This is a genomic window from Streptomyces sp. SLBN-31, from assembly GCF_006715395.1.
Classification (GTDB): Bacteria; Actinomycetota; Actinomycetes; order Streptomycetales; family Streptomycetaceae; genus Streptomyces.
Window position 1 is genome coordinate 2,160,732 of record NZ_VFNC01000001.1, and the last position, 57,671, is coordinate 2,218,402.

Annotated in this window: 50 protein-coding genes and 3 pseudogenes (2 of these 53 cut by a window edge); 29 read left to right on the top strand and 24 right to left on the bottom strand. The window is 70.6% G+C overall.

The features are described 5' to 3' along the window. The 9 genes from FBY22_RS09890 to FBY22_RS09930 form a co-directional block, all read right to left on the bottom strand. Positions 1-566: the 5' portion of a PaaX family transcriptional regulator C-terminal domain-containing protein gene (locus FBY22_RS09890; RefSeq protein WP_142144214.1), read on the bottom strand. The gene continues 268 nt to the left of window position 1, outside the view; the window shows 566 of its 834 coding nt (coding positions 1-566); its start codon is at positions 564-566; its stop codon lies beyond the left edge, outside the window. Between the two features lie 35 nt (positions 567-601). Further along, on the bottom strand, positions 602-2,272 hold the full coding sequence (locus tag FBY22_RS09895; RefSeq protein ID WP_142144216.1) for a histidinol-phosphatase: 1,671 nt from the start codon (positions 2,270-2,272) through the stop codon (positions 602-604). 17 nt (positions 2,273-2,289) lie between these two features. After that, positions 2,290-4,128, bottom strand: a complete 1,839-nt coding sequence (locus FBY22_RS09900; protein ID WP_142144217.1) for a LamG-like jellyroll fold domain-containing protein — start codon at positions 4,126-4,128, stop codon at positions 2,290-2,292. 55 nt (positions 4,129-4,183) lie between these two features. After that, positions 4,184-7,129, bottom strand: a complete 2,946-nt coding sequence (locus tag FBY22_RS09905) for a glycoside hydrolase family 2 TIM barrel-domain containing protein (protein ID WP_142144219.1) — start codon at positions 7,127-7,129, stop codon at positions 4,184-4,186. Next, positions 7,126-8,157 (bottom strand): alkaline phosphatase family protein, encoded by a 1,032-nt coding sequence (locus FBY22_RS09910; protein WP_142144221.1) that lies wholly within the window; start codon positions 8,155-8,157, stop codon positions 7,126-7,128. The genes FBY22_RS09905 and FBY22_RS09910 overlap by 4 nt, the downstream gene beginning before the upstream one ends. Positions 8,158-8,211: 54 nt before the next feature. Then, positions 8,212-9,060, bottom strand: a complete 849-nt coding sequence (locus tag FBY22_RS09915; protein WP_142144223.1) for a carbohydrate ABC transporter permease — start codon at positions 9,058-9,060, stop codon at positions 8,212-8,214. Beyond that, the gene (locus tag FBY22_RS09920; RefSeq protein ID WP_142147495.1) at positions 9,057-9,941 is read right to left on the bottom strand and encodes a carbohydrate ABC transporter permease; all 885 of its coding nucleotides are present in this window, start codon (positions 9,939-9,941) and stop codon (positions 9,057-9,059) included. The genes FBY22_RS09915 and FBY22_RS09920 overlap by 4 nt, the downstream gene beginning before the upstream one ends. 124 nt (positions 9,942-10,065) lie before the next feature. Beyond that, the gene (locus tag FBY22_RS09925; protein ID WP_142144224.1) at positions 10,066-11,343 is read right to left on the bottom strand and encodes an extracellular solute-binding protein; all 1,278 of its coding nucleotides are present in this window, start codon (positions 11,341-11,343) and stop codon (positions 10,066-10,068) included. A gap of 51 nt (positions 11,344-11,394) precedes the next feature. Continuing rightward, positions 11,395-12,444, bottom strand: a complete 1,050-nt coding sequence (locus FBY22_RS09930) for a carbohydrate kinase family protein (RefSeq protein ID WP_142144226.1) — start codon at positions 12,442-12,444, stop codon at positions 11,395-11,397. Between the two features lie 127 nt (positions 12,445-12,571). Between FBY22_RS09930 and FBY22_RS09935 the strand changes: the two genes are divergently transcribed. From FBY22_RS09935 to FBY22_RS44770, 4 genes and pseudogenes are all read left to right on the top strand, one after another. After that, entirely contained in the window at positions 12,572-13,336 is a 765-nt protein-coding gene (locus tag FBY22_RS09935) for a DeoR/GlpR family DNA-binding transcription regulator (protein WP_142147496.1), read from the top strand. Further along, positions 13,333-14,670 carry a 6-phospho-beta-glucosidase gene (locus FBY22_RS09940; RefSeq protein WP_142144228.1) on the top strand — a complete coding sequence of 446 codons (1,338 nt, stop codon included), beginning with the start codon at positions 13,333-13,335 and terminating at the stop codon, positions 14,668-14,670. Before FBY22_RS09935 ends, FBY22_RS09940 begins: the two co-directional genes overlap by 4 nt. Before the next feature lie 72 nt (positions 14,671-14,742). Continuing rightward, positions 14,743-17,784 carry a glycoside hydrolase family 38 C-terminal domain-containing protein gene (locus tag FBY22_RS09945; protein ID WP_142144230.1) on the top strand — a complete coding sequence of 1,014 codons (3,042 nt, stop codon included), beginning with the start codon at positions 14,743-14,745 and terminating at the stop codon, positions 17,782-17,784. Between the two features lie 345 nt (positions 17,785-18,129). After that, a pseudogene (locus tag FBY22_RS44770) lies at positions 18,130-18,464 on the top strand (sulfotransferase). Positions 18,465-18,858: 394 nt separating this feature from the next. On the opposite strand, the gene FBY22_RS09955 reads toward FBY22_RS44770, so the two are convergent. Beyond that, positions 18,859-20,547 carry a carbohydrate binding domain-containing protein gene (locus FBY22_RS09955; RefSeq protein WP_142144232.1) on the bottom strand — a complete coding sequence of 563 codons (1,689 nt, stop codon included), beginning with the start codon at positions 20,545-20,547 and terminating at the stop codon, positions 18,859-18,861. 179 nt (positions 20,548-20,726) lie between these two features. Further along, complete coding sequence (locus tag FBY22_RS09960) at positions 20,727-21,872, bottom strand: ATP-grasp domain-containing protein (RefSeq protein ID WP_142144234.1); 1,146 nt, start codon at positions 21,870-21,872, stop codon at positions 20,727-20,729. Positions 21,873-22,175: 303 nt separating this feature from the next. On the opposite strand from FBY22_RS09960, the gene FBY22_RS09965 reads away from it, so the two are divergent. Both FBY22_RS09965 and FBY22_RS09970 read left to right on the top strand, forming a co-directional pair. After that, on the top strand, positions 22,176-23,036 hold the full coding sequence (locus FBY22_RS09965) for a metallophosphoesterase (RefSeq protein WP_142144236.1): 861 nt from the start codon (positions 22,176-22,178) through the stop codon (positions 23,034-23,036). A gap of 82 nt (positions 23,037-23,118) precedes the next feature. Then, positions 23,119-23,802 (top strand): 4'-phosphopantetheinyl transferase, encoded by a 684-nt coding sequence (locus FBY22_RS09970; protein WP_142144238.1) that lies wholly within the window; start codon positions 23,119-23,121, stop codon positions 23,800-23,802. 29 nt (positions 23,803-23,831) lie between these two features. Here FBY22_RS09970 and FBY22_RS09975 read toward each other — a convergent pair whose 3' ends face one another. After that, the gene (locus FBY22_RS09975) at positions 23,832-24,059 is read right to left on the bottom strand and encodes a hypothetical protein (protein ID WP_142144240.1); all 228 of its coding nucleotides are present in this window, start codon (positions 24,057-24,059) and stop codon (positions 23,832-23,834) included. Positions 24,060-24,303: 244 nt separating this feature from the next. After that, positions 24,304-24,957, bottom strand: coding sequence for a helix-turn-helix transcriptional regulator (locus FBY22_RS09980; protein WP_142144242.1), 654 nt, complete (start codon positions 24,955-24,957; stop codon positions 24,304-24,306). A 224-nt stretch (positions 24,958-25,181) separates the two neighbouring features. On the opposite strand from FBY22_RS09980, the gene FBY22_RS09985 reads away from it, so the two are divergent. After that, positions 25,182-25,844, top strand: coding sequence for a hypothetical protein (locus FBY22_RS09985; RefSeq protein ID WP_174267116.1), 663 nt, complete (start codon positions 25,182-25,184; stop codon positions 25,842-25,844). Between the two features lie 39 nt (positions 25,845-25,883). Here FBY22_RS09985 and FBY22_RS09990 read toward each other — a convergent pair whose 3' ends face one another. Next, positions 25,884-26,648 (bottom strand): cache domain-containing protein, encoded by a 765-nt coding sequence (locus FBY22_RS09990; protein WP_142144246.1) that lies wholly within the window; start codon positions 26,646-26,648, stop codon positions 25,884-25,886. A gap of 47 nt (positions 26,649-26,695) precedes the next feature. Beyond that, positions 26,696-27,436, bottom strand: coding sequence for a FadR/GntR family transcriptional regulator (locus FBY22_RS09995; RefSeq protein WP_142144248.1), 741 nt, complete (start codon positions 27,434-27,436; stop codon positions 26,696-26,698). Positions 27,437-27,549: 113 nt separating this feature from the next. On the opposite strand from FBY22_RS09995, the gene FBY22_RS10000 reads away from it, so the two are divergent. From FBY22_RS10000 to FBY22_RS10075, 16 genes are all read left to right on the top strand, one after another. Next, positions 27,550-28,587, top strand: a complete 1,038-nt coding sequence (locus FBY22_RS10000; RefSeq protein WP_142144250.1) for an ABC transporter ATP-binding protein — start codon at positions 27,550-27,552, stop codon at positions 28,585-28,587. A gap of 29 nt (positions 28,588-28,616) precedes the next feature. Next, the gene (locus FBY22_RS10005) at positions 28,617-29,810 is read left to right on the top strand and encodes an ABC transporter substrate-binding protein (protein ID WP_142144251.1); all 1,194 of its coding nucleotides are present in this window, start codon (positions 28,617-28,619) and stop codon (positions 29,808-29,810) included. Positions 29,811-29,813: 3 nt separating this feature from the next. Next, on the top strand, positions 29,814-30,677 hold the full coding sequence (locus FBY22_RS10010; protein ID WP_142144253.1) for an ABC transporter permease: 864 nt from the start codon (positions 29,814-29,816) through the stop codon (positions 30,675-30,677). A 21-nt stretch (positions 30,678-30,698) separates the two neighbouring features. Further along, entirely contained in the window at positions 30,699-31,514 is an 816-nt protein-coding gene (locus tag FBY22_RS10015; protein WP_142144255.1) for an ABC transporter permease, read from the top strand. A gap of 87 nt (positions 31,515-31,601) precedes the next feature. Continuing rightward, the gene (locus tag FBY22_RS10020) at positions 31,602-32,753 is read left to right on the top strand and encodes an FAD-binding oxidoreductase (RefSeq protein WP_142144257.1); all 1,152 of its coding nucleotides are present in this window, start codon (positions 31,602-31,604) and stop codon (positions 32,751-32,753) included. Continuing rightward, entirely contained in the window at positions 32,750-33,052 is a 303-nt protein-coding gene (locus tag FBY22_RS10025; protein ID WP_142144258.1) for a (2Fe-2S)-binding protein, read from the top strand. The genes FBY22_RS10020 and FBY22_RS10025 overlap by 4 nt, the downstream gene beginning before the upstream one ends. Continuing rightward, on the top strand, positions 33,045-34,454 hold the full coding sequence (locus FBY22_RS10030) for an NAD(P)/FAD-dependent oxidoreductase (RefSeq protein ID WP_142144260.1): 1,410 nt from the start codon (positions 33,045-33,047) through the stop codon (positions 34,452-34,454). Before FBY22_RS10025 ends, FBY22_RS10030 begins: the two co-directional genes overlap by 8 nt. Beyond that, complete coding sequence (locus FBY22_RS10035) at positions 34,451-35,341, top strand: dihydrodipicolinate synthase family protein (protein ID WP_142144262.1); 891 nt, start codon at positions 34,451-34,453, stop codon at positions 35,339-35,341. Before FBY22_RS10030 ends, FBY22_RS10035 begins: the two co-directional genes overlap by 4 nt. 15 nt (positions 35,342-35,356) lie before the next feature. After that, entirely contained in the window at positions 35,357-36,358 is a 1,002-nt protein-coding gene (locus FBY22_RS10040) for a proline racemase family protein (RefSeq protein ID WP_142144264.1), read from the top strand. Between the two features lie 14 nt (positions 36,359-36,372). After that, a complete protein-coding gene (locus FBY22_RS10045) occupies positions 36,373-37,074 on the top strand; it encodes a GntR family transcriptional regulator (RefSeq protein WP_142144266.1) in 702 nt (233 codons plus the stop codon). A 54-nt stretch (positions 37,075-37,128) separates the two neighbouring features. After that, a complete protein-coding gene (locus FBY22_RS10050; protein ID WP_142144268.1) occupies positions 37,129-38,124 on the top strand; it encodes a LacI family DNA-binding transcriptional regulator in 996 nt (331 codons plus the stop codon). A gap of 149 nt (positions 38,125-38,273) precedes the next feature. Then, complete coding sequence (locus tag FBY22_RS10055) at positions 38,274-39,623, top strand: ABC transporter substrate-binding protein (protein WP_142144270.1); 1,350 nt, start codon at positions 38,274-38,276, stop codon at positions 39,621-39,623. Positions 39,624-39,628: 5 nt separating this feature from the next. Further along, entirely contained in the window at positions 39,629-40,585 is a 957-nt protein-coding gene (locus FBY22_RS10060; protein ID WP_142144272.1) for a carbohydrate ABC transporter permease, read from the top strand. After that, entirely contained in the window at positions 40,582-41,442 is an 861-nt protein-coding gene (locus FBY22_RS10065) for a carbohydrate ABC transporter permease (protein WP_142144274.1), read from the top strand. Before FBY22_RS10060 ends, FBY22_RS10065 begins: the two co-directional genes overlap by 4 nt. Positions 41,443-41,472: 30 nt before the next feature. Beyond that, positions 41,473-43,071 carry a glycoside hydrolase family 13 protein gene (locus FBY22_RS10070; RefSeq protein ID WP_142144276.1) on the top strand — a complete coding sequence of 533 codons (1,599 nt, stop codon included), beginning with the start codon at positions 41,473-41,475 and terminating at the stop codon, positions 43,069-43,071. 70 nt (positions 43,072-43,141) lie between these two features. Next, complete coding sequence (locus tag FBY22_RS10075; protein WP_260844770.1) at positions 43,142-45,283, top strand: discoidin domain-containing protein; 2,142 nt, start codon at positions 43,142-43,144, stop codon at positions 45,281-45,283. A gap of 31 nt (positions 45,284-45,314) precedes the next feature. Here the strand turns inward: FBY22_RS10075 and FBY22_RS10080 are convergent, their stop codons facing one another. The 7 genes from FBY22_RS10080 to FBY22_RS10105 all read right to left on the bottom strand — a co-directional run bounded on the left by FBY22_RS10080 (position 45,315) and on the right by FBY22_RS10105 (position 50,983). Next, positions 45,315-46,112, bottom strand: a complete 798-nt coding sequence (locus FBY22_RS10080; RefSeq protein ID WP_142144279.1) for an ABC transporter ATP-binding protein — start codon at positions 46,110-46,112, stop codon at positions 45,315-45,317. Between the two features lie 20 nt (positions 46,113-46,132). Beyond that, positions 46,133-46,912 carry an ABC transporter permease gene (locus FBY22_RS10085; RefSeq protein ID WP_142144280.1) on the bottom strand — a complete coding sequence of 260 codons (780 nt, stop codon included), beginning with the start codon at positions 46,910-46,912 and terminating at the stop codon, positions 46,133-46,135. After that, positions 46,909-47,682 (bottom strand): ABC transporter permease, encoded by a 774-nt coding sequence (locus FBY22_RS10090; protein WP_142144282.1) that lies wholly within the window; start codon positions 47,680-47,682, stop codon positions 46,909-46,911. Before FBY22_RS10090 ends, FBY22_RS10085 begins: the two co-directional genes overlap by 4 nt. After that, complete coding sequence (locus tag FBY22_RS10095; RefSeq protein WP_142144284.1) at positions 47,679-48,647, bottom strand: ABC transporter substrate-binding protein; 969 nt, start codon at positions 48,645-48,647, stop codon at positions 47,679-47,681. Before FBY22_RS10095 ends, FBY22_RS10090 begins: the two co-directional genes overlap by 4 nt. 160 nt (positions 48,648-48,807) lie before the next feature. Next, complete coding sequence (locus FBY22_RS10100) at positions 48,808-49,743, bottom strand: PDR/VanB family oxidoreductase (RefSeq protein ID WP_142144285.1); 936 nt, start codon at positions 49,741-49,743, stop codon at positions 48,808-48,810. Then, positions 49,740-49,913 carry a hypothetical protein gene (locus FBY22_RS44120; RefSeq protein ID WP_174267117.1) on the bottom strand — a complete coding sequence of 58 codons (174 nt, stop codon included), beginning with the start codon at positions 49,911-49,913 and terminating at the stop codon, positions 49,740-49,742. Before FBY22_RS44120 ends, FBY22_RS10100 begins: the two co-directional genes overlap by 4 nt. Continuing rightward, positions 49,910-50,983: an aromatic ring-hydroxylating dioxygenase subunit alpha gene (locus tag FBY22_RS10105; protein ID WP_142144287.1), complete on the bottom strand. Its 1,074-nt coding sequence runs from the start codon at positions 50,981-50,983 to the stop codon at positions 49,910-49,912. Before FBY22_RS10105 ends, FBY22_RS44120 begins: the two co-directional genes overlap by 4 nt. A gap of 719 nt (positions 50,984-51,702) precedes the next feature. Between FBY22_RS10105 and FBY22_RS10110 the strand changes: the two genes are divergently transcribed. Next, on the top strand, positions 51,703-52,026 hold the full coding sequence (locus FBY22_RS10110; protein WP_142144289.1) for a hypothetical protein: 324 nt from the start codon (positions 51,703-51,705) through the stop codon (positions 52,024-52,026). Positions 52,027-52,402: 376 nt separating this feature from the next. After that, complete coding sequence (locus tag FBY22_RS10115; protein WP_142144291.1) at positions 52,403-53,248, top strand: hypothetical protein; 846 nt, start codon at positions 52,403-52,405, stop codon at positions 53,246-53,248. A 668-nt stretch (positions 53,249-53,916) separates the two neighbouring features. Here the strand turns inward: FBY22_RS10115 and FBY22_RS10120 are convergent. Then, on the bottom strand, positions 53,917-54,645 hold the full coding sequence (locus tag FBY22_RS10120; RefSeq protein ID WP_142144293.1) for a spermidine synthase: 729 nt from the start codon (positions 54,643-54,645) through the stop codon (positions 53,917-53,919). A gap of 50 nt (positions 54,646-54,695) precedes the next feature. After that, positions 54,696-55,409: pseudogene (locus FBY22_RS10125) on the bottom strand (MBL fold metallo-hydrolase RNA specificity domain-containing protein); the annotation flags it as partial. Between FBY22_RS10125 and FBY22_RS10130 the strand changes: the two are divergent. From FBY22_RS10130 to FBY22_RS10145, 4 genes and pseudogenes are all read left to right on the top strand, one after another. Beyond that, positions 55,401-56,114, top strand: a pseudogene (locus FBY22_RS10130) (HAD-IC family P-type ATPase); the annotation flags it as partial. The pseudogenes FBY22_RS10125 and FBY22_RS10130 sit on opposite strands and share 9 nt — an antisense overlap. 5 nt (positions 56,115-56,119) lie before the next feature. After that, on the top strand, positions 56,120-56,731 hold the full coding sequence (kdpC, locus tag FBY22_RS10135) for a potassium-transporting ATPase subunit KdpC (protein WP_142144294.1): 612 nt from the start codon (positions 56,120-56,122) through the stop codon (positions 56,729-56,731). Between the two features lie 114 nt (positions 56,732-56,845). Next, on the top strand, positions 56,846-57,529 hold the full coding sequence (locus tag FBY22_RS10140) for a response regulator (RefSeq protein ID WP_142144296.1): 684 nt from the start codon (positions 56,846-56,848) through the stop codon (positions 57,527-57,529). Positions 57,530-57,575: 46 nt separating this feature from the next. Continuing rightward, positions 57,576-57,671, top strand: the start of a protein-coding gene (locus FBY22_RS10145; RefSeq protein WP_142144298.1) for an ATP-binding protein. It continues 2,448 nt past the right edge of the window; the window shows 96 of its 2,544 coding nt (coding positions 1-96); its start codon is at positions 57,576-57,578; the stop codon falls past the right edge of the window.

A 57,671-nucleotide genomic window follows, 5' to 3' on the forward strand; every position in this document is an offset into this window, starting at 1 on the left:
TAGCGCGCCGCAAGTTCCGCCAGTTCCCAGGTCTCCTCGATCATCGCGCCGATGTCCATGCCGGCGTCGGCGTGCGCGCGGAAGACCTTGACGTGGGCGGAGAGACCGAGCTCGGAGACCAGTTCCGAGACGTCGACCTCCCCCGGGGCGATCCACAGGCCGCTGAACAGGGGGCCGAAGCCGCTCCAGGTGAGCTTGGAGCGCAGATCGTGGCGCTGGCGCTGCCAGGACTCCGGGAGGGAGAAGCCGAGGAGGGTCCAGGTGCCGTCCCAGTCGCGGTTGACGGCCCCGGCCTGCCAGATGCGGTGCTCGCCGTCCCGCAGCACCGCCGTGGAGTGCTCGGTCAGTCCGAAGTACATCCGCCGCCCCTCGCGCTGGCGCCGCAGCAGGCCGCGCTTGACCATCCGGGTCAGCGTCGAGCGGGTCGCCTGCTCGCCGATCCCGGCGCGCTCGAAGACGTCGATGACGCTGCCGGAGTACACGCACACGTCCCGCCCGAGCACCTGGTCGCCCAGGAACGTCAGCAGCAGGGACTGGGGCCGCAAGGACGATTCCTCACCGTTCATGCGGCCCACGGTACGACGTCATCGATCAGTGCGGCTCAGCCACCTGCCACGTGTACGAAGATCGGGTTCGAGTAGAACCACGTGTCCGCCCACGGGTCGCCGTTCCCGGGCTCGTGCGGAACCGGGCCGTTCGGGTCGACGGCGGCGCCCAGGTAGCCCGCGCCGTGCCGGTTGCCGTCGCTGCCGCGCAGCCGGACGTAGAAAGACTCGTCCCCGGCGGTGAGCGGGACGCGCAGGGTGTACGTCCCCTTGCGGCCGGAGACGTCCCTCGTCTGTACGACCCTGGTGTCCGGCGCCCGCCAGGTGTCCCGGTCGGTGACCGGGCCGCGCACCGCGCCCCGGATGACGTCCACGTGCGCCAACTCGGGCACGATGCCCTCCCCGTTGGCGCGGGACGCCGACGTGACGGTGACGTACAGCGTGATCCTCTCGCCCTCGCGGACGCGGAGCCGGCCGCCGAGTGTGACGCCCCGGCCGGCGTCGCAGTCCCGCTTCAGCCGGACGTCCAGCCCGTCCAGCAGGTGCCCGTGGTCCAGCCAGACCCGGCCCGCGCGCAGGCCCGCCATCACGGCGCGGTAGCCGTAGCGGGTCACGCCGACGTGGGTGCGGCTGAACTCGCCCGGCCAGAAGTCGCTTCCGGGCTGGGGGGTGTCGGTGTTCACCGGGTCGGGCAGCTTGCCGGTGTTGTCGAAGTTCTGCCCGGCCGGCCAGTCGCCGTTCTTCCAGGTGTCGAAGACCGTGCGGTGGTTGTCGGAGTTGGTGGTGATCGTGAACAGGCGGCCCTCGGCCAGCATCGAGTCCCACAGGCCGCCGACCGTCGCCGTCGCCCAGTCGAAGCCGCCGTACGTGAGGAACGCGTCCGCAGGATAGCCCGCCCAGGACTGTGCGGTCGGCTTGTTCTCGTACTCGCCGCGGATGGAGGTGCTGCCGCGCCGGCCGGGTATGGCCGCGCCCTGGGCGCCGGGCGCGCCCTCCATGCCGACCATGATCTCAGGGGCCGCGTCCCGCCAGTTGCGCATCTCGTGCGGGGAGTCGATCCCCAGGCGCAGGGGGTGGTTGGCGAGGACGAGGACGTCGTCGACGTAGCCCGAACGGCGCTGTTCCGCCAGCCACTTGACCGCCTTGACCGCATGGGCCTCGTTGCGGGCGGTGTCGGCGGCGTCCGCGGAGCCCTCGGTGTAGCCCAGCAGCTTGCCGTCGTAGGCCAGCTCGAACCGGGTGAGCAGGTCGGTCTCGTGGGGGCCGGGTGCCGCGAACACCGTGCAGTGCTCGGCGGCCGGGATGTACCACTCCAGGCCCTGGAAGATCAGCTGACGCGGGTTCTCCGCGCGGGCCTTGAGGATCTCGGCGTGCTCCAGCTTCGCCCCGTAGGAGGCGTGCCCGAAGTTGGAGTGCTCGTTGAACACCATCCAGTCCAGCCCGTACTTCGCCGCGGCCCGCGCCTGCTGGGAGAACGTGTACTTGGCGTCGTGGCTGTAGACGGAGTGCACATGGTGGTCGCCGACGAGGTAGGCCAGACGGGGGTCCTCGCCGCCGAAGCCACCTCGCGGGGAGGCCAGTGCGGGCGTCGCCGCCGACCCGAGGGCGAAGGCGGCGCCGAACAGGCCCGCGCGGCGCAGGAGTCCGCGTCTCGACACCCCCTGGGCGTCGAGGCGGGCGGGGGAGACGGACGGGTCGGCCCAGGCGGGCAGCTGCTGCTCGGTCATCTTCGGTCCCTGTGCGGTCAGTGGTTCATGAAGGAGGTGACGGGCAGCGCCCGCGACACGACGCGGACGTCGCCGAGGCGGCCGTGCAGGATCTGGTCGATCTTCCCGGCGTACTCGTAGCCGCCCAGCAGCCACGGCCGTCCGACCGAGGCGATGCCGACCGCGGGTGCCTTGGGGTTGCGGACGACCGGGCAGCCCTCTACGTACAGCGTGGTGTGCCTGCCGTCGTTGACGACCGCCAGATGCCACCAGGTCTCCAGGGGCGTCTCCTGGCCCCAGTTGGTGGCGATGCCCTGCTGGTTGAGCGGGCGCATCGCCCACTGCGGTTCGCGGTCGTTGGACAGGGACAGGGTGGCGAGCGGCTCGTCGGGGTCGTCGCCGGTCTTGCCGGCCGCGCCGCCCGTACCGGTGCGGCCGACGATGCCGGACCAGGCGTGATGGTCCGGGTCCCAGTCGGCGGGCAGGCGGTAGAACGCCTCGATGGTGTAACCGCCCGTGAATGTCGACGAGTTGAGCGGAGCGGCGTCGACCGTCCGCAGGTACGCGCCCTTCAGGGGCGACTTGAAGCCCTGGAACTCCAGGCTGCCGTGGCCGGGTTGGTCGGGATGGTGGTCGGCCGACCAGCCGAGCGAACCGCCGCCCACGGTGACGAGGGCGAGGTCGTTGCCCTGTCCCGACAGGTCGCGGACGGTGTCGGCGACGGGTGACTCGAACCGCCAGTAGGCGACCGTGCCCGGGACCAGCATCCTCGACACCGGCCGCGCCGCACGGGCCGGCACGGGGGCGAAGCCGGAGAACCGGTCGGCGAAGTCGATCTCCACCGAGAAGCGGTCGGCGTCGCCGCTCAGCTCGATCTCCTGCCGCTCCAGCTCGTTCAGGCCCTTCCCGGCCCGGCCGAGAATCCACGGGGAGACCGTCTCCACGTCGATGACGCCCCGGTCGAGGTCGAAGCGGTACAGGCGGATCATCGCCGCCCCGCCGAAGTAGCGGTTCTGGTAGTTGGTGAGGTGCAGGAGCACGTCGTGGCCGGCCGCGTTCTTGCGGGTCGCGCGGGCCGCCGGCCAGTAGTGGCCGTTGAGGGTGAGGAAGACCTGGTCGTGGTCCGCGATCAGCCGGTCCCACAGTTGCTGTCCGTAGGTCGACAACTGGTCGTCGGCTACCACGAGTTCGTGCGTGGTGAGGATGACCGGCGTCCTCGGGTGGGCGGCGAGCACGTCCTTCGCCCAGGCGTAACCCTTGTCCGACAGCCGCCAGTCCAGCGCGAGGACCATCCACTCGCGGCCCGCCGCCCGGAACAGGTGGTAGGTGTTGTAGCCGTCCGCGGAGGCCCCGCCGAACGTCGGCCTGCCCTTGAAGCGCCGCGGCCCGAACGCGTCCAGGTACGGCGTCGGGCCGCGCTGGTCGTCCGACGAGGACTTCACGTCGTGGTTGCCCGCCAGGACGCTGTAGCCCACGCCCCGCCGGTCCAGCAGCCCGAACGCCTCGCCGATCGCGGCGACTTCGGCCTGTGCGCCGTTCTGCGTGAGGTCGCCCAGGTGGGAGAGGAAGACGATGTTCTCGCCGGATTCGCCGCCCTGCTCCAGCAGATACCGCAGCGAGGCCTCCACCGGCGCCTTGTCGATGCTGGGCCCGTCGAAGAGGTACTGGGTGTCCGGCATCACCGCGAGCGTGAAGCGGCGGGACTCGGTATCGGGACGCCAGGCACCCGCGCCCGCGGGAGCCGCCTCGGCGCCGGCCGGCAGGGCGAGCCCCGCCGCCGCGGCGGCGCCCAGCAGCGCGGTGGCCCTGAGGAGACCGCGTCGTCCGGCGCCGGCCTGCGCGGCCTCGCCCTGGGGGTGGTCATGCGAAGTGCACACATGTGCTCCGTGAGATGTGACATGTCACATATGACATGGGCCGAAAGGGCGGGGGTTACAGCACGCGCAGCGTCCAGCTCCAGCGGTGGACGCCGGGGGCGACGCGGTAGGAGGGAAACGTGTCGGGGCCGCACGATGCCGTGCCCAGCCCCCGGTGCGCCGCGTCGATGTGCACGACGCAGCCCGGACGCGGCACCAGTTCGTCGTGGTGCCGTGCCGCGGCCAGGTCCTCGGCCCGGTAGCGGGTGACGGAGACCTGCCGCGGTTCGTCCAGCACGACCGCGAGGCCGGTGGCGTCCGGCGCCGACAGCGTGAACCGTCGTACACCGTGCCGGCCGCCGCTCTCCTGCGGACGGAGATAGGGGGTGAACGTCGCCTCGACCGGCAGCGAATGATGGCCGACGGGCGCTCCGGCGGACCGGTCGGGGTACGACTCCCAGGGCCCCTGCCCGAACCACTCCAGCAGGTCCGGTCCCGGCGCCGTCTCGAAGACCGTGCCGACCCGCGCCACGTCGTCGAACTCCGCGGGCAGCTCCGCCTCCTCGTCGATCCGGATGCCGCCCTCGACCCGCGTGAACACCTGCCGGTGCCGCACGACGCCGGACCTTCCCGCGTACTCGGCGTCCACGGTGACCCGGCTGCCCTCCGTTCCCACCGACACCACCTTGCGGACGAGCGAGTCCAGCCCCCACGTCCGCCAGCGCGGAGCCATGCCGCCCAGGTCGTCGTTGTCGGTGGGCGCCCGCCACAGCGACAGCGTGGGCGCGGCCGTCAGCGACGGATGGACGAGCAGGCCCTCGCCGTCGACCTCGACGGAGCCGTCCACGACGGTGTCCTCGGTGACGGCGGGCCCGCGCAGGCGCACCTGCGGCACGCACACCTCGGTGCCGCGCGGCGCCCACGGCTGGTCCTCGGCGGTCGTCACCCGCAGCGTCAGCCAGGCCTCGCCGCCGTCCCGTGGCAGTTGGAAGGGCAGCGGCACGGCGGCCGTCTCGCCGGGCCTGAGGGCGGGCAGTTCCGCGGGCGCGGTCAGCGTTCGGCCGTCGGCGAGGGACAGCTCCCATTCGCCGGCCAGCCAGTCCAGGCCCCGGAAGTGCTGGTGGTTGCCGAGGACGACGCCCTCGTGCCGGAAGCACTCGATGCGCACCGGCGCCGCGATCTCACGGTGCTCGTACAGCGCGGGCTTCGGGGTGCGGTCGGGGAAGACGACCCCGTCCGCGATGAAGGCGCCGTCATGGATCGTCTCGCCGAAGTCGCCGCCGTACGCCCAGCGATGGCCCGGCGCGGCGACACCGTTGTCATGGAGCCCGGCGCCCCCACGCCCGGCCGGTCTGCCGTCGTTCACACGCTGGAGGATGCCGTGGTCCCAGAACTCCCAGATGAACCCGCCCTGAAGACCCGGCGTGGACTCGATGGCCGCCCAATGGTCCGCCAGCGTGCCGTTGCTGTTGCCCATGGCGTGGGAGTACTCGCACTGGATGAGCGGCCTGGTCTGCCGGCCCGACAGGGCGTGGGCGACGCAGTCCTCCAGCGGGGCATACATCGGGCAGGCGATGTCGGAGCAGTCGTCTGTGGCCGCCCAGTCGAGCTTGGCCGCGCCCTCGTACTGGATCGGCCGGGTCGGGTCGTGCCGCCGTATCCAGCCGGCCGCGGCGTCGTGGTTGGCGCCGTAGTCGGACTCGTTGCCCAGCGACCAGACGATGACCGACGGGTGGTTCTTGTCGCGCAGGACCATCCGCGAGACGCGGTCCACGAAGGCGTTCAGGTAGCGCGGGTCGTCGGCGATCTCATGGGCGTGGTCGTGGGACTCGATGTCCGCCTCGTCGACGACGTACAAGCCGAGTTCGTCGGTGAGGTCGTACAGGGCCGGGTCGTTCGGGTAGTGGGAGGTGCGGATCGCGTTGAAGCCGAAGCGCTTGAGCAGGACCAGGTCCGCGCGCATGTCCTCGTACGACACCGTCCGGCCGGTCAGCGGGTGGAAGTCGTGCCGGTTGACGCCCCGGATGTACACGCGCTCGCCGTTGACCAGCAGGTCCCGGCCGGCGACCTCGACATCGCGGAAGCCGACCCGGTGGTGGGAGGAGTCGGCGACCGTGCCGTCGCGGCGGTGCAGGCGGACGGTGAGGCCGTACAGCTCGGGCGTCTCGGCGTTCCAGGTGCGCACCTCGGGTGCGAAGCCGTGTACGCGGGCCTCGCCGAGGAAGTCGGAGACCCGGTCGTCCTCGGCGTTGACCCGGTCGAACTCGCTGTCCTGGGTGAGGAGTCGGCCGTCCAGTTCGGCGCTGACGTACCACCCGCCGGGCAGCGCGCCGCGTGCGTCGCGCACCAGGCAGTCGATGCGCAGCTCGCCGTCCCGCCGCGCCCGGACGGTCACGTCGGCGAGGTGCAGTGGGTCGGTCGCGTACAGCAGCACCGACCGGGTGACGCCCCCGTGCCACCACTGGTCCTGGTCCTCGATGTGCGAGGCGTCCGACCACTTCACGACGGTGAGCCGGACGACCGACCGCTCGCCGGGGCGCACCACGTCCGTGAGGTCGAACTCGGCGGCCAGGTGGGAGTCCTTGGAGATGCCGACGGGCCGCCCGTCCACGTGGACCAGCAGCACGCTCTCGGCGGCCCCGACCTGCAGCACGATCCGCCGCCCGGCCCACTCGCCGGGCACGTCCACGTCACGCTCGTACACCCCCGTCGGGTTGGCGGCCGGGGAGTGCGGCGGGAAGTCGGGGAACGGCATGCGGACGTTGGTGTACTGCGGCAGGTCGTCCGTGCCCTGAAGGGTCCAGGCGCCGGGGACGTACGACGACGACCACGTGCCGCCGACCGGCGCGTCCGGAGCGGGCACCAGCTGGAAGCGCCAGTCGCCGTCCAGGGAGAGGGCTCCGGCGCGCCGGTCGACGGCGTTCATGGGCAGGCGCCCCCAGGAGGTCACCTCGGGGGCCGTCCAGGGGCGCAGCGCGATCAGGGGGTCGGTGGGCTGGGGCGCGGGGGATGCGTCGGTCATGACCGTTCCGGGGTCGGTGGGGACGTGAGTGATGTCGGGCCGTGCGCGGAGCGCCCCGGCCGTGGGCGGGGCAGGACGCGGCCCTGCAGGCCCCAGGCCGGGTCGGGGGTGATGCCGAGCCGGTCCAGGACCGTGGGGGCGATGTCGACGAGCCGGGGGGTTTCGAGGCGGGTGCCGCCGGGCGCGCCGGGCTCGGCGAGGATCAGGAAGACCTCGCGCTCGGCCGGTGTGTCACCGCCGTGGCCGCCGGCGTCGAGGTGTCCGTGGTCGGTGGTGACCAGCACCGTCCAGTGCTCGTCCGCGCGGTCGGGGTGGCGGCGCCGGTCCTCGACGGCCGCCAGCAGCCATCCGAGATGGGTGTCCTGGGCGAGCAGGGCCCGTTCGTAGGCGGTGCTGAACACCCCGGTGGAGTGGGCGGCCTCGTCGGTGGCGCCGAAGTACACGAACACGGCGTCCGGGTCCTCCTCGGTGAGCCAGCGCGCGGCGGCGCGGGCGACCAGGCGGTCCGCGGTCTCGTAGCCGTCCGACTCGCCGTCGTGGTGCACGCGGCGGCCGATGGTGGGGCCGAGTACGCCGCGGTGGACCAGTTCAGGCCAGGACACCGCGGCCGCGGTGCGCAGGGCGGGCCGGGCGGCGACGGCGCGGCTGAGGAAGTCGGGGTAGCGGGCGAAGTCGGAGCCTGCGAAGTCGTTGCCCGTCACGCCGTGCCGGTCGGGCCACACGCCGGTCAGCACGCTCGACCACCCGGGTCCGGAGTCGGTGTAGGCCATGCTGGTCGACGGCCCGTCCACGGTCTGTCCGTCCGCCTCGCCGTACGGCAGCAGGCTGGTGCCGTGGGCGCCCGCGGTCATCAGGCCGTGCAGGACCGGTGCGCGGGACGGCGAGCGGGACAGCAGGTCGTAGCGCAGTCCGTCCATGCCCACCACGAGCACCTTGCCGGTGGTCGCGCGGCGGCGGGGGAACGGCAGCCGGGCGGAAGGTCCCGTCGCCTTCGCCGTCCGCCCGCCGTAGGTGCCGGCATCCGTCATCGCGGCCCCTCCTCACTTGCTCGTGCCTGCCGTACCGCGCCGACCGGCCGGCGGTCAGCTTCCCTGTACGGCTCCTTCGGTGGCGCCCGCGATGAAGCCGCGGGCGAAGACGGTGAAGACCAGTACCAGGGGGACGGCGGCGAGCAGCACGCCGGCCATGACCATGCTGTAGTCGGTGGTGTGGCCGACGTGCAGCTGGGCGAGCGCCACCTGGAGGGTGACGTGGGTGGGGTCGGTGAGCACCACCAGTGGCCAGATGTAGTCGTTCCAGGCGTTGACGAAGGCGTAGATCGCGAGGAACGACAGCGCCGGCCTGGTCATCGGCAGCACGATGCTCCAGTACTGGCGGAAGAACCCGGCGCCGTCGATGCGCGCCGCGTCGAGGAGCTCGTCCGGGACGCCGTTCTCGATGTACTGGCGCAGCCAGAAGATGCCGAAGGCGTTGGCGAGGGAGGGCAGCACCAAGGCCTTGAGGGTGCCGACCCAGCCGATGTGTCCCATGAGGATGAACTGCGGCAGGACCGCCAGTTGCAGCGGCAGCATCATGAACCCCAGCAGCGTGGCGAACAGCACCCTGCGCCCGGGGAAGTCGAACTTGGCGAAGGTGAAGGCCGCCAGGGAGTCGATGAACAGCACCAGCACGGTGGTGACCGTCGCGACGACGAGCGTGTTGAGCATCGACCCGAAGAAATCGATGGTGTCGAGCACGTGCCGGATGTTCTCCAGCAGATGCGAACCGGGCGTCATCTTCGGCGGGCTCTTGTAGATGTCCTGGGTGGTGTTGGTCGCCATGACGATGGTCCACGCGAAGGGGAAGACCGAGATCAGGACGGCCAGTACCAGGACGATGTGGGCGGTCAGGCCCCTGGGGCGCCGGGAGCGCCTGGTGATCGTCGCGCTCATGACTTCCTCCCGCGCTGCACGATGCGCCAGTTGACGACGACCAGCACCATGATGAGGACGAAGAAGGCCCACACGATGGCCGCTCCGTAGCCGTAGTCGTTGTTGACGAAGGCCGACTGGTAGAAGTACAGCAGCGTGGTCAGGCCCGCCTGGCCGGGGCCGCCGAGGTTGGGGTTGGCGGCGTTGGAGCCGAACAGGACCTGCGGTTCGCTGAAGCTCTGCAGGCCGTTGATGGTCGAGATGACGACCGTGAACAGGATGATGGGCCGCATGATCGGCACGGTGATCCGGAAGAACGTGCGGATCGGTCCGGCGCCGTCCAGCCTGGCCGCCTCGTAGATCTGCGCGGGGATTGCCTGCAGCCCCGCCAGATAGATGATCATGTTGTAGCCGGTCCACATCCAGGTCATCAGCAGGGCGATGACCAGCTTGATCAGCCACGGGTTGCTCAGCCACGGCACGGGCGAGATGCCGACCGTCCCCAGGATCGCGTTGACCAGGCCGAAGTTGTTGCTGAAGACCGCGCCGAAGAAGATCGACACGGCGACGATCGAGGTGACGTTCGGTACGTACAGGGCGATGCGGTAGAAGCCCTTGAAGCGGCGCACCGAGTGCAGCAGCGTGGCCAGCACCAGCGCCCCGAACAGCGTGGGCACGGTGGACAGGACCCAGATCGCCAGGGTGTTGCGGACCGACAGCCAGAAGACCGGGTCCGACCACAGGAACTTGAACTGCTGCACGCCGACGTACTGCATCTCGCCCAGGCCGTCCCAGCGCTGGAAGGCCAGGTACAGCGAGTAGAAGACCGGGACGAACGAGAAGGCGAGGAAGACCAGGTAGAAGGGCGAGATCGCCAGGTACTGCCGCCAGTACGACAGCAGCCCGCGACGCGTGGGCCGCACGGTGCCCGCCGGCGGGGTCCGCCGCGGGCGGAAGCGGGCCGGGACCGGGCCGCCGAGGTGCTGGGGCGCCTCGGCGGGGCCGGTGACCGGAGGGGACGACACCTCAGCTCACCCCCTGCCGGCGGGCGATCTGCTTGGCCTGGCTGACGGCGTCCTTCCAGGCGTCGTCGGGCTTCTTGCCCTTGGACTCGATGTTGGTCAGTTCCGTCATGTACGGGGCCATGACGGCGGCGTCGGCGGGCGCCTCGTAGCTGTCGGGGATGGCCATGGCGGCCGGCCCGAAGACCTCGATGATCTTCTGTCCGCCGAAGAAGGCGTCGGGGCCCGTCATGGCCGGCATGGAGTACGCGGCCGGGGCGGCGGGAAAGATGGCGGCGTCGGTGAAACCGCGTGCGTCGTTGGCCGGGCTCAGGATCCAGCTGATGATCTTGAACGCCTCTTCGGGGTTGCGGCACTGCCGGGGCAGGGCCAGGTAGGAGCCGCCCTGGTTGGCCGGTCCGCCGGGCATCGCGCACACCCGCCACTTGCCCTTGGTACCGGGGGCCGCCTGCTCGATGTCCAGCGCGTGCCAGGCGGCGCCGAGTTCGGTGGTCAGGCTCTTGCCGACGGCGGCGTTCCAGCTGTTGTCGTTGATCTTGGCGTCGAGGCCGAGGCTGTAGGGACGGATCGCGGTGGTCCAGGCGGCGCGGATGTGGTCCTGGTCGCCTATGAAGTGGTTGTCCTTGTCGATGAACCGCTGGGTGCCCTGGCCGACGGTCATGGTGAACACCGCGCCGATGTTGTTGACCAGGTAGGTGCCGGGCACCTTCTTCTTCAACTGGGTTCCGAGCGCGAAGTAGTCGTCCCAGGTCTTCGCCTCTGCGGCGACCTTGTCGGGGTCGGTGGGCAGCCCGGCCTTTTCGAACAGGTCCGCGCGGTAGAAGAGCGCGGTGGGGCCGATGTCGATCGGGAAGCCGATCTGCTTGCCGTCCTCGGTCTGGGCGAGCTTGGTCTTCCAGCCCAGGTACTGGGACGAGATCTTCTTGAAGCCCAGGTCGTTCAGGTCCAGGAAGCGTGCGGCGTTGGGCAGGAAGGACGCCATGTCCTCGCCCTTGATGCCGGTGATGTCGGGCACGGAGGTGCCGGCCGCGAGGGTGGTGGTGAGCTTCTGCTTGAAGTCGCCGCCGATGGACGCGGTGGTCAGCTTGATCTGGCCGCCGAAGTGCGTCTTGGCCTCCGCGACCACCTTGTCGCTGAGTGCGCCACCCCAGTACCACAAGGTGAGGTTCTTGCCGGTCTTGGTGCCGCCCGAGCCGGAGCCGCCGCCGCATGCGACGGTCAGGCCGGACGCGGCCGCGGTGAGCGCGGCGGCCTGGAGGAAGCCTCTGCGAGAAAGGTCCACGGGTCACTCCTGTTGTTGCTGTTCGACGAGGAGAGGGGAGGGGAGGGAGAGTCAGTGCCGCCGTTCGGAAGCGCGTGGGGCGGCGGCCGCGGGTGCCGGCGGGGTGGCGGGGGCGTACCGCACGGGCGGGCCGGGGTCCGCCGGAACGCGGTCGGCCAGGAAGCCGTAGGCGTGCCGCAGGCCGGGATCGGTCAGTGACCGCCACCAGCGGTCGACGCCGTACCAGCCGGGGGCCGCGAGGGCGCCGCCGTGCCGCTGGACGGACAGCCCGGCCGCGAGGACGGCGAAGCGCAGCCGTTCCTCCAGCGGCCAGCCGCCGAGCGAGGCCGCGACGAAGCTCGCGCCGAAGACGTCACCGGCGCCCGTGGCGTCCAGCACGTCGACCGCGAGGGCCGGGACGTCCGCGTACTCGCCCGTGGTCTGGTCGACGGCGACCGCGCCGGCCCCGCCCCGGGTGACCACGGCCACGGGCACGAGATCGGAGAGCGTGCCGAGGGCCGCGACCGCGCTGTCGGTGCGGGTGTAGGCCATCGCCTCGGTCTCGTTGGGGAGGAAGGCGTGGCACAGCTTGAGCCGGTCCAGGAGGTCGGTGGACCATTCCTGGGTGGGGTCCCAGCCGACGTCGGCGTAGATGTGGGTGCCGTTCGCGGCGGCCCTGGCGAGCCACTCGCACGGTTCGGCCTCGATGTGCACGAGGGCCGTGCGGGCCTCGGGCGGGTCGCCCATCAGCGCGTCCTGCGAGTAAGGCGGTTCCTGGCCGTGGGTGACGAGCGCCCGGTCGTCGCCGGCGGCGAGCGAGACGGTGACGGGGGTGGGCCAGCCGTCCGCGGTCCGGGAGAGCGAGAGGTCGATGTCCTCCTGGTCGCACAGGACGTCCCGGCAGTACGCGCCGTAGAAGTCGTCGCCGAAGACCGTGGCCAGCGAGGTGCGCAGGCCGAACCGGGACGCGGCCACCGCGAGGTTGGCGATGCCGCCGGGGCCGCAGCCCATGCCGGCCGTCCAGACCTCCTCGCCCGGCGTGGGCGGCTTCCCGAGCCCCGTGAGGACGAGGTCGTAGAAGAGCAGCCCGGTCAGCAGCACATCGGGCCTGTCGTCGTCCACGGGAGCGCCTCTCGTCAAAACCCGTCAATTTCGATGACGGGAATCGTGCGCTGATCCACGAGATTGGTCAATACCCGAGCAGAAGTGAGCATGGATTTGATTGGAGATGACGAGTAGTGTGCACGCCGTGCTGGCAGAACGACGACACCAACTCATCCTGCGGGCCCTGCGCTCCGGCGGCCCCGCGTCCGTGACCGATCTCTCCGAGCAGCTGGGCGTGAGCCCCGCCACGATCAGGCGCGACCTGGTCAGGCTGGAGGAGGACGGGCTGCTCACCCGCGTGCACGGCGGCGCCGTCGTGGAGGAGGGCGACCAGCCCTTCGCCGAGGTCGCCGAGGTCCGCGTGGCCGAGAAGGACGCGATAGCCGAGCGGGCCGCGGCCATGGTCGCCGACGGCCAGTCGGTGCTGCTGGACATCGGCACCACGGCCTACCGGCTCGCCCGGCAGCTGCACGGCCGCCGGCTGACCGTGATCACCAGCAACCTGGTCGTCTACGAGGAGCTCGCCGACGACGAGGGCATCGAGCTGGTCCTGCTCGGCGGCATGGTCCGCCGCGAGTACCGCTCCCTGGTCGGCTTCCTCACCGAGGACAACCTGCGCCAGCTGCACGCCGACTGGCTCTTCCTCGGCACCAGTGGAGTGCGTCCGGGTGGGCAGGTGATGGACACGACGGTCGTCGAGGTGCCGGTGAAGCGGGCCATGATCAAGGCCGGCGACAAGGTCGTCCTGCTCGCGGACACCGCCAAGTTCCCGGGTACGGGGATGGCGAAGGTCTGTGGTCCCGAGGACCTGGACGTGGTGGTCACGAACGCCCCGGTCGACCCGGTGACCCGCTCCTCCCTGGAGGAGGCGGGCGTCGAGGTGGTCGTGGCAGGAAAGGTGCGAGAGTGAAGCTGACGATTCTGGGCGGCGGCGGGTTCCGCGTGCCGCTCGTGTACGGCGCCCTCCTGGGCGACCGCGGCGAGGGCAGGGTCACCGAGGTCGTGCTGCACGACCTGGACGCCGGCCGGCTGTCCGCGGTGACCCGGGTCCTCGCCGAGCAGGCCGCCCGGGTCGCCGACGCGCCCACGGTGACCGCCACGACCGACCTCGACGAGGCCCTGCGCGGCGCCGACTTCGTGTTCTCGGCGATCCGCGTCGGCGGCCTGCAGGGGCGGGCGGACGACGAGCGGGTGGCCCTCGCCGAGGGCGTCCTCGGACAGGAGACGGTCGGCGCGGGCGGCATCGCCTACGGCCTGCGGACCGTCCCCGTCGCCGTCGAGATCGCGCGGCGGGTGGCCCGGCTGGCCCCCGACGCCTGGGTCATCAACTTCACCAACCCCGCCGGCCTGGTCACCGAGGCCATGTCCCGCCACCTCGGCGACCGCGTCATCGGCATCTGCGACTCGCCGGTCGGCCTCGGCCGCCGTATCGCCCGGGTGCTCGGCGCGAACCCGAAGGAGGCCTGGATCGACTACGTCGGCCTCAACCACCTCGGCTGGGTGCGCGGCCTGTACGTCGCCGGCCGGGACGAGCTCCCGCGGCTGCTCGCCGACCCCGACCTGCTCGGCTCCTTCGAGGAGGGCAAGCTCTTCGGCGCCGACTGGCTGCGGTCCCTCGGCGCGATCCCCAACGAATACCTGCACTACTACTACTTCAACCGCGAGGCGGTGCGCGCCTACCAGCAGGCCGAGCGCACCCGCGGCGCCTTCCTGCGCGACCAGCAGGCCGGTTTCTACGAGCAGGTCGGGCGTTCGGACGGCTCCGCCCTGGAGATCTGGGACCGCACCCGCGCCGAGCGCGAGGCGACGTACATGGCCGAGAACCGGGAGACGGCCGGTGCCGGCGAGCGCGACGCCGACGACCTCTCCGGCGGCTACGAGAAGGTCGCCCTCGCCCTGATGCGGGCCATCGCCCGCGACGAACGCACCACCCTGATCCTCAACGTCCGCAACCGCACCACCCTCTCGGTGCTCGACTCCGAGGCGGTCATCGAGGTGCCCTGCCTGGTCGACGCCAACGGCGCCCACCCCGTCGCCGTCGACCCGCTGCCCGACCACGCCACCGGTCTGGTCTGCGCGGTCAAGGCCGTCGAGCGCGAGGTGCTGGCCGCCGCCGAGTCCGGCTCCCGCGCGACGGCCGCCAAGGCGTTCGCGCTGCACCCGCTGGTCGACTCGGTGAACGTGGCCCGACGTCTGGTCGAGGGCTACACCGCGGTCCATCCTGGCCTCGCGTACCTTAGGTGACCGGCACCTGGAAAGCGCTTTCCAGGTCCTCCGCAGCCACTCCCTCCGCCGCCGCCTCACTGGAGACCCCTGATGCACGACGAACGCCGCCGGATCGAGGAGCGCGCCGAGCGCCTCCACACCCAGCGCATCAAGCCCGCGCTCTACGCGGCCACCGTCCCGATGTCGGTCGAGGCCTGGCAGGCGCCGGGCGAGCCCGTCTCCTTCGAGGAGGCCGCGTCCCAGCGCTACGCGCCCTTCGCCATGGACACCCCGTGGGGTCCGCCGTGGGGCACGACCTGGTTCCGGATGAGCGGACAGGTGCCCGCCGAGTGGGCCGGCCGGCGCGTCGAGGCGGTCATCGACCTCGGCTTCGTCGGCGACTGGCCCGGCAACCAGGCCGAGGCCCTGGTCCACCTGCCCGACGGACGCCCGCTGAAGGCGGTCAACCCGCTCAACCAGTACGTGCCCGTCGCCAACCCGGCACAGGGCGGCGAGCGGATCGACTACCTGGTCGAGGCCGCGTCCAACCCCGACATCCTCGCGAGCAACTTCACCGCGCCGACCCCGCTGGGCGACGTCCTCACGGCCGGCGACAAGCCGCTGTACACCTTCCAGCGCGCCGACCTCGCCGTCCTCGACGAGGAGGTCTTCCACCTCGACCTCGACCTGCAGGTGCTGCGCGAGCTGATGGTGGAGCTCGGCGAGCACGACCCGCGCCGGCACGAGATCCTGCACGCCCTCGACCGCTCCCTGGACCTGCTCGACCTGGACGACGTCGCCGGCTCGGCCGCCGCCGTGCGCGAGGCCCTGCGGCCGGTGCTGTCCAAGCCCGCCAACGCCAGCGCCCACGTCATCTCCGGCGTCGGCCACGCGCACATCGACTCCGCCTGGCTGTGGCCCATCCGGGAGACCAAGCGCAAAACCTCCCGCACCTTCTCCAACGTCACCGCCCTGGCCGACGAGTACGAGGAGTTCGTCTTCGCCTGCTCGCAGGCCCAGCAGTACGAGTGGGTGCGCGACAACTACCCGCACGTGTGGGCCCGCATCCAGGAGTCCGTGAAGAAGGGCCAGTGGGCGCCGGTCGGCGGCATGTGGGTCGAGTCCGACGGCAACCTGCCCGGCGGCGAGGCCATCGCCCGCCAGCTCGTCCACGGCAAGCGGTTCTTCATCGAGCACTTCGGCATCGAGACCAAGGGCGTCTGGCTCCCCGACTCCTTCGGCTACAACGCCGCCTACCCGCAGCTCGCCAAGCTCGCCGGCAACGAGTGGTTCCTCACCCAGAAGATCTCCTGGAACCAGACCAACACCTTCCCCCACCACACCTTCTGGTGGGAGGGCATCGACGGCACCCGCATCTTCACCCACTTCCCGCCGGTCGACACCTACAACGCCCGCTTCAGCGGCGAGGAGATGTCCCGCGCGGTCCGCAACTACGCCGAGAAGGGCAACGCCACCCGTTCACTGGCCCCCTTCGGCTGGGGCGACGGCGGTGGCGGCCCCACCCGCGAGATCATGGAGCGGGCCCGCCGGCTGGCCGACCTGGAGGGCTCGCCCAAGGTCGTCGTCGAGCACCCGGACGAGTTCTTCGCCAAGGCCCGCGAGGAGTACCCGGACGCCCCGGTCTGGGTCGGCGAGCTCTACCTGGAACTGCACCGCGCCACCTACACCTCGCAGGCCCGCACCAAGCAGGGCAACCGGCGCAGTGAACACAAGCTCCGCGAGGCCGAGTTGTGGGCGACCACCGCCGTGCTGCACGCACCGGGCTACGCCTACCCGTACCAGAAGCTGGACCGGCTGTGGAAGACGGTCCTGCTGCACCAGTTCCACGACATCCTGCCGGGCTCGTCCATCGCCTGGGTGCACCGAGAGGCGGAGGCCGAATACGCCCGCGTGGCCGAGGAGCTGGAGGCCCTGACCGCCGAGGCGGTGGCCGCGCTGGGAGACGGCGGCACCCGGGTGTTCAACACCAGCCCCTTCGACCGCGCCGAGGTCATCCGTACGGCGACGGGCTTCCCGACGTTCGTCGAGGTGCCCGCGAACGGCAGCGCGCCGGTCGCGGCGGCCGAACCCCCGGCCCCGGTCACGGTCGAGGGCCGGGTCCTCGACAACGGCCTGGTCCGGGTCGAGGTCGCCGAGGACGGCACCCTCTCGTCCGTCTTCGACATCAGGGCGAATCGTGAGGTCCTCGCCGAGGCGGGCAACCTGCTGCGCCTGCACACCGACCTGCCCAACTACTGGGACGCCTGGGACGTCGACAAGCACTACAGGAACCGCTACACGGACCTGCTCGACGCCGACTCCGTGGAGATCGTCGACGAGGACCCGCTGCTCGGCTCGATCCGCGTCACGCGGTCCTTCGGCAAGGGCTCGAAGATCGTCCAGACGATCACGCTGCGCGCCGGCAGCCCCCGGATCGACTTCGAGACGGACATCGACTGGCACGAGGCGGAGAAGTTCCTCAAGGCCGGCTTCCCGGTCGACATCCGCGCCCCGCACTCCTCCGCCGAGATCCAGTTCGGCCACATCCAGCGGCCCACCCACACCAACACCAGCTGGGAGGCGGCCCGTTTCGAGGTCTCCGGCCACCGCTGGGTGCACGTCGCCGAACCCGGCTACGGCGTCGCCGTCATCAACGACTCCACCTACGGCCACGACGTCTCCCGCACGGTCCGCGAGGACGGCGGTACGACGACCACGGTCCGCCTCAGCCTGGTCCGCGCCCCGCGCATCCCGGACCCGGGCGCCGACCAGGGCCGGCACCGCCTCACCTACTCCCTGCTGCCCGGCGCGAGCATCGAGGACGCGGTGGCCGAGGGGTACGCCCTCAACCTGCCGCTGCGGGTGGCCGATTCGGCGGGTGTTCCGGAACCGGTCGTCTCGGTCGACGGCGAGGGGGTCACCGTCGAGGCCGTGAAGCTGGCCGACGACGAGTCCGGTGACGTCGTCGTCCGGCTCTACGAGTCCCGCGGCGGCCGCGCGACCGGCATCCTGCGCACCGGCTTCCCGTCGGCCGGCGCCCAGGTGACCGACCTGCTGGAACGCCCCCTGGAGGACGCGGAGATCGTCGACGGCGGCATCCGGGTCTCCCTGCGCCCCTTCCAGATCCTGACGCTCCGGTTGCGACGGGGCTGACCGGGTTCGGCGCTGATTTCCATCGAATCTTGAGAAAGCGGTGAACGACCTGGTAGCAGGCCTTCCACGGAGGTCTGCGACCAGGTCCGTTCTCCTGCGCGACACCTGGGGTTCGTCCGTTCCCTCTGAGATGCGGGCCAGGGCAAGAGAAAGGTGTCAGCTTGCGTGACCGGCGTATGTCCGCGATACGGAAGGGCCTGAGGCGGCGGGGGAGGCTGATGGCACAGGCCGTGAGCCCGCCGCGGCGGACGCTCGACGCCATCCCGTCCCCGCGCGGCGAAACCCTCCTGCACGGCGCCGCCCGTCCCGCGCCTGGTGGAGTCACCGGTCTTCGTACTGTCCTCGGTGCGCTCCGGCTCGACCCTGCTCAGGGTCCTGCTCAACAGCCACAGCCGCGTCCGCGCTCCGCACGAGATGCACCTGCGCACCCTGCACGTCCACCTCTCCCGCGAGTTCACGGCGGACGCGATGAAGCGCTCCGGCTCGACAAGGACGAGCTCGAACACCTGCTGTGGGACCGGGTGCTGCACCTCGAACTCACCCGCAGCGGAAAGGACGTCATCGTCGACAAGACGCCGCCCAACACCCTCATCTGGCCGCGCCTGCACCGATGTTGGCCCAGGGCCCGTTACATCCTGCTGCTGCGCCACCCCGGCGCGGTCATCGCCTCGCAGATCTGACCGCCGCACCGACCCCGATCACGCGGCCATCCGCGCCGAGGTCCTCGGCTACGCCGAGAAGCCGGAGCAGGCACGGCGGAACCTGGACGCGCACGTCCTGCGGTACGAGGACCTCACCGCAGACCCGGAGGGCGCGACCCGCGCCCTGTGCGGCTACCTCGGCGTCGAGTGGGAGCCCGCGATGCTCGACTACGGCGGCAAGGACCACGGCATCTTCCGCCCCAGCTCGGCGACTGGTCGAAGACCGTCAGGTCGGGCCGCGTCCAGCCCGCCCGGACCGCCACCGCCGAGACCGAACTGCCGCCCCGGCTCGCGGAGTTGGCGAAGGCGTGGGGGTATCCGGTCGGGACACCCCCACGCCTGTGACACCGACTGGGCCAGCCGGTCGATCGGCTCAGCCGGTGAAGCCGGCCGTGATCGAGGTGAACTGCCAGTTGTTCTGGCTGATGCCGGAGCAGTTGCTCACCACGCCCCCGCCCGGGCAGGGGCGGTCGCGGTTGACCGACCAGAAGGCGAGCCGTGCGATGTGGTGGGAGTTGGCCCAGTCCTTGATCTGGGTCCAGATCGCCGGAGTGGTGTTCTCCTGCTGGTCGGACAGCCCGTTCATGCCGGAGATGCCGATGTGCGAGTAGGCCGTCGCGTCGTCCCAGCCGAAGGTCGACTTCAGCTTGGTCTTCAGGCCCTCGGCCGCGTTCACCGTGTTGCCGTACATGTCCGAGCCACCGCCGAAGTCGAACGGCATGATGGTGAAGACGTCGATGTTCGCGCCGAGCGACTGGGCCTGCTCGATGAGCCGGTTGCCGTAGTACGTCGGCCCGGTGGTGGTGGTCCCGAAGGTGACGATCGTCTTCAGGCCGGGGTTGTTGGCCTTGACGGTCTTCAGCGCGGTCAGGATCTTCGCCTGCACGGCCTCGTTCTCGAACTCGTCCGTGTTCTCGATGTCCATGTCGACGGCCTTGAGGCCGTAGGCGTCGATCACCTTCTGGATGGCCCCGGCGAGCGCGCTCGCGGAGGAGCAGTTGGCGCCGAGCTTGCTGCCCTGCCAGCCGCCGAACGACGGCACGATGTCACCGCCGGCGGAACGGATCTGGTTGATGGCGGTCTGGTCGACGCCGCCGGTCAGCGCCCGGCTGCCGTCCCAGGCCGGGGTGCAGCCGCCGGAGTCCAGCACGAACGCCATCGTGAACCACTTGACGCCGGTCGCGCTCATCACCGTGGAGGGGTTCGGCGGGTCGCCCCAGCCCTCGTACAGGTACGGCGCGGCCTGCTTGAAGCCAGTCCCGCCCCCGCCGCCCGCGTCGGTCGTCACGCTCACGGAGTTGGAGGCGCCGGAGGTGTTCCCGGCCGCGTCCCGCGCCTTGACGGTGAAGGTGTAGGCCGTGCTGGGCGAGAGCCCGCTGACCGTCGCGGACGTGCCGGAGACGGAGAGCACGTTGTTGGAGCCGCTGTAGATGTCGTAGGCCGTGACGCCGACGTTGTCGGTCGAGGCGTTCCACTTCAGTGACACGCTCGACGACGTCTTGCCCGTGGAGGTCAGCCCGCTGGGCGTGCTGGGCGCCTGGGTGTCGCCGCCGCCTCCGCCCCCTCCGGGCCCGTCGAGGCTGATGTCGTCGGCGTAGTAGGTCCCCTGCGCGTACCAGCCGTGCACGTAGATCTGCGCGCTGGTCTGCGAGGCGCCGGTGGTGAAGGAGACGCTCAGCTGGCTGTACGCCGACGGTGAGGTGGTCCACGTCGACGCACCGCCGTTGACGCCCAGGTAGACGTAGGAGCCGCGCACCCAGCCGCTGAGCGAGTACGTGGTGTTCGGCTGCACCGACACGGTCTGGGTGCACTGCGCGTTGTCGCTGTCGGTCACCGCGCCCTGAAGTGCCTTGGAGCCGCCGTGCACGGGTGAGGAGACGACCGAGCCGAGGTTCCCGGTGCAGGTCCAGGGGGACAGACTGCCGGACTCGAAGCCGGGGTTGGTCAGGATGTTGGCCGCCTGGGCCGTGCCCGGGAGGGCGATGGCTCCGGCGAGCGCGAGAGCGGCGGAGCCGACCAGGGCGAGGAGCCGGTGTCTGGAACGTCTGAGTGTGTTGCGCACGCGATCTCCCTGGAGGAATGGGGGTGTTCGGGAGTGCAGAGAGAGAAGCAGGGGTGTGCGCAACCAAGTTGGTCTGGACCAGTCACGGTGTCAAGATGCTGCGCCATGATTGGTCCAGACCGGTGTGAAGGTGTCGTCCGAACGGGCCCGCGACGCCGAGCCTTGCCGAACGGCACGTCCTAGGCCGGTGCGATGGCCCGGCCGACCGTTTCGGAAGAGGTGACCTCGACGGGCTCCGTCGTCTGCGCGGGCACCGCCGGCAGCAGCGCTTCGGGCTCCTCGGCCCGCTGCTGCGGAAGGGAGACGGCACGCAGCGGCCGCGGGCCCGACACCACCGTGTAGTCCTGCCCCAGGAACGGCGGGGCCATCTCGCCCGGGTCCTCCCCGAGCGCCAACTGCACAGCCGCCCAAGGGGCGTTGACCCCGCACAGCGACAGCTGGTGCAACCCGCCCGCGGGCCGCGTGTTGACGTCCATCAGCACCGGACGGTCACCGAACATCCGGAACTGGATGTTGGACAGGTAGTGCAGACCGAAGCCCTCAGCGATCCGCCGCGCCGGCTCCAGCCACTGCTCGTTGAGCGTGAACCCGCGCCGACGGCCGTTCTTGGTACGGCCGATGGCCAGGCGCACCCGGTTGTCCGGTCCGGTCAGGCAGTCCACGGACACCTCCGGCTGCTCCAGCCGCGGCATCACCAGCCAGTCCACCTGCTCGTCGCTGTCCTTGAGCGCGGAGACGACCAGGTCCAGGGGCACGTACGGGCTCGGGAACCCGGTCAGGTGCGACATCGAGAAGGGCGTACGCGTGATCACACGGAAGCCCACCCCGCCCGCACCGGACGCCGGCTTGAAGCACGCCTTGTGCCCGGCCGCCTCCAACTCCTCGACGGCAGCGACGAGTTCGTCGACCCCACCGACCCGCCACCACGGCGGCACCGGCACGCCGATCGCCTGCACGGCCTCGTAGGCGATCACCTTGTCCTCGAAGACGGCCACGGCCTCCGGCGGCGGCGCCAGCAGCGCCGTGCCGACCGCCTCGAAGTCCGCGCGGTGCGCCACGATCGCCGACTGCTCCAGCCGGGGCACGAACACGTCGATGCCGCGGCGCTGGCACTGGGCGAGCGCGTACTCGACGTACGCGGCGGAGGACAGGCCCTCCGGCTCCAGGTCGGCGGTGTCGGCGGCGGCCAGCACGGGCGAGTCGGCGTCACCGTGCGTCGCATGGATCTCGACCGCGCGATCGCTCGGATTTCGCCGCAGCTGATCCATGAAGAACACGTTCTCCGCGTACGTGCGGTTGAGCCAGACGCGTACGCGAGAGACCATGCAAGCCGTCCTTTCACGGTTCGCGGGCAGGGCTGAGCAGCCCGTGCCCGGGCAGGGGAGATGGAGGGTCACCAAACCGCCCCTGTTGAGGGAAGTTCTCAGCGGTGGTGGTGGGGCGATCATACGGCTTCCCCGGGGCCGCGCGTGCAACGCGCGTGTTACGGATCGGCCGCTCCCGCCCGCCCCGCCCGGCACACACGCCCGCGGACCTGCGCACGGCCATGAGAGCCGCCTTGTCCGGACGCCTCGAATGTGGTCCCGTGGTCACGTCCGAAAGCGGGACAGGTGCGGAGGGGGCGAGAGGTGACGTCGACGGCCGAGGGCGCCGGGCAGCTGCTGGCCATCAGCGATCTGCACGTCGGATACCCGGAGAACCGGGCTCTGGTCGAGGCGATGCGCCCCGGGTCCGACGGCGACTGGCTGCTCGTCGCGGGCGACGTCTCGGAGATCGCCGCCGACATCCGCTGGGCGCTGAAGACCCTCGCGAGCCGGTTCGCCAAGGTGATCTGGGTGCCGGGCAACCACGAACTGTGGACCCATCCCAAGGACCCTGTCACGCTGCGCGGCGCCGCCCGCTACGAGTACCTCGTCGAGATGTGCCGTGACCTGGGCGTCACGACCCCCGAGGACCCCTACCCCGTCTGGGACGGCCCCGGTGGACCCGTGGCCGTCGCACCGCTCTTCCTCCTGTACGACTACTCGTTCCTGCCGGCCGGCTGCGCCACCAAGGACGAGGGCCTGGCCTACGCGCACGGCACCGGCATCGTCTGCAACGACGAGCACCTCCTGCATCCCGACCCCTACCCGTCCCGGGAGGCCTGGTGCCGGGCCCGGGTCGCCGAGACCGAACGCCGGCTCACAGCCTTCCCGGACGGCCTGCCCACCGTCCTCGTCAACCACTACCCGTTGGACCGGCACCCCTGCGACGTGCTGTGGCACCCGGAGTTCGCCATGTGGTGCGGCACCCGGCTGACCGCCGACTGGCACCGCCGCTTCCGCGGGCGGACCATGGTCTACGGTCACCTGCACATCCCCCGGACGACCTGGCACGAGGGCGTCCGCTTCGAGGAGGTCTCCGTCGGATACCCGCGGGAGTGGCGCAAGCGGCATCAACCACCGGGAACCCTGCGGCGGGTGCTGTCGCCGGGCGACGGCGCCGGGTGAACGCGGTGGTCGGGCGGTCGTGGCCGGATGAGGGATCCTGGGGACCGTGTGGTCGGTGCCGGACGAGGGAGGTCGGGGTCGGGTGATCGAGGAGCTGCTGCCGAACGAGGTGGTGGTCGTGGAGGCGCACGGCGACGACGGCACCGAGCCCGGACACCTGTTCCCCGAGGAGGCCGAGGTCGTCAGGCGGGCGGTGGACAAACGCCGCCGCGAGTTCACCCTCGTCCGCACCTGCGCCCGCCGCGCCATGGAGAAGCTCGGCGTGCCCCCGCAGCCCCTGCTGCCCGGCGAACGCGGAGCGCCCCGCTGGCCCGCCGGCCTGGCCGGCAGCATGACCCACTGCGACGGATACAGCGCTGCGGCGGTGGTCCGCGCAACCGATCTGGCCTCCGTAGGCATCGACGCCGAACCCGACCAGCCCCTCCCGGACGGTGTGCTGGACGCCGTCTTCCTGCCCGGCGAGGCGGTCCGGCTGCGCCGCCTGGCGGAGGAGCGTCCCGAGGCGCACTGGGACCGGCTCCTGTTCAGCGCCAAGGAGTCCGTCTACAAGGCGTGGTTCCCCCTCACCGGGCGCTGGCTGGACTTCGGCGAGGCCGACATCGCGGTGTCCGTCGACCCCGGCCGGCCCCGGCACGGCGGCTTCCGCGCCGAACTCCTGGTCCCCGGGCCGGTGGTGGGCGGTCGCAGGCTGGGGCACTTCGAGGGCCGCTGGACCGTGCAGCGGGGGCTCGTGGCGACGGCGGTGTCGGTCCCGCACACCGCCTGAGCCCCCGTCGGCGATCTCGTCCTATGGCTTCACGGCTCCGGGCACCAGCTCTGCAGCAGCCGGAAGAACTCCTCCTCGTTCCCCGTCAGTCCCGCCGCCGCCAGCGCCTGTTCCGCCTCGGCGAGGACGGACGGCGGTACCACGGGTGGTCGGACCTCGCCGGGCGGACCGTCGAAGGCGGCTCGTACGGTGTGCAACAGCCGCAGGTAGGCCTGAACGGCGGTGCGCTCGCGGTCGGTCAGTACAGCAGTCGGCATCGTCGGCTCTCCCCGTGTCGGCGTCATCGGTCACGCATTCACTCGAGTGCGTGTGTCCAGCTTGCCGTCCGCCACTGACAATGGGGTTCGAGGGCGCCTCGGTTCGCCCGCTCAGCGGAGGTGAAAGGTCCTCGAAACCCCTTGTGACAAAGGGTTCTCCACGGGGGATCAAAGGCTTCCGGCCGCTTCCGGGCGGCCCCGGCGGGGGAGGCGCTGCTGGTCAGGGGGGACCGGGGCGGGAGCCCTAGCCCTCGGGACGCTTGATGCCCTCCAGGAGCATGTCCAGCCACTCCGCCACCTTGTCGCGGTGCTGGTCGGTGGGGAGTTGGGCGGCCCGCCAGGCGATGCCGCGGACGCCGTGGTCCTGCAGCAGCTTCTCCAGGGGGTCCGCGGCGGCGGTCGCCTCGTCGCGTTCGGCCAGCTTCTGCAGAAGTTCCTGTTCGGTGCCCTGCAGCGCGGTGGTGAGGGCCTCGGGGTCCTCGGCGGTGAGGAAGCCGGCGTGGACGCGGAAGAAGCGCTGGATGGCGTCGCAGTGCTCCATGGTGGGGCGGCGGTCGCCGTTGATCAGGGCCCCGGCCTGCTGACGCGACATGCCCGCGCCGTCGGCGATCTCCTGCTGCGTGTACTTGCGGCCGTTGGGCTTCAGCCGGGTGCGACGCAGCAGGTCCAGACGTTGCAGGAAGCGGGCCTGGACGTCCGGTTCGCCTGCCGGGCGGCCGGCCAGGAGGGCCCTGACGACGGGTTCGGGAACGCCGGAGGCGACCGAGAGGCGGCGGGTGTCGAAGATCTCCGTGTGCGCCACGCCGAGCCGGTCGGCGAGCGTGCCGACGCGGGCGACGACTGCCGAGAGCGCGGCGGTCGCCGGCGTGGTGCCCGGAGCCTCGAAGCCGTCCGTCACCGACAGATCTCCTACGTTTCCCAACAGGATTCTCACAAGCGGTTGCCGTGAACTCGACGGACATTACCGGGAGTTTCGAACTCACATCCAGGTCTCGCCACAACTGTGGCCTGTTTCGGCCGTCAACGGGCATGAAATGCCACGATAGTTGACACGACTCGCGTCCGGGCCGCAGGATCAAGGCGCCGCGTGAAGGCCGCATAGGCAAGAGGGGTGACCTCCCGATGGCACATCAGGCAGGAGGGTGGCGGCCGGCACCGCGGCCCGTCCCCGACAGTCTTGAGGCCCAGGCGTATCTGCAGGACTACGCCACCCTCCTGGACGCCGTTCCCTTTCCGTCCGTCGTTCTCGACCACCGGTGGGACGTCGTACTCTCCAACAACGCTTTCGCGTCACTTTTCGGTGGCGTGGGTCCGCACCCGACGGCCATGCCCGGCGAGAACTTCCTGCGGTTCGTGCTGTTCCACCCCGACGCGGGGACCGTGCTCGGCGAGCACGAGTCGAGTTGGTGCCTGCCCATGCTGGCCCACTTCGCGGCCGCCGTGGAGCGTCACGGCCACGACCACGGTCTGCAGGCCATCCGCCGGGACATCGCCCAGGATCCCATCATGGACGCCGCCTACCGGCAGGGGCTGCCGCACTGGATGAGCGCCGTGGGGGAGCGGGCCGTGGAGCACGACGGCGCCGTACGGCCCCTGCTCCACCCCGATCCGCGCTGGGGTGCCACCGACTGCCGGGTCGTCGACGAGACGCCGCGGACGCTCGGGGAGTTGGGTTACACACGGCTGACACTGGTGCTGCGGGAGTCCCGGCGCGACCGTCCGCGGTCCCGCAGGACGCGGTCGACGGGCGCGCACCTGCGGGTGGTGCCGGCCGCCGAGCGCTGACCTGACCCCGTCGGCGTTCAGGTCGCCGACGGTGTCATGTCAGTGGTCGCGGTGCGTCACCAGGACGAGCGGCACGCCTGCGCAGGGCATCAGGCGTGTTCCGCCGACCGTCGTCGGCCGCCGCCGCTCCAGCACGGCCGCGAAGTCCGGGCCCTTGGTGAGGGACCCGGCCAGATGCGCCGGGTCCGCGGAGGCCGCCACCCGGCCGCGCGCGTTCACCAGGTGCGCCGGGCGGGGCAGTCGCCGTAGGAGGGGGAGTACGGCCGCTTCGAAGTGCCGCAGGTACACGTCGGCCGCGGCGACCCCGGCGAACCGGCCCTCCGACTCGACCGGCGCGGACAGCGTGAGGCTGTACTCGTCGGAGCAGAGGTAGTCGACGTACGGTCCGGCCACCGCGCGCTCGCCGGTGTCGCGGGGCAGGGCGAACCAGTCCCAGTGCGTGTAGTCGGCGTAGGCCGAGTGATCGGGGTCGAGGTCGAGCAGCAGCGGCCGGACGTCCCCCTGTGCGTCGGACTGCCACCACTCCAGCCAGGCCGGTACGTCGGTGAGCAGTCCCGGCGCGGCGACGAAGCCCACCCCGGACACCAGTTCCTGCCGGGCGAGCCGCGCGTGGAGGCCGGGGCGCAGGGCGGCGAGGTCCACGGTGGCGGGGCGACGGCCCTCGGCAGCCACCCGGGCCAGCAGGGCCGCCGTCTCGGAGCGGGTGGCGGAGACGGCCTCGAACACGTGCTCAAGGGCGGAGCCGACCCCGGCCGCGACCGACTCCTCCGCTGCCGTGCCGAGCGCCGTGGTCGCGAGCCTCATGCGCGCCCTCCAGCGGACGGTGACCGGACGCGGCGCGGCCAGGGGTTCTAGAGCGACAGCCGTACGGCGATGAGCCGCGTCGTCGACTCCTGGACGCACCGCTCGGCCAGCTGCCTGGCCGAATCGTGGGCCCCATCCTGCACGGCCGAGATTACGGCGCGGTGACGGTCCGCCACCTCTTCACGATATTCGTCGTCGCCCAGCACAAGGCACAGCAGTGCGCCGACCTCGGTCTGCAGGGCCACCTGCTCCCGGGTCAGGCGCGCCGACTGGGCGGCCGCGGCCAGTTCGACGTGGAAGCGGCCGTATACGCGACTGCGCGCCGCCGCGTCCTCCGCATGCGCCAACTCGTCCGCCGTACGCCGTAGTTGGAGGAGGTCGTCCGGTTCCGTGCGCTCGGCGGCGAGGCGTGCCGCCGTGCCGGACAGGGCCGCCCAGTGGTCGCCGAGGTCGCGCAGTTCCTCTGTGCTCCAGCCGCGCAGGCGCGCCCTGAGGCGCTCGTCGCCGGGGTCTTCCGGGAGGGAGACGAAGGAGCCGCCGCCCCGGCCCCGGCGGGTGGTGACCAGGCCCTGCTGGCGCAGCGCCATGAGGGCTTCGCGCAGGGTCACGGTGGACACGCCGAGCCGGCCGGCCAGCTCGGTCTCGCCGGGCAGCTGCTCGCCGTCGGCGAGCAGCCCGAGTTCGATGGCGTCGCCGATACGCCGGACGACCGCGTCCACCCGCGCTCTGCTGTCGACCGGGGCGAAGACGGCTCCGCGGGCGCCGCCGTCCGTCTGCTGCTGCTTCACCGCCACCACCTCGTCCGTTGACTCAAGCTTTACCCTAAGGGGGCCTTGAGCTTTGAACTATGACTTCATATCTTTCCGTGAAACGGTGACGAGCGCCAGAAAGGTTCCCCTGCATGGAGGGAATTGCGGTCCGGCTCCAGGATCTACGGAAGTCGTTCGGGGAGACCGACGCCGTGGCCGGGGTCGACCTGGAGATCCGGGACGGAGAGTTCTTCTCGATGCTCGGCCCGTCCGGGTCCGGCAAGACCACCGTCCTGCGGATGATCGCCGGTTTCGAGACCCCGACGGGCGGGCGCGTCGAACTCGCCGGACAGGAGGTCACGGGCCTCGCCCCCTTCGAGCGGGACGTGCACACGGTCTTCCAGGACTACGCCCTCTTCCCGCACATGAGCGTCGAGCAGAACGTCGCCTACCCCCTCAAGGTCCGCAAGGTCCCCAAGGCCGAGCGGCTGGTGCGGGCGCGCAAGGCCCTCGCCGAGGTCCGCCTGGAGGGCTTCGGCAAGCGCCGGCCGGCCCAGCTCTCCGGCGGCCAGCGCCAGCGCGTCGCCCTCGCCCGCGCCCTGGTGGGGCGGCCACGTGTGTTGCTCCTCGACGAGCCGCTGGGCGCCCTCGACCTGAAGCTGCGCGAACAGATGCAGGTCGAGCTCAAGGCCCTGCAGCGCGAGGTCGGCATCACCTTCGTCTTCGTCACCCACGACCAGGAGGAGGCCCTGACGATGAGCGACCGCATCGCCGTCTTCAACCAGGGCCGCATCGAACAGGTCGGCGCCCCCGCCGAGATCTACGAACGCCCCGCGACCCCGTTCGTCGCCTCGTTCGTCGGCACCTCCAACCTGCTGGAGGGCGAGTCCGCCCAGCGGATCGTCGGCACCCCGGGCATCTACAGCATCCGCCCCGAGAAGATCCAGGTCCTGAAGGAGTCCGCCGAGACCGACGAGCCGGAGCACACCACCGCCGTCGGCACCGTCGCAGAGGTCGTCTACCTCGGCGACGCCACCCGCTTCCTCGTCGACCTCGACGCCGGCGGCCGCCTCACCGCCCTCCAGCAGAACCTGGAGACGTCCGCCGAGGACGTGGCCGCCTACCGCGGCACCCGGGTGCGGCTGCGGTGGCACCACCGCCACACCGTCCCCGTACCGGAACACCCCTGATCCCGCTCCACCTCGATTGGGAGAACGACGTGCGCCTCACCCGAACCGTCCAGGTCGCGGCCTGTGCCGCCGCCCTCCTGCTCGCCGCCACCGCCTGCGACTCCGGCGGCGGCTCGGCGGCCGGCGGCCTCAACCCCCCCGATCTCAAGGCGCAGTCGAAACTCGGCAAGCCCGAGGGCAGCGTCAACCTGATCGCCTGGGCCGGCTACGTCGAGAACGGCTCCAACGACCCCAAGGTCGACTGGGTCACCGACTTCGAGAAGCAGACCGGCTGCCAGGTGAACTCCAAGGTCGCCGCCAGCTCCGACGAGATGGTCAAGCTGATGAAGACCGGCGAGTACGACGCCGTCTCCGCCTCCGGCGACGCCTCACTGCGCCTGATCGCCTCCGGCGACGCCGCCCCCGTCAACACCGGGCTCGTACCGAACTACAAGGACATCTTCAGCGGCCTGAAGAACGGCGCCTGGAACTCCGTCAAGGGCCAGATGTACGGCATCCCGCACGGCCGCGGCGCCAACCTGCTGATGTACAACACGCAGAAGGTCAACCCGGCGCCGACCTCCTGGGCCGCCGTCTTCGACGACGCCCCGAAGTACAAGGGCCACGTCACCGCGTACGACTCGCCGATCTACATCGCCGACGCCGCCCTGTATCTCAAGGCCACCAGGCCCGAGTTGAAGATCAAGGACCCGTACGCCCTCGACCAGAAGCAGTTCGACGCGGCCGTGAGCCTGCTGAAGAAGCAGAACACCGACGTCGGCGAGTACTGGAGCGACTACCTGAAGGAGATCTCCGCCTTCAAGAGCGGCGACTCCGTGGTAGGCACCACCTGGCAGGTCATCGCGAACCTCGCCGCCGGCGAGGGCGCCAAGGTCAAGGCCATCGTGCCCAAGGAGGGTTCGACCGGCTGGTCCGACACCTGGATGGTCTCCGCCAAGGCCAAGCACCCCAACTGTGCCTACAAATGGCTGAACTGGATCGTCTCCCCGAAGGTCAACGCCCAGGTCGCCGAGTACTTCGGCGAGGCGCCCGCCAACTCCAAGGCCTGCGACCTCACCAGCGACAAGAACTTCTGCACCACCTACCACGCGGCCGACGAGGGCTACTGGAAGAACATCGCTTTCTGGAACACGCCCATCGAGCAGTGCCTCGACGGCCGCACCGACGTCAAGTGCGTGCCCTACGCCAAGTGGGTGCGGGCCTGGACCGAGATCAAGGGCTGAGGCGTGGCCCTGCTGACCCGGACCGCGGGGGCGCTGCACCGCCGCCCCCGCCTCCGCCTGACCCTGCTGCTGACCGCCCCGCTGCTGTGGCTGGCCGTGCTCTACCTCGGCTCGCTCACGGTGCTGTTCGTCTCCGCCTTCTGGACCACGAACTCCTTCACCTCCGAAGTCGTGAGGGTCTGGTCGACCGACAACTTCCACGAGCTGTTCACCACGCCCGTCTACCGGCAGGTGATCGTACGCAGCGTGGGGGTCGCCGCCTCGGTGACCGTGCTGTGCGCGCTCATCGCCTTCCCGGTCGCCTTCTACACCGCGCGGGTCGCCCGGCCGAGGTGGCGTCCGCTGCTCGTCGTCGCCATCCTCACCCCGCTGTGGGCGAGTTACCTGGTGAAGGTGTACGCGTGGCGGCTGATCCTGTCCGAGGGCGGACTCGCCGACTGGATGCTCAGGCCGTTCGGGCTCAGCGGCCCCGGCTTCGGCCTGCCGGCCGCCGTACTGACCCTGACCTACCTCTGGCTGCCGTACATGATCCTGCCCATCCACACGGCCCTGGAGCAGCTGCCCGCCAACCTGCTCGACGCGTCCGCCGACCTGGGGGCCAGGGCCTGGCGCACCTTCCGTTCGGTGGTGCTGCCGATGGTGCTGCCGTCCGTCGCCGCCGGGTCGATCTTCACGTTCTCGCTCAGCCTCGGCGACTACATCACCGTGCAGATCGTCGGCGGCAAGACCCAGCTGATCGGCAACCTCGTGTACTCCAACATCGAGCTCAACCTGCCCATGGCCGCCGCGCTCGGCACGGTCCCGGTCGCCGTCATCGTCCTGTACCTGCTCGCCATGCGGCGCACGGGCGCGCTCAGCAGCCTGTAGAGCCTGGAGAAGGAGCCCGCCGTGCAACTCTCGCGTTCCGCGCGCATCGCCCTGCGCGTCGCCGCCGGGGCCGGCTTCGCCGTGATCTACGTCCCCCTGCTGCTGGTCGTCGTCAACTCCCTGAACCCCGACCGCAGCGCGAGCTGGCCACCGCCCGGCCTGACCCTGCACTGGTGGTCCGTCGCCTGGCACAACTCCGGTGCGCGCGAGGCCCTTTGGACCTCGGTCCGGACCGGGCTGGGGGCGACCGCGATCGCCCTCGTCCTCGGCACGCTGATCGCGTTCGCCGTCGCCCGGCACCGGTTCTTCGGCCGCGACACGATCTCCTTCGTGGTCGTCCTGCCGATCGCATTGCCCGGTATCGTCACGGGCATCGCCCTCAACTCGGCCTTCAGCACGGTCCTCGAACCACTGGGGGTCGGCCTGGGCCTGTTCACCGTGATCGTCGGGCACGCCACCTTCTGCATCGTCGTCGTCTTCAACAACGTCGTCGCCCGGCTGCGGCGCACCTCCGGCTCCTACGAGGAGGCGGCGATGGACCTTGGCGCCGACACCTTCCGCGCCTTCGTCGACGTCACCTTCCCGCTGGTGCGTTCGGCCCTCCTCGCGGGCGGACTGCTCGCCTTCGCGCTCTCCTTCGACGAGATCGTGGTGACCACGTTCACCGCCGGGCCCGGCATCGAGACCCTTCCCATCTGGATCTTCAACAACATGACCCGGCCCCAGCAGGCGCCCGTAGTGAACGTGGTGGCGGCCGTCCTCGTGCTGCTCTCCGTCGTCCCGATCTACGTCGCCCAGCGGCTGTCGGCCGATACGGCGACGGGGAGCCGGGTGTGAGGGGAGCTGGGCTGAGGGGGGCCGGGTCTGAGCGGCGGCCCGCGCGGAGGCATTCCGCACACATGCGATATGTGACATAGTACTGGCGTGAGCAAGCCACTGACCTGCGATGTCGTGGTCATCGGTGCCGGAATGGTGGGCGCCGCCTGCGCCCTGTACGCGGCCCGCGCGGGCCTGGGCGTCCTCGTCGTGGACCGCGGCGGCGTGGCCGGCGGCACGACCGGCGCCGGCGAGGGCAACATCCTCGTCTCCGACAAGGAGCCGGGACCCGAGCTCGAACTCGCCCTGCTGTCCCTCCGTTTGTGGGCCGAGCTCGCCGCCGAGCTGGGAGCGTCCGTCGAGTACGAGGCCAAGGGCGGCGTCGCGGTCGCCTCCTCCCCGGGCGGCCTGACGGCCCTGGAACGCTTCGCCGACGCCCAGCGGGCCGCCGGCGTCGTCGCCGAACCCCTCGCGGGCGACACTCTCTACGCGCTCGAACCGCACCTCGCCCCCGGACTGCCGGGCGGCGTCCACTACCCGCAGGACAGCCAGGTCATGCCCGCCCTGGCCGCCGCCCACCTGCTCCGCGCCTCGGGCGCCCGCCTGCTCACCGGCCACCGTGTGACGGACGTGCTGCGCGGCCCGGACGGCGCGGTCCGCGGGGTGCGCACCGACCGGGGCGACCTGCACGCCCCAGTCGTCGTCAACGCGGCCGGCACCTGGGGCGGAGAGATCGCCGCCCTCGCCGGCGTCCACCTCCCCGTCCTGCCGCGCCGCGGCTTCGTCCTGGTCACCGAGCCGCTCCCGCGCCGGGTCCGCCACAAGGTGTACGCCGCCGACTACGTCGCCGACGTGGCCAGCGACTCGGCCGCCCTGCAGACCTCGCCGGTCGTCGAGGGCACCGCCGCCGGCCCCGTCCTGATCGGCGCGAGCCGCGAACGGGTGGGCTTCGACCGGACCTTCTCGCTGCCCGCCGTCCGCGCGCTGGCCGCGGGCGCCACCCGGCTGTTCCCCTTCCTGGCCGACGTGCGCGCCACCCGCGCCTACCTCGGCTTCCGCCCGTACATGCCCGACCACCTCCCCGCCGTCGGCCCCGACCCCAGAGCCCCCGGCCTGTACCACGCCTGCGGCCACGAGGGCGCCGGCATCGGCCTGTCCACCGGCACCGGGCACCTCGTCGCCCAGGCGCTGACCGGCAAGAAGCCCGACCTGGACCTGACGCCGTTCGGCCCCGACCGCTTCCCCGAGGAGGTCGCGTGAGCTCCCCGCTGGACCTGGCCGACGCCCGTCCCGGCCCCGCCTTCACGGTCACCCTCGACGACCGGGAGATCGAGGCGCTGCCCGGCCAGACCGTCGCCGCCGCGCTCTGGGCGGCCGGCGTCACCTCGTGGCGCACCACCCGGGGAGCGGGCCGCCCCCGCGGCGTCTTCTGCGGCATCGGCGTCTGCTTCGACTGCCTGGTGACCGTCAACGACCGCCCCAACCAGCGCGCCTGCCTGGTGCCGCTGGCCCCGGGCGACGTGATCCGTACGCAGGAGGGGACCGGCCACGATGACTGACCGACCGCACCTCGCGGTGATCGGCGCGGGCCCTGCGGGTCTCGCCGCGACGCTCGCCGCGGCCGCGCGCGGGCTCCGCGTCACGCTCGTCGACTCCGCCGCGGAGGCGGGCGGCCAGTTCTACCGGCAGCCGGCGGCGGAGCTGCGCGCCCGCCGGCCGCAGGCCCTGCACCACCAGTGGCGGGTGTGGGAGCGACTGCGGGACGACCTGCGCGCCCACCTGCGGGCAGGAACCGTACGGCACTTGACGGACCATCACGTCTGGTTGGTCGAGCGGCGGCCCACGGACTTCGTCGTGCACGCGCTGCTCGGTCCCGAGCAGGAGGACCCGGCCACCGTCCGCGCCGACGCCGTGCTGCTGGCCACCGGAGGGTACGAACAGGTGCTGCCCTTCCCCGGCTGGACCCTGCCGGGTGTCGTCACCGCGGGCGGCGCCCAGGCCATGCTGAAGGGAACGCTCGTCGTCCCGGGCCGGACAGCCGTCGTCGCCGGGACCGGTCCGCTGCTGCTGCCGGTGGCGACGGGGCTGGCGGCCGCGGGCGTGGAAGTGGCCGCCCTCGTCGAGTCCGCCGGTGCCCGAGCCTTCGCACGGCACCTTCGTCCGCTGGTCTCCCAGCCGGGCAAGCTCGCCGAAGGGGCCCTCTACGCGGCCCAGTTGGCCCGGCGCCGGGTCCGCCCGCTGTTCCGGCACACGGTGGTCGAGGCGCACGGCACCGAGCGGGTGGAGGCCGTGACCGTCGCCGCGCTCGACGCCGCGGGACGCGTCCGGCCCGGCACCCGGCGCCGTATCGCCTGCGACTCGCTCGCCGTGAGCCACGGCATGCTGGCCCACACCGACCTCGCGGAGAGCCTCGGCTGCCGCCTCGACGGGCACGTGGTCCACGTCGACGACGAGCAGCGCACCGACGTACCCCGAGTCTGGGCCGCGGGGGAGGCCACCGGCATCGGCGGCTCCGCCCTCGCGCTCATCGAGGGCCGCATCGCGGGAAGCTCCGCCGCGGCGCGCCTGACGGGGACCGAACCCGACCGGGCGGAGTGGGACACCTCCCTCAAGTCCCGTAGAAGACTTCGGGAGTTCGCCGCAGCCCTCGACGCCGTGTACCGGCCGCCCGCGCACTGGAGCGAGCAGGTGACCGACGAGACCCTGGTCTGCCGGTGCGAGGAGGTGACCGCCGGTGCCGTCCGGGCCGCCGTCGACGACCTGGGCGCCGGCGATCCGCGCACCGTGAAGCTGCTCACCCGGGCCGGCATGGGCTGGTGCCAGGGCCGGATCTGCGGACCCGCGGTCGCCGGGCTCGCGGGATGCCGACCCACCCCGTCCAGACGGCCGTTCGCGCGGCCCGTGCCGCTCGGCGTCCTGGCTCAGGAACCCGACCACCCCACCGAGGAAGGGCCCTCATGACCGACCACCTCCCCTGGCGCGGCATCCTCGTCGCCACGGCGCTCCCGCTCACCGACGACCTGTCCGTCGACTACGACAAGTACGCCGAACACTGCGCGTGGCTCGTCGAGAACGGCTGCGACGGTGTCGTCCCCAACGGCTCGCTCGGTGAGTACCAGGTGCTCACCCCCGAGGAGCGGGCCCGGGTCGTGGAGACCGCCGTCGCCGCGATCGGCGGCGCGCGCGTGATGCCCGGCGTCGCGGCCTACGGCTCGGCGGAGTCCCGGCGCTGGGCCGAGCAGGCCCGCGACGCGGGCTGCGCCAGCGTGATGCTGCTGCCGCCCAACGCCTATCGCGCCGACGAACGTTCGGTGCTCGCCCACTACGCCGAGGTCGCGAAGGCGGGCCTGCCGGTCGTGGCGTACAACAACCCGATCGACACCAAGGTCGACCTGGTGCCGGAACTCCTCGCCAAACTGCACGGCGAGGGGTACATCCACGCCGTCAAGGAGTTCTCCGGAGACGTCCGCCGTGCCTACCGCCTCGCCGAAGTCGCCCCGGAACTGGACCTGTTGATCGGCGCCGACGACGTGCTGCTGGAGCTCGCGATCGCGGGCGCGAAGGGCTGGGTGGCCGGCTACCCGAACGCGCTGCCCGCCGCGAGCAGCGAGCTGTACCACGCCGCCGTCGACGGTGACCTGGCCACCGCGAAGAAGCTGTACGAGCAACTGCACCCGCTACTGCGCTGGGACTCCCAGGTCGAGTTCGTCCAGGCCATCAAGCTGTCCATGGACATCGTCGGCCGGTACGGCGGCCCGGTCCGGCCGCCGCGCGTCCCGCTGCTGCCCGAGCAGGAGGCCGCGGTCCGCACGGCCACCGAGCGGGCCGTCGCGGCGGGCCTGGCCTAGGAGGGAGGAGAGCGCATGCGCAGCAGACTCGTCCTGCACGCCGTCGACTCGCACACCGAGGGCATGCCCACCCGGGTGATCACGGGCGGCATCGGCACCATCCCCGGCGCCACGATGAACGAGCGGCGGCTGTACTTCCGCGAACACCGCGACGACATCAAGCAGTTGCTGATGAACGAACCGCGCGGACACTCCGCGATGAGCGGCGCCGTCCTCCAGCCGCCCACCCGCCCGGACTGCGACTGGGGCGTCGTCTACATCGAGGTCTCCGGCTACCTCCCGATGTGCGGGCACGGCACCATCGGCGTGGCGACCGTGCTGGTGGAGACCGGCATGGTCGAGGTCACCGAGCCGGTCACCACCATCCGGCTCGACACCCCGGCCGGCCCGGTCGTCGCCGAGGTCGCGGTGGAGGACGGCGCCGCGAAGAACGTCACGTTGCGGAACGTGCCGTCCTTCTCCGTCGCCCTCGACCGCAAGGCCACCCTCGCCGACGGGCGCACCGTCACCTACGACATGGCCTACGGCGGCAACTTCTACGCCATCCTGCCTCTGGAGGAGTTCGGTCTGCCCTTCGACCGCGCCCGCAAGGACGACATCCTCGCCGCGGGCCTCTCCCTCATGGACGCGATCAACGCCGAGGACGAACCCGTCCACCCCGAGCACGCGTCCATCCGAGGCTGCCACCACGTCCACCTGCTCGCACCGGGCTCCACCGCCCGGCACTCCCGGCACGCCATGGCGATCCACCCGGGCTGGTTCGACCGCTCGCCCTGCGGCACCGGCACCAGCGCCCGCATGGCCCAACTGCACGCACGCGGCGAACTCCCCTTGCACACCGAGTTCGTCAACGAGTCCTTCATCGGCACCCGGTTCACCGGCCGCCTCCTCGGCACCACCGAGGTCGCCGGCCGTCCCGCCGTCCTGCCCAGCTTCACCGGCCGCGCCTGGATCACCGGCACCGCCCAGTACCTGCTCGATCCGACCGACCCGTTCCCCGCCGGGTTCGTCCTGTGAGGGAGAAGACGCCCATGCCCGCCCGACGCCGCGCCACCCCGGCCCTCCCCGCCCCCGCGCTGCCCGCGCTCGGCGGCCGGAAGCCCAACTTCCGGGAGCGGGTGGTGGACGTGCTGCGCGCCGCGCTGATCACCGGCGAGCTGCGCCCGGGCCAGGTGTACTCGGCGCCGGCCCTCGCCCCCCGCCTGGGCGTCTCCGCCACCCCGGTCCGCGAGGCGATGCTGGAGCTGGCGAAGGAGGGCCTGGTCGACATCGTCCCCAACAAGGGCTTCCGGGTCACCGCCCTGACCGAGAAGCAGCTCGACGAGTACGCCCACGTCCGCTCCCTGATCGAGATCCCGACGACCGTCGCTCTCACGGCGACCGCCGACCCCCCCGACCTGGAGGCGCTGCGGCCGGTCGCCCTGGAGATCGTCACCTCGGCCGCGAAGGGCGACCTCATCGCCTACATCGAGGCCGACCTGCGCTTTCACCTCGGGCTGCTGGCGCTCGCGGGCAACGACCACCTCGTGGAGGTCGTGGGGGACCTGCGGCGCCGGGCACGGCTGTACGGACTGACGGCACTGTCGGAGGCGGGCCGGCTCGAGGCCTCCGCCCAGGAGCACCTCGAACTCCTCGACGCCCTGCTGGCCCGGGACGAGGAGGCCGTACGCGAGGTCATGGACCGTCACCTCGGGCATGTCCGCGGTCTGTGGGCCGCCCGCGAGGAACGCTGACGTCGTTACGCCATTACGCAAGCGGTTTGCATTTCTTGCGCTATTCTTGCGTCCATGACGCGACGACTTGCCGAGGTGGCGAAGAAGGTAGGGGTCAGCGAGGCCACGGTCAGCCGGGTGCTCAACGGCAAGCCGGGGGTCTCCGAGGTCACTCGGCAGGCGGTGCTCAGCGCCCTGGACGTCCTCGGCTACGAACGGCCCACGCAGCTGCGCGGCGAGCGCGCCCGGCTCGTCGGTCTCGTCCTTCCCGAGCTGCAGAACCCCATCTTCCCGGCGTTCGCCGAGGTGATCGGCGGGGCGCTGGCCCAGCTCGGGCTGACCCCGGTGCTGTGCACCCAGACCAAGGGCGGCGTCTCCGAGGCCGACTACGTGGACCTGCTGCTGCAGCAGCAGGTCTCCGGCGTGGTCTTCGCCGGCGGCCTGTACGCCCAGGCCGACGCGCCGCACGACCACTACCGCCGGCTCGCCGACCGCAACATCCCGGTCGTGCTGGTCAACGCGTCCATCGACGACCTCGGCTTCCCGGGCGTCTCCTGCGACGACGCGGTGGCCGTGGAGCAGGCCTGGCGGCACCTCGCCTCCCTCGGGCACGAACGGATCGGACTGGTCCTGGGGCCGGACGACCACATCCCGTCGGCGCGCAAACTGGCCGCGGCGCGGACCATGGGCGAACTGCCGGACGAGCGCGTGGCGCGTGCCATGTTCTCCATCGAGGGCGGGCACGCGGCGGCCTCCCGGCTCATCGACCGGGGTGTCACGGGCATCATCTGCGCCAGTGACCCGCTGGCCCTCGGCGCGATCCGGGCCGCCCGCCGCAAGAGCCTCGGCGTGCCCGAGCAGGTGTCCGTCGTCGGCTACGACGACTCGGCCTTCATGAACTGCACCGAGCCCCCGCTCACCACCGTCCGCCAGCCCATCGAGGCCATGGGCCGGGCCGCCGTGGAGTTGCTGAACGCGCAGATCGGCGGCGGTTCGGTGACCCCCGAGGAGCTGTTGTTCGAGCCCGAGCTGGTGGTCCGCGGATCGACCGCGCAAGCCCCTCGTCCCTGACATCCACCCTCCTGTCGAACAATTACAGATTACGCGCGACATCTTGCGGAGCGATGTCGGCGGTGCTTGAGTGTGCGGCGCCGGACACGGTGGTGTGCTCTCGCAGGCCGCCGTGGGCTTTCCACGCTCCTGCCACGAGGGGTCCACCGATGACCAGCACCGGGTTCCGCCGTACGTTCGCCGCGCTCAGCGTCTGCTCGCTCGCACTCACCGCCTCCGCCTGCGGGTCGGGCGACGACGGTTCGTCCGGCGGCAAGACGCGCATCACCGTCAACTGCGAGCCGCCCAAGAGCGCCAAGGTCGACCGCGGGTTCTTCGAGCAGGACGTCGCGGCCTTCGAGAAGAAGCACCCGGACATCGACGTCGTCGCCCACGACGCCTTCCCCTGCCAGGACCCCAAGACCTTCGACGCCAAGCTCGCCGGCGGCCAGATGGAGGACGTCTTCTACACGTACTTCACCGACGCCAAGCACGTCGTCGACATCCGCCAGGCGGCCGATCTCACCCCGTACGTCAAGGAGTTGAAGAGCTACAGCACCATCCAGAAGCAGCTGCGCGACATCTACACCGTCGACGGGAAGATCTACGGCATCCCGCGCACCGGCTACTCGATGGGCCTGATCTACAACCGCAAGCTCTTCCAGAAGGCCGGCCTCGACCCCGACAAGCCGCCCACCACCTGGGAGGAGGTCCGCGCCGACGCCAAGAAGATCGCCGCACTCGGCGACGGCACCGTCGGATACGCCGACTACAGCGCCCAGAACCAAGGGGGTTGGCACTTCACCGCCGAGCTGTACTCCCAGGGCGGCGACGTCGTCGGCGCCGACGGCAAGAAGGCCACCATCGACACCCCCGAGGGCCACGCCGTACTGCAGAACCTGCACGACATGCGGTGGACGGACGACTCGATGGGCAGCAAGCAGCTCCTCGTCATCAACGACGTGCAGCAGATGATGGGTTCGGGCAAGCTCGGCATGTACCTCTCCGCCCCCGACAACATCCCGATCCTGGTCAAGGAGAAGGGCGGCAACTACAAGGACCTCGCCCTCGCCCCCATGCCCGGCGGCAAGGGCACGCTCATCGGCGGCGACGGCTACATGTTCAACCAGCACGACACGCCGGCCCAGATCCGCGCCGGCCTGAAGTGGCTCGACCACATGTTCCTCACTCCCGGCAAGGGCTTCCTCGGCGACTACGCCCGCGCCAAGAAGGCGAACGCGCCCGTCGGCCTGCCCGAGCCGCGCCTGTTCACCGGCGCCGCCGACGCCACCGACCAGCAGGTCAAGAAGGCCAACGCCAATGTCCCGGTGGAGAACTACCAGGCCTTCCTCGACGGCAACCAGAGCCTGCAGATGAAGATCGAGCCGCCGGACGCCCAGCAGATCTACTCCGTCCTCGACGGCGCCGTCTCCGCCGTCCTCACCAAGAAGGACGCGAACATCGACCAGCTGCTCAAGGACGCCTCCGGAAAGATCGACGGCATCCTGGCGCGGAGCTGACCGCCATGACCAAGACGGCCGAACGGCGACCGGTGACCACGGCCGTCGCCGCCACCGACCCGGCGCCGCCCCCGGTAGGGGGCCGGGGGCGGCGACGCCTGGCCGAACAGGCCCGCGCCTACGCCTTCCTCCTCGGCGGCCTGGCCTGCTTCGCCCTGTTCTCCTGGTACCCGGCCATCCGCGCCGTCGTGATCGCCTTCCAGAAGTACACGCCGGGTTCCTCGCCCGAGTGGGTCGGCACCGCCAACTTCACCCGCGTCTGGCACGACCCCGAATTCACCGCCGCCTGGCGCAACACGCTCACCTTCACCCTGCTCGCCCTGCTGATCGGCTTCGCGATCCCCTTCGTGATGGCGCTCGTGCTGAACGAACTCCGGCACGCCAAGGCCTTCTTCAGAGTCGTGGTCTACCTGCCGGTGATGATCCCTCCGGTGGTCAGCGCCCTGCTGTGGAAGTGGTTCTACGACCCCGGGACCGGCCTCGCCAACGAGACGCTGCGCCTCCTCCACCTGCCCACCTCGAACTGGTCCAACGGCGCCGACACCGCGCTCGTCTCCCTCGTCCTCGTGGCGACCTGGGCCAACATGGGCGGCACCGTCCTGATCTACCTCGCCGCCCTGCAGTCCATCCCCGGCGAGCTGTACGAGGCCGCCGAACTGGACGGCGCGAACCTGCTGCAGCGGGTCCGGCACGTCACCGTCCCCCAGACCCGCTTCGTGATCCTGATGCTGATGCTGCTTCAGGTCATCGCAACGATGCAGGTGTTCACCGAGCCGTTCGTGATCACCGGCGGTGGCCCGGAGAACGCCACCGTCACCGTCCTGTACCTGATCTACAAGTACGCCTTCCTCTACAACGACTTCGGCGGCGCCTGCGCGCTCAGCGTGATGCTGCTGGTGCTCCTGGGCGCCTTCTCCGCCGTCTACCTGCGACTGACCCGCTCCGGAGAGGAGGACGCGTGAGCACCCGGACCCTGATCTCCCCGGCGGTCCTCGCCCGCCCTCGCGGCAGGGCGCTGTACTGGAGCGTCTTCACGGCCGTCGTCCTGCTCTTCGCCCTCGCCTTCCTCTTCCCGGTCTACTGGATGGTGACCGGCGCGATGAAGTCGCCGGACGAGATCGCCCGGACGCCACCGACCCTCGTCCCCGCCCACTGGCGCCTCGGCGGCTACACGGACGCCTGGGACCTGATGCAGCTTCCGCAGCACCTGTGGAACACCGTGGTCCAGGCCGCCGGAGCCTGGGCCTGCCAGCTGGTGTTCTGCACCGCCGCGGCCTACGCCCTGTCCAAACTCCGGCCCGTCTTCGGCAAGTTGATTCTTGGGGGCATCCTGGCCACGCTGATGGTCCCGGCCCAGGCCCTCGTCGTACCGAAGTACCTGACCGTGGCGGACCTGGGCCTGCTCAACGATCCCGTCGCGATCTGGCTGCCGGCCGTCGCCAACGCCTTCAACCTCTATCTGCTCAAGAGGTTCTTCGACCAGCTCCCGCGCGACGTGCTGGAGGCCGCCGAGATCGACGGGGCCGGGAAGCTGCGCACGCTGTGGTCGATCGTGCTGCCCATGTCGCGCCCGGTCCTCGGAGTCGTGTCGATCTTCGCGCTGGTGGCCGTGTGGCAGGACTTCCTCTGGCCGCTGATGGTCTTCTCCGACACCGAGGAGCAGCCCATCAGCGTGGCCCTGGTCCAGCTGTCGCAGAACATCCAACTGACCGTGCTCATCGCCGCGATGGTGATCGCCAGCATCCCCATGGTCGCGCTGTTCCTCGTCTTCCAGCGGCACATCATCGCCGGGATCAGCGCGGGCAGCACCAAGGGCTGACGCCCTCCCTCCGACAGAAAGGCAAGCCCAGTGGGACAGCCCCGCCATGGCCGGCAGGAGTGGTGGCGCTCCGCCGTCATCTACCAGGTCTACGTCCGAAGCTTCGCCGACGGTGACGGCGACGGCACCGGCGACCTCGCCGGCGTCCGCTCGAAGCTGCCGTATCTCGCCGAACTCGGCGTCGACGCCCTGTGGTTCAACCCCTGGTATCTCTCGCCCATGAAGGACGGCGGCTACGACGTCGCCGACTACCGTGTCATCGACCCGGCGTTCGGCACTCTCGCGGAGGCCGAGAAGCTGATCGCCGAGGCGCGCGAGCTCGGCATCCGCACCATCGTCGACATCGTGCCCAACCACGTCTCCGACCAGCACCCCTGGTTCCGCGCCGCGCTCGCCGCGGGGCCGGGCAGCCCGGAGCGCGATCTGTTCCACTTCCGGCCGGGTCGCGGCCCCGGCGGCCACCTCCCGCCCAACGACTGGCCGTCCCAGTTCGTCGGCTCCACCGACCCGGTGTGGACGCGGCTGCCGGACGGGGACTGGTACCTGCACCTGTTCACCCCCGAGCAGCCCGACCTCAACTGGGCCCACCCCGCCGTGCGCCAGGAGCACCAGGACATCCTGCGTTTCTGGTTCGAACGGGGCGTGGCGGGAGTCCGCATCGACTCGGCGGCGCTGCTCGCCAAGGACCCCGAACTGCCCGACTTCGTCGCGGGCCGTGACCCGAACCCGTTCGTCGACCGCGACGAACTCCACGACATCTACCGCTCCTGGCGGGCCGTCGCCGACGACTACGACGGCGTGTTCGTCGGCGAGGTGTGGCTGCCCGACGCCGAGCGCTTCGCCCGCTACCTGCGCCCCGACGAACTGCACACCGCTTTCAACTTCTCGTTCCTGTCCTGCCCCTGGGAGGCGGACCGGCTGCGCACGTCCATCGACACCACGCTCGCCGAGCACGCCCCGGTCGGGGCCCCCGCCACCTGGGTGCTGTGCAACCACGACGTCACCCGGACCGTCACCCGCTACGGCCGCGCGGAGACCGGCTTCGACTTCGCGGCCAAGGCGTTCGGCACCCCCACCGACCTCGCGCTCGGCACCCGGCGCGCCCGCGCGGCCGCCCTGCTCTCGCTCGCCCTGCCCGGCGCCGTCTACGTCTATCAGGGCGAGGAACTCGGACTGCCCGAGGCCGACATCCCGCGCGAGAGCATCCAGGATCCGATGCACTTCCGCTCCCAGGGCACCGACCCCGGACGCGACGGCTGCCGTGTGCCGCTGCCCTGGGCGGCCGACGCGCCGTACGCGGGCTTCGGTTCGCGGCAGGAGCCGTGGCTGCCGCAGCCCGCCGGCTGGTCCGCGTACGCCGCCGATCTCCAGGCCGCCGACCCCGGCTCGATGCTCGCCCTCTACCGAGCGGGCATCCGGCTCCGCCCGGTCTTCGGCACCGGCCCCCTCGCCTGGCTGCCCTCGCCCGAGGGCGTCCTCGCCTTCGCCCGCGGCGACGCCCTGTGCGTGGTGAACCTCGCCGACACGCCCGCACGGCTGCCGGACCACTCCCGACTCCTGCTCGGCAGCGGCCCTCTGGACGAGGAGGGACGGCTGCCGAAGGACACCGCGGTCTGGCTGCGCGCCTGAGACCGCGTCCCGCTATCCCCGCACCCCCACCCGTCGAAGGGATCAGCACATGCGCAAAACTGTCAGGGGCATGCCAGCAGCCATGGTGGTCGCCCTCTCCGCCGGCCTGCTCACCGCGACCGCTCCCGCCGCCCACGCGGCCGCCGGCGCCACCCTGCCCTTCACCTCGGTCGAAGCCGAGTCGGCCATCACCACCGGCACGAAGATCGGCCCGGACTACACCCAGGGCACCCTCGCCTCCGAGGCCTCCGGACGCCAGGCCGTACGCCTCTCCGCCGGTCAGCGCGTCGAGTTCACCGTGCCGCGCGCGGCCAACGCCGTGAACCTCGTCTACAGCGTCCCGGACGGCCAGTCGGGCTCGCTCGACGTGTACGTCAACGGCACCAAGATCGCCAAGACCCTGCCGGTGACCTCCAAGTACTCCTACGTCGACACCGGCTGGATCCCCGGCGCCAAGACGCACCACTTCTTCGACGACGCCCGGCTGCTCCTGGGGCAGAACGTCCAGCAGGGCGACAAGGTCGCCTTCCAGGCGACCGGCACCCAAGTGACCGTCGACGTGGCCGACTTCGAGCAGGTCGGCCAGGCCGCGAGCCAGCCCGCCGGATCCGTCTCGGTCACCTCCAAGGGTGCCGACCCCAGCGGCAACGGCGACTCCACCCAGGCCTTCCGGGACGCCATCGCCGCCGCCCAGGGCGGCACGGTGTGGATCCCGCCGGGCGACTACCGGCTGACCTCCTCCCTGAGCGGCGTCCAGAACGTCACCCTCCAGGGCGCCGGCAGCTGGTACTCGGTCGTGCACACCTCCCGCTTCATCGACCAGTCCAGCTCCTCCGGCAACGTCCACATCAAGGACTTCGCGGTCATGGGCGAGGTCACCGAACGCGTCGACTCCAACCCCGACAACTTCGTCAACGGGGCGCTCGGGCCGAACAGTTCGGTCTCCGGGATGTGGATCCAGCACATGAAGGTCGGCCTGTGGCTGATGGGCAACAACGACAACCTGGTCGTCGAGAACAGCCGCATCCTCGACACCACCGCCGACGGCCTCAACCTCAACGGCAACGCGCACGGCGTCCGGGTGCGGGGCAACTTCCTGCGCAACCAGGGCGACGACTCGCTCGCCATGTGGTCGCTGAACGGGGCGGACAGCAACAGCAGCTTCGAGAACAACACCATCTCGCAGCCCAACCTCGCCAACGGCATCGCGATCTACGGCGGCACCGACATCGCCGTGAAGAACAACATGGTCTCCGACACCAACGCCCTCGGCAGCGGTATCGCGATCTCCAACCAGAAGTTCCTCGACCCCTTCTCCCCGCTCGCCGGGACGATCACGGTCGACGGCAACACCCTCGTCCGCGCGGGCGCGATGAACCCCAACTGGAACCACCCGATGGGCGCGCTGCGCGTCGACTCCTACGACAGCGCGATCAACGCGACGGTGAACATCACCAACACGACGATCACCGACAGCCCTTACAGCGCCTTCGAGTTCGTCTCCGGAGGCGGGCAGGGCTACCCGGTCCGCAATGTCACCGTGGACGGCGCCACCGTGAAGAACACCGGCACCGTCGTGGTCCAGGCCGAGGCGCAGGGCGCGGCCACCTTCCGCAACGTCACCGCCACCGCAGTCGGCGTCGCCGGCGTCTACAACTGCCCCTACATGGCGAGCTCGGGCACCTTCAACCTCACCGACGGCGGCGGCAACTCCGGCTGGAGCAGCACCTGGTCTGACTGCTCGAGCTGGCCGCAGCCGGGCCAGGGCAACCCCGACCCCGACCCGGGCCGCAACCTCGCCAAGGGCCGCCCGGCGAGCGCGACCGGCTCGCAGGACGTCTACACGCCCGGCAAGGCCGTCGACGGTGACGCCAACAGCTACTGGGAGTCGACCAACAACGCCTTCCCGCAGTCCTGGACGGTCGACCTCGGCTCGTCCTACGCGGTGCGCCGCCTGGTGCTGAAGCTGCCGCCGTCCTCCGCGTGGGGCGCGCGCACCCAGACCATCACCGTGCTGGGCAGCACCGACGGCTCCTCCTACTCGACCGTCGTCGGCTCCACCGGCTACCGCTTCGACCCGGCGAGCGGCAACACGGCGACCGTCTCGCTGCCCGCGAGCACGAACCTGCGCTACTTGCGGCTGTCCGTGAGCGCCAACACCGGCTGGCCCGCAGGCCAGTTCAGCGAGGTGGAGGCCTACCTGAACAACTGATTCCCAGGCCGGCCCCGACCGACCTGGACCTTCACTCCCGGTCGGCGGGCGCCGACGGTCCGCGCTTCGCCGCCTGGATCTGCTCGTACACACGTGTGCGCAGCTCGGCGAAGCGCGGGTCCACGCGGGTGTGCAACTGGTCGCGCTCGGCGGGCAGATCCACCTTCAGCTGTTCCTGTACGACGGTGGGGGAGGCGGACAGGACGACCACCCGCTCGCCCAGGTAGACGGCCTCGTCGATGTCGTGCGTGACGAACAGGATCGTGATGCCGCGCTCCCGCCACAGCCCGCGCACCAGGTCCTCCAGATCGGCGCGGGTCTGGGCGTCCACGGCGGCGAACGGCTCGTCCATCAACAGCACCTGGGGCTCGTAGGCGAGGGCGCGGGCGATGGCCACCCGCTGCTGCATACCGCCCGACAGCTGCCAGGGATACGCCCCCACGGCATCCGCGAGTCCGACCGACTCCAGCGCGTCGGCGACGAGTTCCCGCCGCCTCACCCTGCTCAAGTCCTTCTGCTTCAGCGGTAGTTCGACGTTCTCCCCGACCCGCATCCAGGGGAAGAGACTGCGTCCGTACTCCTGGAACACGAACGCCATCCCCGGCGGCGGTCCGGCGACCGGCCGGCCCGCGAGCACCACCTCGCCGGCCGTGGGCGCGAGCAGCCCGCCCACGCACTTGAGCAGCGTCGTCTTGCCGCAGCCCGAAGGGCCGACGAGACAGACCAGTTCGCCCGCCTCCACGGTGAAGGTGAGGTCGCGTACCGCCTCGACGCGGCGGCCGGAACCCTCGTAGACCTTCCGCAGGCCCGATACGACGAGCGCGTGCATGGACCGCCCCTTCCCGAGGTTCACGATGACCGCCGGGTGGCGGCGCGCAGGCCGTGGTACCAGGCCAGGACCCGCCGCTCCACCAGCTGGAAGAGGACCGAGAGCAGGAAGCCGAGCAGACCGAGGACCAGGATGCCGGTCCACATGTCGGGGACGGCGAAACCGCGCTGGAACTGGACGATGGTGAAGCCGATGCCGTCGCTGGCCGCGAACATCTCGCTGATGACCATCAGGATGATGCCGATCGACAGCGCCTGGCGCAGGCCCGCGAAGATCTGCGGGCTCGCCGAGCGCAGCACCAGATCGCGCAGGCGGCCCACGCCGGTGATGCCGTACGAACGGGCCGTCTCCAGCATCACCGGGTCGACCGCGCGGACGCCCTCGACGGTGTTGAGCAGGACCGGCCAGACACAGCCGCTCGCGATCACGACGATCTTCATCATGTCGCCGATGCCCGCGAACAGCATGATCACCGGGACCAGGACGGGCGGCGGGATCGCCCGCAGGAACTCCAGGACCGGCTCGCACACCGCGCGCACCCGCCGGTAGGAGCCGACGAAGGTGCCGAGCGCGACGCCCACGACCGCGGCGATCGCGTACCCGGCCGCCAGGCGCAGGACGCTCGGCAGGACGTCGGCGCGCAGCCGGTCGGCCGTCCAGACGTCCGGGAAGGTCTTCAGGATCGTGCGCAGCGGCGGCCAGAAGGGGTCGGAGCTGCCCTCGGACGCGGCCCACCACACCGCGACCAGCACCACCGGCAGGGCGACGGCGAACGCCAGCCGCAGCAGCGGACGCCTCACACCGCCACCTCCCCGCGCACCGACTGGTGCCAGGCCAGGGCCCGCCGCTCCACGGTGCGCGCGCCGACGTTGACGACCAGGCCCAGCAATCCGGCGACGACGATCAGCGCGTACAGCTCCGGCACCGCCTGCGAGGCCTGCGCGACCGCGATCCGCTGCCCCAACCCCGGCGCCCCGATGGCGAGTTCGGCGGTGATGGCGAGGATCAGCGCCACCGCGGCGGCCAGCCGCACGCCGGTCATGACGTACGGCAGCGCCGTCGGCCACAGCACGTGCCGCACCCGCGCCCAGGTGCCCAGCCCGTACGACCGTGCCGTCTCCTCGGCGACCGGGTCGACGTCCTGAACGCCGTACAGGGTCTGGATGAGAACCTGCCAGAAGGAGGCGTAGACGACGAGCAGCAGCACCGACCTCAGCTGGGTGCCGTACAGCAGGACCGCCAGCGGGATCAGGGCGACCGAGGGGATCGGCCGCAGGAACTCGATCGTGGAGGCCGTCGTCTCCCGCAGGAACGGCACGATCGCGATCAGCACGCCGGCGGCCACGCCCGCGCCGACGGCGATCGCGAGGCCGATCGCCCAGCCGACGAGGGTGTCGCCGAGCGCCGACCAGAACGCGCCGTCGGAGACCTCGTGCGCCAGCGCGGAGGCGACGCGGCTGGACGGCGGGAAGTAGGCCTCCTTGACCAGGCTGAGCCGCGGCACCGCCTCGCCCAGGGCGAGGAAGGCCGCGAGCCCGGCCGCGCCCAGCGCGGCGTTCACGCCCCTCACGGCAGCAGTGCGTCCAGGTCGGGCGACTTCCTGAAGAACCCGAACTCGTCGCCGAGTTCGGCCTGCGTCTCGATGGAGGCCCTGTTGGCCTCGGCCGGCCACTTGGGCAGGGTGACCTTCGCCAGGACCGACGCCGGGACCTTCGTGTACGTGGCGACGATCTGCCGGACCTCGTCCGGGTGGGAGTCGGCGTAGGCGAGGGACTGGGCGGTGGCCGTCCGGAACTTCTTCACCACGTCAGGGTTCTGCTTCGCGTACTGCTGCGAGGTGAAGTACATCGCCACGGTGAGGGCCGGGGCGACGTCGACCAGCGGCGAGGCGATCTCGTGGCCGCCCTGGTCCTTGATGGTGGTGAGGGCGGGCTCGACGGCCATGGCGGCGTCCACCTGGCCCTTGTCGAGCGCGGCGGCCATCTGGTCGAAGGGGATCTCGACGAACTTCACCTTGTCCGGGTCGCCGCCGGCCTTCTTCACCGACTCCCGCACGGACAACTCGACGATGTTCTTGAGGGTGTTGACGGCGACCTTCTTGCCCTGAAGGTCCTTCGCCGTCTTGATGGAGCTGTCCTTCCTCACCAGGGTCGCCCCGAAGTCCTTGCCCTGCGTGCCTGTCGAGGCGACGCCGTTCGAGATCGCCTTCAGGGCGACGCCGTTGGTCTGGGCGAGCATCAGGGAGAACACGTTGGAGAACCCGAACTGGTTCTGGCCGGAGGCCACCGCGGGCACGATGGCGGCGCCTCCGGAGGCGAGCGTCAGGGAGAGCTTCAGGCCCTGCTTCTCGTAGAAGCCCTTCTTCTGGCCGAGGTAGAGGGGCGCCACGTCCACGATCGGGATGAGCCCGACCTTGACGGTGGTGGTGCCCCCGGACGACGTGCCCTTGCCGGACGACCCGCCGTCGGACGAGCCACAGGCCGTCGCGGCGAGCAGTAAGGCGCCGGCGCTGAGACCGGCGAACAGACGACGCATGGCTCCTCCTGTACAGACAACGGTGTTCCGACAGGCTGTGCGCGCACCGCACAGTAGTGCTCAACTGGCGTGCACGGAACCCAGAGCGCCGCGCTTCACACGGTCAATGGTTCGGCTGACGAAATTGTTGACACTTTGGAGGAGCCGAGTCGCGGCGAGGTCAGAGATCCAGCACGAGCCTCCTGCCGCGACAGCGGGACACACAGATCATCATCGTCTCCCCGCTCTCCCGCTCCGCGTCCGTGAGCACCGAGTCCCGGTGGTCCGGAGTGCCCTCCAGCACGTCGGTCTCGCAGGTGCCGCAGGTGCCCTCGGTACAGGAGAACAGCACCTCGACGCCCGCGCCCCGGACGGCGTCCAGCACCGAGACGTCCGGCGCGACGGTGACCGTACGGCCGCTCTGCGCCAGCTCCACCTCGAACTCGCCGTTCTCGCCGACCTCCTGGACCTTGGGCGTGAACCGCTCGACGCGCAGCCGCCCGGCCGGGCAGCGCGCCTCGACCGCGTCGAGCAGCGGGCCCGGACCGCAGCAGTAGACGAGCGTGTCCCCGGGCAGGCCGTCGAGGACGGAGCCGAGGTCCAGCAGTCCGGTCTCGTCCTGCGGGGCGAGGGTCACCCGGTCGCCGTACCGCGCCAACTCCTCGGTGAAGGCCATGGAGTCACGCGTGCGGCCGCCGTACAGCAGCGTCCACTCGGCGCCCGCCGCCTCGGCCGCGGCCAGCATCGGCAGGATCGGTGTGATGCCGATGCCGCCGGCGACGAACCGGTACCGGGGCGCGCTCTCCAGCCGGAAGTGGTTGCGCGGCCCGCGCACCCGCACCTTGTCGCCGACCCCCAACTGCTCGTGCACTTGGGCCGATCCGCCCCGCCCGGCGGGCTCGCGCAGCACGGCGATCCGCCACGCCGACCGGTCAGCGGGGTCCCCGCACAGCGAGTACTGCCGCTCCAGCCCCGGCCCGAGCACGACGTCGACATGGGCGCCCGGCTCCCAGCCCGGCAGGTCCTCGCCGAGGGGATGGCGCACGGTCAGGGCGAGCACGCCGTCGGCCGCGAACTCCCGGCTGCCGACGACGAGTTCGGCTTCGTACACGGTCATGAGTCACCGCCTTCTGACGGTCGGTGTCCTTCGGGGTGGCCGAGCATCCACTCCCACATCTCGACCGGGTCCTGGGCGGTGTGCTCGGCTCCGCAGTGACAGGTGCCGTGCAGGACGTCGGTGCCCGGCAGCCAGTCGATGCGGTAGATCTCGCCGGTGCCGCTGCTCACAGAACCTTCTCCACGGGCTTGTCGCCCTCCTCGACCAGCCGGGCGAGGATGCGGCGGGCGGCCAGGCCGCCGGTGTCGATGTTGATGCTCAGCTCCTGGTACCCCGTCCGCTCCGAACCCAGCGTCCGCTGCAGCAGGTTGAGCGCGTCCACGTCCTGCATCACCACGGTGTGGTTGTTGCCCCGCAGGAACTCGGTGACCTCCGCGTCCTCGGGCGCCCAGTCGCGCGAGACCATCCAGAAGTCGTAGACGTGGCCGTCGGACGACGGGGTGATCGCGTACGTGATCTCGGTGTGGAAGGCGTTCGGGTCGCTGCCGTCGGCCTCCGGCACCACGCCCACCGGGGCGATCCGGCTGTGCAGCAGGTACAGGCAGGGCGCGTGGTACTCGATGTCCTGCCAGCGCGTGATCCGGCCCTCGATGCCGGTGGACCTGGCGTAGAACGGCGGGCACTCGGCGTCGTCCATGTGCCGGCTCACCCGTACGATGCCCGCGCCCTCGTCGACCTCGGTGGTGATCGGCGTCTCGGCGACCTCGGGTGTGCCGATGTAACCGCCGTGCAGATAGGTCTCGTGGGAGAGGTCGAGGAGGTTGTCGACCAGCAGCCCGTAGTCCGCGTCGATGGGCTCCATGCCGCGGACGGTGACCCAGCCGGGGGAGTCCAGGTGCCGCGCGCGCGGGATGGTCTGCGGGTCGGCCAGTTGCGGGTCGCCGATCCACACCCACACCAGGGAGTCCTGTTCGACGACGGGGTAGGACGCGACCCGGGCGGTGCGCGGCACGCGTTTCTGACCGGGCACGTAGACGCAGGTGCCCGTCGTGTCGTAGGTGAAGCCGTGATAGCCGCACACGAGCCGGTCGCCGTCGAGCCGGCTGGGCTTCTCGTGCAGCGGGAAGCGGCGGTGCACACAGCGGTCGGCCAGCGCGACCGGTGTGCCGTCCTCCTCGGTCCGGTAGAAGACGAGGGGCTCACCGAGGATCGTCCGGCCGAGCAACTCCTCGCGCCCGACCTCGTGGCTGTAGGCGGCGACGTACCACTGGTTTCTGGCAAAAGCGGTGATGTGCGGCATGGCAGTTCCCGTCCCTGTCGGCGGGGCGTCCTCGCCCCGCGTGCCGTGGTTGGAATCAGGGTCGTGAGGCTTGCATCGGCTCGGCAAGACGGCTTCTGCCAGGCGGAAGAACTTCTGTAAAGAGGCTGGTCAGAGCCTTTGTTCCGTCAACCCCTAGTCGCCAGAGTGGAGTGCCGCGTGGTGCGGCCATTCGGTTCGCGCTCGGGGGAGCCGGAGGCGGCGACGGCGAGTGCGGCTACTCACAGCCTGGCGTTAATCGCCCAATAATGTCCACTTAGTTTCAATTGTGATACTCCTCTGTCGGTGGATGCTCGGTACAGCGGCAAGAATCAGCATCACTGCAGGTCAACTACTGTTCGTTTTGGAGTCTGGGGCCCTCGGGGCGAATCCGGGTCGAATCCGCACCCTTTCAGGCTGTTGAGCGTGTTGCCGCTGGTCAGGGTGGTGTGAGGTCGCGTGCTGGTTCGCGTTGCGGATGGGGGTGGCGCGGCGAGTAATCGGGCCGATGAGCCGCTGAGTGGCGGTGGTCGGCTGCCAGGGGCGGGGGCTGACCAGCGGATTCATTGCTGCTGGTAGCGGTCGCCTTTCGTGATCATGTCCTGCGGAAATGTCTTCAGGCGGGACGGCTGATGCGCGGCGGCCCGGGATTGATGGTTCCTGGCCGAAACCGACCTGCCGAGATATTTACCGGTTAGCCGATCGCAGCGTGAGGATGTGGGATGAGCCGAAGATGGTGGAAGTGGGTCGTGGTGGGCACCCTCGCGCTGGCCCTAAGCGGCTGCGCGTCAATGGGGAGTAACGGCAGCGCGGGTGAGCAGTGCAATCCGAGGCTGATGGACTGCGGCACGCCACTACCCCTGGAGAAGACCCCAGGATGTAGCACGCTGATCATGGACGAGGCCCGAGCTGAGCTCATCGACCCGGCAGACCGGCACCGCGAGCCGGTGTACCGCGCCTGTGACGGGATCACTGAGCCGGTGGTCGACAACATGATCCAGAAGACGATCGGTGAGATCGCCGAGCACGAGAACGACCAGGGGTGAGCGCTCAAGCAACGAGAGGGCCACGCCGCGCAGGAGACTGGCTGGGCGGTGAGCGAGTCGGCGACCGAGGTCGCGTTGGGGCCTTCGACCTGCCCGAACAGACCTGTTCGCCGATCGCGTCGATACGCAGCCGGTTTGCTAGGTGACCAAGATCAAGTGCTTAGCGCCAACGGCTGTCCCGTTTGGTATACCGACGCCAGTAAAACCCAGCACTCATCGTGGTTGCAGCGCTGACTTCGTGGGTGTATACGCGACACCTCAACATGCGCGTCTACCAGTCTCAACCCCCGACACCTCGTCAGCCCCGGTGTCACCGCCGCCTTCACGAAACTCTCTCCGCCGCCGCGCCGTCCGTGCGGCCCCCTACAGTTCCGTCATGTCCAACTACCGACGGCCGCAGCCAAATCGCAAGCTGGTGTGGGCCGAGTTCCCCGCCGGCACCCACCTCGACCGCTCCCGCGCCTCCTCCGGCGGGATGCGCGCTACCGCGCGCGATGACCGAGACAACTCGCTCGTCACCCAGGCCGAACTCTTCGACGCCTACGACCGGTACGACGACGGCTATAGGGACGGCCTAAAGAACCTCCTCGTCAACTGCGCCACCACCCTTGCGGTGGACTTCGCTCACGCCCTGACCGTCGCCGCCTTGGAGGCCGCCACCCCATACGTCAAGGACGGGGTGCGCCGGTTCAAGGAGAAGCTGCTGCGCGTGCCCAAGAACACCCCAGCCGCCGAGGCGGTGCAGGAGGCCGCCCCCGAGCGGCCCACTACTGCATCTGGTCTCCGGCTGGTGGCCGCCACCGCCGACGGCCGCGACCAGGTGGGCCTCGTCCTGCGCGCCGACCAGGGTGACGCCAACACGCAGGCCGCCCTGGAGCGGATCAACACACGGGCGGTCGAGACGTACGGCATTGCCGCGCACTACGCCACCGGCCTGCCCGCGGCAGATGTTGCCGACGAGGCCATGCGTCAGGCTCTGGCCGCCGCCGCGCCCGGCTACGTCGCCGCCGCCCTCGAACGTCTCGCCCTCGACGACGCGCTGGGCTTGACCCCTACGCAGCAGATGCGCCTGTTGGATCGTGCTGCGGAGCTCGACCCCGGCGTGGTCGATGACCTCGCCGGTGCCAAGGCCCTGGGCTACCACGACAAGACCGCCACCCGGCTCGTCACCGAGGCCGGCGGCACCTGGAGTCGATACGCCACCGGCGACCACACACGGTGACACCGCCATCGCCCGCCATCAGGAGTACCCGACACCTCAACATGCGCGCCTACCAGTTACCCCAAACAGAAGCCTGCGAACGCCTTCTGGCACAGCCCCACACGAACGACCAGGTTTGCAGTCAGCGACTGTGAGCGCTGCCCGCTGACGTCGAAGAATTCGTGGGGCGCTAGGGTCTGGCCGGTCGACTTGCGCCGGGCAGTGTCGCCACCAAGGGGGAAGTACACCCGCCCGCTCGACCTGCTCGGACTCGCTTGACCTGCACCGACAGGTGATCACCAGGGCATTGAATCAGCCCTGGTTCTCTTGCCTGCCTCCTCCGGCGAGCCGTGCCCGGGCCGGGATAGGCGACACCGCGTGCGGCGTGTCGAGGCAGCTGCTCATGGCGCCCTCTCGGGTGTCGCGGGACGCGCCGGACTGAACCCTGTCGGCGGCGGCTGAGTCCTGGCTCGGTCAAGATTCACCCGTCGCCGACACATCCGGGGTGATGCGGCTCTGCCACCTACACCCTGCCGCCTGCTGGCCGTCAGCCACGGGCTCGGTACGGGTGCGCTGGTTGGCCGGGGCACCCGGGAGACCGCCCTGGAGGTGCTGGGCCATCACCTGGAGCGGTTGTTCTGCCGTTCGTGAGCGGCCGAGCCGCATTGCCGGATCCGGCCGAATTCCTCCTACGGCGTGCTCGTTTCCGTGCCAGCCACGTAGACGGTGTTGGCCGAGGTGCCGCCTTGCAGGGGGTTGTCGAACTCGACGACATGGGCCGCTGCCCGTGCGAAGACCTCCGTGAGCGCGGACGTGAACTGGTCGTCGGGTGGGTCGTTCGACCACAGGGCGAACACCCCGCCGGGGTGTAGGTGATCGGCGAGGGCGCGGAGCCCGGCAGGCTGGTAGAGCGCCGCGTGCCGAGGGCGGAGCACATGGCGCGGCGAGTGGTCGACGTCCAGCAAAATGGCGTGGAAGCGTCGGCCCGGCTCCTTGGAGTCCAGACCGCGGGGGTCGGCGGCCAGTGCGAAGAAGTCGCCGTGGACCAGACGGCAGCGGGCGTCCGACGTCAGCCGGGTCCCGAGGGGCACCAGACCCCGCTGGTGCCAGTCGATGACTTCGGCCAGCGCTTCGATCACGGTCAGCGAGCGCACCCGGGGGTCGTCCAGGGCCGCCTGGGCGGTGAAGCCGAGTCCGAGTCCGCCGACGGCGACGTCCAGTTCGGTGTCGGGCAGTTTCGCCAGTCCGAGTTCCGTGAGCGCGATCTCGCCGGTCGTGAAGAGGCTGGACATCAGGAACTCGTCGCCGAGCTTGACCTCGTACACATCCTCGTCCGACGACGGGTGGCGGCGGCGCCGCAGACTGATCTCACCGAGCGGCGTCGGCTGCCAGTCGATCTCCTCGAAACGCACGCTCATCCGTTGACCTTTCTGGTGTCGTCGGTATGTCGGGGTTGGGTCCCGTCCGGTCAGGCGTCGATGATGACGGGAATGACCAGTGGCCTGCGGCGGTGGGTGCGGAAGGCCCAGTTCGCCACGGCGCGGACGATGAGCTGTTCGAGCTGGTGGGCGTCACCGACGCCCTCCTGGGCGGCACTGGTCAGGGTCTTTTCGATGACGGGGATGACGGGTTCGAACGTGGTCTCGTCGTGGACGAAGCCGCGGGCCAGGAAGTCCGGGGCCTCGGCCAGTTGACCGGTGTCGGCGTCGACGATGGCCACGACCGTGACGACGCCCTCCTCGGCGAGGATGCGGCGGTCCTTGAGAGATCCCTCCGTGGCGCCGCCGACTTCCATGCCCTCCACGTAGACGTTGCCCGCGGGCACCTTGCCGACGATGGAGGCGCGGCCGTCGACGAGGTCGACGACGACACCGTCCTCGGCGATGACGACCCGGTCGGGGTCGACGCCGGTACGGATGGCGAGGTCGGCGTTGGCCCGCAGATGGCGGAACTCGCCGTGTACGGGCATGACGTTGCGGGGGCGGACAACGTTGTAGCAGTAGACGAGCTCGCCGGCGCTGGCGTGACCGGAGACGTGCACCTTGGCATTGCCCTTGTGCACCACGTGGGCGCCCCACCGGGTCAGGCCGTTGATCACCCGGTAGACGGCGTTCTCGTTGCCGGGGATGAGGGAGCTGGCGAGCAGGACCGTGTCGCCTTCGCCGATGCGGATCGCGTGGTCAAGGACGGCATGCGGGAGCGGTTCGACGAACTGCGCCGCATGGGCATCAAGACCGTCATGATCACGGGCGACAACCCGCTGACGGCCAAGGCGATCGCCGAGGAGGCGGGCGTCGACGACTTCCTCGCGGAGGCCACTCCCGAGGACAAGATGGCGCTCATCAAGCGGGAGCAGGCGGGCGGCAAGCTCGTCGCGATGACCGGTGACGGCACCAACGACGCCCCGGCCCTCGCGCAGGCGGACGTCGGCGTGGCGATGAACACCGGTACGTCGGCCGCCAAGGAGGCCGGCAACATGGTCGACCTCGACTCCAACCCGACCAAGCTCATCGAGATCGTCGAGATCGGCAAACAACTCCTGATCATCCGGGGCGCGTTGACCACGTTGTCCATCGCCAACGACGTCGCGAAGTACTTCGCGATCATCCCCGCGCTGTTCGCGGCCGTCTACCCGGGCCTGGACAAGCTCAACATCATGCACCTGTCCTCGCCGGACTCCGCGATCCTGTCCGCGGTCATCTTCAACGCGCTGATCATCATCGCCCTCGTGCCGCTCGCCCTGAAGGGCGTGCAGTACCGGCCGGTGAGCGCGGACAAGATGCTCCGGCGCAATCTGACCATCTACGGCATCGGCGGGCTGATCGCGCCCTTCATCGGCATCAAGATCATCGACCTGCTCATCTCTCTGTTTCCCGGGATCGGGTGAAGGACATGAACACCTCTCTCGTGAACTCCGGTCGCATGGCGTGGGCGGCGTTGCGCATGTTGCTCGTCCTCACCGTCGTGACCGGCATCATCTACCCCCTCGTCGTCACCGGCATCGGCCAGGCTCTCTTCCACGGCAAGGCCAACGGCTCGATCGTCAAGGTCGACGGCAAGGAGGTCGGCTCGAAGCTGATCGGTCAGAGCTGGAACATGAAGGGCACCGACAAGCCGGACCCGAAGTGGTTCCAGCCGCGCCCGTCCAACAGCAACTACGACCCGCTGGCCACCGGCTCCAGCCAGCTCAGCGCCAGCAACCCCAAGCTGGTGAAGGTGGTCAAGGTGGCCAAGAAGCACGTCGCCGCCTTCAACGGCGTACCCGAGTCGAAGGTGCCCGCCGACGCGGTCACCGGCTCGGCCTCCGCCATCGACCCGGACATCTCCCCGGCGTACGCGGACATCCAGGTCAACCGGGTCGCCAAGGCGAACAGGCTGTCCGCGGCCCAGGTGGAGAAGCTGGTCAAGGACCACACCGACGGGCGCAGCCTCGGCTTCATAGGCGAGCCGCACGTCAACGTCCTGGAACTCAACATCGCCCTCAAGGAACTGGCCCAGAAGTAGTGGGCTTACGGACACCGACGGCCGGAGCCGGCGAACCGGGAACCTCCGGTCCGCCGGCTCCCACCGCCGCATCTATGACGCCGATCCCACCGACAAGAGGAAGGCCGCGCACCGATGACCCGGGTGCTGGTGGTGGAGGATGACCCGCAACTCGTACGGGCCCTCGTGATCAACATGCAGGCCAGGCAGTACGGAGTGGACGCGGCGCCGGACGGCGCCACCGCCCTCCGTCTGGCCGCTGCCCGCCAGCCGGACGTGGTGATACTGGACCTCGGCCTGCCCGACATGGACGGCGTGGACGTGATCAAGGCCCTGCGGGGCTGGACCCGGGTGCCCGTCCTGGTGCTGTCCGCGCGCCGTGCCTCGGACGAGAAGGTCGCCGCGCTCGACGCGGGGGCGGACGACTACATCACCAAGCCGTTCAGCATGGACGAACTCATGGCACGGCTGCGGGCTGCCGTGCGCCGCACCGAGGAGAGTCCGCTCGTCCCCGAGACGACACTGGTCAGGACCGACGAGTTCACCATCGACCTGCTGGCGAAGAAGGCGGCCAGGGGCGGCCGGGACGTACGGCTCACCCCCACCGAGTGGCATCTGCTGGAGATCCTGGTCACCAACCCGGGCCGGCTGATCACCCAGACCCACCTGCTGCAGGAGGTCTGGGGCGTCCCGCAGAGCACCAAGACCAACTACCTGCGGGTCTACATGGCCCAGCTGCGTCGCAAACTGGAGGCGGATCCGGTGCATCCCCGCTATCTGATCACCGAGCCGGGCATGGGCTACCGCTTCGAGGGATGACCGGCAGAGACAGACGTACGGGCGTAGAGGCGAAGAGACGTGAGACATGGCACGCGGCAAGCTTCGGATCTACCTGGGCGCGGCACCGGGCGTCGGCAAGACCTACGCGATGCTCTCCGAGGCTCACCGCCGCATCGAGCGG

What these genes read in the sequence shown, in the direction of transcription:
- kdpC (WP_142144294.1), top strand. Translation starts at nt 56,120, where the DNA reads ATGAACACCTCTCTCGTGAACTCCGGTCGCATGGCGTGGGCGGCGTTG.
- FBY22_RS10050 (WP_142144268.1), top strand. Translation starts at nt 37,129, where the DNA reads ATGACGCGACGACTTGCCGAGGTGGCGAAGAAGGTAGGGGTCAGCGAG.
- FBY22_RS10075 (WP_260844770.1), top strand. Translation starts at nt 43,142, where the DNA reads ATGCCAGCAGCCATGGTGGTCGCCCTCTCCGCCGGCCTGCTCACCGCG.
- FBY22_RS10060 (WP_142144272.1), top strand. Translation starts at nt 39,629, where the DNA reads ATGACCAAGACGGCCGAACGGCGACCGGTGACCACGGCCGTCGCCGCC.
- FBY22_RS09905 (WP_142144219.1), bottom strand. Translation starts at nt 7,129, where the DNA reads ATGACCGACGCATCCCCCGCGCCCCAGCCCACCGACCCCCTGATCGCG.
- FBY22_RS10095 (WP_142144284.1), bottom strand. Translation starts at nt 48,647, where the DNA reads ATGCGTCGTCTGTTCGCCGGTCTCAGCGCCGGCGCCTTACTGCTCGCC.
- FBY22_RS10045 (WP_142144266.1), top strand. Translation starts at nt 36,373, where the DNA reads ATGCCCGCCCGACGCCGCGCCACCCCGGCCCTCCCCGCCCCCGCGCTG.
- FBY22_RS09910 (WP_142144221.1), bottom strand. Translation starts at nt 8,157, where the DNA reads ATGACGGATGCCGGCACCTACGGCGGGCGGACGGCGAAGGCGACGGGA.
- FBY22_RS10035 (WP_142144262.1), top strand. Translation starts at nt 34,451, where the DNA reads ATGACCGACCACCTCCCCTGGCGCGGCATCCTCGTCGCCACGGCGCTC.
- FBY22_RS10040 (WP_142144264.1), top strand. Translation starts at nt 35,357, where the DNA reads ATGCGCAGCAGACTCGTCCTGCACGCCGTCGACTCGCACACCGAGGGC.
- FBY22_RS10030 (WP_142144260.1), top strand. Translation starts at nt 33,045, where the DNA reads ATGACTGACCGACCGCACCTCGCGGTGATCGGCGCGGGCCCTGCGGGT.
- FBY22_RS09990 (WP_142144246.1), bottom strand. Translation starts at nt 26,648, where the DNA reads ATGAGGCTCGCGACCACGGCGCTCGGCACGGCAGCGGAGGAGTCGGTC.
- FBY22_RS09895 (WP_142144216.1), bottom strand. Translation starts at nt 2,272, where the DNA reads ATGACCGAGCAGCAGCTGCCCGCCTGGGCCGACCCGTCCGTCTCCCCC.
- FBY22_RS10115 (WP_142144291.1), top strand. Translation starts at nt 52,403, where the DNA reads ATGTCCAACTACCGACGGCCGCAGCCAAATCGCAAGCTGGTGTGGGCC.
- FBY22_RS09960 (WP_142144234.1), bottom strand. Translation starts at nt 21,872, where the DNA reads ATGGTCTCTCGCGTACGCGTCTGGCTCAACCGCACGTACGCGGAGAAC.
- FBY22_RS10055 (WP_142144270.1), top strand. Translation starts at nt 38,274, where the DNA reads ATGACCAGCACCGGGTTCCGCCGTACGTTCGCCGCGCTCAGCGTCTGC.
- FBY22_RS10110 (WP_142144289.1), top strand. Translation starts at nt 51,703, where the DNA reads ATGAGCCGAAGATGGTGGAAGTGGGTCGTGGTGGGCACCCTCGCGCTG.
- FBY22_RS10000 (WP_142144250.1), top strand. Translation starts at nt 27,550, where the DNA reads ATGGAGGGAATTGCGGTCCGGCTCCAGGATCTACGGAAGTCGTTCGGG.
- FBY22_RS09915 (WP_142144223.1), bottom strand. Translation starts at nt 9,060, where the DNA reads ATGAGCGCGACGATCACCAGGCGCTCCCGGCGCCCCAGGGGCCTGACC.
- FBY22_RS09975 (WP_142144240.1), bottom strand. Translation starts at nt 24,059, where the DNA reads ATGCCGACTGCTGTACTGACCGACCGCGAGCGCACCGCCGTTCAGGCC.
- FBY22_RS09985 (WP_174267116.1), top strand. Translation starts at nt 25,182, where the DNA reads ATGGCACATCAGGCAGGAGGGTGGCGGCCGGCACCGCGGCCCGTCCCC.
- FBY22_RS10080 (WP_142144279.1), bottom strand. Translation starts at nt 46,112, where the DNA reads ATGCACGCGCTCGTCGTATCGGGCCTGCGGAAGGTCTACGAGGGTTCC.
- FBY22_RS10105 (WP_142144287.1), bottom strand. Translation starts at nt 50,983, where the DNA reads ATGCCGCACATCACCGCTTTTGCCAGAAACCAGTGGTACGTCGCCGCC.
- FBY22_RS10140 (WP_142144296.1), top strand. Translation starts at nt 56,846, where the DNA reads ATGACCCGGGTGCTGGTGGTGGAGGATGACCCGCAACTCGTACGGGCC.
- FBY22_RS10100 (WP_142144285.1), bottom strand. Translation starts at nt 49,743, where the DNA reads ATGACCGTGTACGAAGCCGAACTCGTCGTCGGCAGCCGGGAGTTCGCG.
- FBY22_RS09945 (WP_142144230.1), top strand. Translation starts at nt 14,743, where the DNA reads ATGCACGACGAACGCCGCCGGATCGAGGAGCGCGCCGAGCGCCTCCAC.
- FBY22_RS10120 (WP_142144293.1), bottom strand. Translation starts at nt 54,645, where the DNA reads ATGAGCGTGCGTTTCGAGGAGATCGACTGGCAGCCGACGCCGCTCGGT.